At 36.9% G+C, this 57,671-nt stretch carries 50 protein-coding genes, 3 tRNA genes and 2 pseudogenes (2 of these 55 running past the window's edge); 22 read left to right on the top strand and 33 right to left on the bottom strand.

Going from position 1 to position 57,671, the window contains the following annotated elements; all coding sequences use genetic code 11:
• From Q0794_RS01120 to Q0794_RS01070, 11 genes are all read right to left on the bottom strand, one after another.
• Positions 1–25: the start of a Na+/H+ antiporter subunit G gene (locus Q0794_RS01120; RefSeq protein ID WP_298939549.1), read on the bottom strand. Its footprint begins 341 nt before the window's first position; the window shows 25 of its 366 coding nt (coding positions 1–25); it begins with the start codon at positions 23–25; its stop codon lies off the left edge, out of view.
• Positions 26–34: 9 nt separating this feature from the next.
• Positions 35–304 carry a K+/H+ antiporter subunit F gene (locus tag Q0794_RS01115; protein ID WP_298939548.1) on the bottom strand — a complete coding sequence of 90 codons (270 nt, stop codon included), beginning with the start codon at positions 302–304 and terminating at the stop codon, positions 35–37.
• A complete protein-coding gene (locus Q0794_RS01110; protein ID WP_298939547.1) occupies positions 298–798 on the bottom strand; it encodes a Na+/H+ antiporter subunit E in 501 nt (166 codons plus the stop codon). Before Q0794_RS01110 ends, Q0794_RS01115 begins: the two co-directional genes overlap by 7 nt.
• The gene (locus Q0794_RS01105) at positions 798–2,309 is read right to left on the bottom strand and encodes a monovalent cation/H+ antiporter subunit D (RefSeq protein WP_298939546.1); all 1,512 of its coding nucleotides are present in this window, start codon (positions 2,307–2,309) and stop codon (positions 798–800) included. The genes Q0794_RS01110 and Q0794_RS01105 overlap by 1 nt, the downstream gene beginning before the upstream one ends.
• The gene (locus Q0794_RS01100; protein ID WP_298939545.1) at positions 2,309–2,659 is read right to left on the bottom strand and encodes a Na+/H+ antiporter subunit C; all 351 of its coding nucleotides are present in this window, start codon (positions 2,657–2,659) and stop codon (positions 2,309–2,311) included. The genes Q0794_RS01105 and Q0794_RS01100 overlap by 1 nt, the downstream gene beginning before the upstream one ends.
• The gene (locus Q0794_RS01095) at positions 2,659–5,454 is read right to left on the bottom strand and encodes a monovalent cation/H+ antiporter subunit A (RefSeq protein WP_298939544.1); all 2,796 of its coding nucleotides are present in this window, start codon (positions 5,452–5,454) and stop codon (positions 2,659–2,661) included. The genes Q0794_RS01100 and Q0794_RS01095 overlap by 1 nt, the downstream gene beginning before the upstream one ends.
• A 759-nt stretch (positions 5,455–6,213) precedes the next feature.
• On the bottom strand, positions 6,214–7,011 hold the full coding sequence (locus tag Q0794_RS01090; protein WP_298939543.1) for an amino acid ABC transporter ATP-binding protein: 798 nt from the start codon (positions 7,009–7,011) through the stop codon (positions 6,214–6,216).
• Positions 7,012–7,028: 17 nt separating this feature from the next.
• Complete coding sequence (locus Q0794_RS01085) at positions 7,029–7,691, bottom strand: amino acid ABC transporter permease (RefSeq protein WP_298939542.1); 663 nt, start codon at positions 7,689–7,691, stop codon at positions 7,029–7,031.
• An 11-nt stretch (positions 7,692–7,702) separates the two neighbouring features.
• Complete coding sequence (locus tag Q0794_RS01080; RefSeq protein WP_298939541.1) at positions 7,703–8,353, bottom strand: amino acid ABC transporter permease; 651 nt, start codon at positions 8,351–8,353, stop codon at positions 7,703–7,705.
• A gap of 1 nt (position 8,354) precedes the next feature.
• Positions 8,355–9,305, bottom strand: coding sequence for an agmatinase (speB, locus tag Q0794_RS01075; RefSeq protein WP_298939540.1), 951 nt, complete (start codon positions 9,303–9,305; stop codon positions 8,355–8,357).
• A 108-nt stretch (positions 9,306–9,413) separates the two neighbouring features.
• Positions 9,414–10,268: a transporter substrate-binding domain-containing protein gene (locus tag Q0794_RS01070; RefSeq protein ID WP_298939539.1), complete on the bottom strand. Its 855-nt coding sequence runs from the start codon at positions 10,266–10,268 to the stop codon at positions 9,414–9,416.
• A 505-nt stretch (positions 10,269–10,773) separates the two neighbouring features.
• Here Q0794_RS01070 and Q0794_RS01065 point away from each other — a divergent pair.
• Complete coding sequence (locus tag Q0794_RS01065; RefSeq protein ID WP_298939538.1) at positions 10,774–11,748, top strand: LysR substrate-binding domain-containing protein; 975 nt, start codon at positions 10,774–10,776, stop codon at positions 11,746–11,748.
• A 369-nt stretch (positions 11,749–12,117) separates the two neighbouring features.
• On the opposite strand, the gene Q0794_RS01060 is transcribed toward Q0794_RS01065, so the two are convergent.
• Both Q0794_RS01060 and Q0794_RS01055 read right to left on the bottom strand, forming a co-directional pair.
• Positions 12,118–13,614 (bottom strand): CoA-acylating methylmalonate-semialdehyde dehydrogenase, encoded by a 1,497-nt coding sequence (locus Q0794_RS01060; RefSeq protein WP_298939537.1) that lies wholly within the window; start codon positions 13,612–13,614, stop codon positions 12,118–12,120.
• Positions 13,615–13,758: 144 nt separating this feature from the next.
• A complete protein-coding gene (locus Q0794_RS01055) occupies positions 13,759–15,114 on the bottom strand; it encodes an aminotransferase class III-fold pyridoxal phosphate-dependent enzyme (RefSeq protein ID WP_298939536.1) in 1,356 nt (451 codons plus the stop codon).
• 106 nt (positions 15,115–15,220) lie between these two features.
• On the opposite strand from Q0794_RS01055, the gene Q0794_RS01050 reads away from it, so the two are divergent.
• Positions 15,221–16,132: a LysR family transcriptional regulator gene (locus Q0794_RS01050; protein ID WP_298939535.1), complete on the top strand. Its 912-nt coding sequence runs from the start codon at positions 15,221–15,223 to the stop codon at positions 16,130–16,132.
• A 524-nt stretch (positions 16,133–16,656) separates the two neighbouring features.
• Here the strand turns inward: Q0794_RS01050 and Q0794_RS01045 are convergent.
• From Q0794_RS01045 to murB, 8 genes and pseudogenes are all read right to left on the bottom strand, one after another.
• A pseudogene (locus Q0794_RS01045) lies at positions 16,657–16,734 on the bottom strand (IS6 family transposase); the annotation flags it as partial.
• Between the two features lie 117 nt (positions 16,735–16,851).
• Positions 16,852–17,364, bottom strand: a complete 513-nt coding sequence (locus Q0794_RS01040; RefSeq protein ID WP_298939534.1) for a helix-turn-helix transcriptional regulator — start codon at positions 17,362–17,364, stop codon at positions 16,852–16,854.
• Positions 17,361–18,719, bottom strand: coding sequence for a HipA domain-containing protein (locus Q0794_RS01035; RefSeq protein ID WP_298939532.1), 1,359 nt, complete (start codon positions 18,717–18,719; stop codon positions 17,361–17,363). The genes Q0794_RS01040 and Q0794_RS01035 overlap by 4 nt, the downstream gene beginning before the upstream one ends.
• A gap of 427 nt (positions 18,720–19,146) precedes the next feature.
• Positions 19,147–19,221: transfer RNA gene (locus Q0794_RS01030), tRNA-Gly, on the bottom strand.
• A gap of 91 nt (positions 19,222–19,312) precedes the next feature.
• Positions 19,313–19,396 (bottom strand) — tRNA-Tyr (locus tag Q0794_RS01025).
• A 10-nt stretch (positions 19,397–19,406) separates the two neighbouring features.
• A tRNA-Thr gene (locus tag Q0794_RS01020) sits at positions 19,407–19,482 on the bottom strand.
• Positions 19,483–19,599: 117 nt separating this feature from the next.
• The gene (gene birA, locus Q0794_RS01015) at positions 19,600–20,571 is read right to left on the bottom strand and encodes a bifunctional biotin--[acetyl-CoA-carboxylase] ligase/biotin operon repressor BirA (protein ID WP_298939531.1); all 972 of its coding nucleotides are present in this window, start codon (positions 20,569–20,571) and stop codon (positions 19,600–19,602) included.
• The gene (gene murB, locus Q0794_RS01010) at positions 20,564–21,625 is read right to left on the bottom strand and encodes a UDP-N-acetylmuramate dehydrogenase (RefSeq protein WP_298939529.1); all 1,062 of its coding nucleotides are present in this window, start codon (positions 21,623–21,625) and stop codon (positions 20,564–20,566) included. Before murB ends, birA begins: the two co-directional genes overlap by 8 nt.
• 119 nt (positions 21,626–21,744) lie before the next feature.
• On the opposite strand from murB, the gene Q0794_RS01005 reads away from it, so the two are divergent.
• Positions 21,745–22,167, top strand: a complete 423-nt coding sequence (locus Q0794_RS01005; protein WP_298939527.1) for a GNAT family N-acetyltransferase — start codon at positions 21,745–21,747, stop codon at positions 22,165–22,167.
• 165 nt (positions 22,168–22,332) lie between these two features.
• Here Q0794_RS01005 and msrB read toward each other — a convergent pair.
• A pseudogene (gene msrB / locus Q0794_RS01000) lies at positions 22,333–22,767 on the bottom strand (peptide-methionine (R)-S-oxide reductase MsrB); the annotation flags it as partial.
• Between the two features lie 366 nt (positions 22,768–23,133).
• Here msrB and leuA point away from each other — a divergent pair.
• Entirely contained in the window at positions 23,134–24,684 is a 1,551-nt protein-coding gene (gene leuA, locus Q0794_RS00995) for a 2-isopropylmalate synthase (RefSeq protein WP_298939525.1), read from the top strand.
• Positions 24,685–24,798: 114 nt separating this feature from the next.
• On the top strand, positions 24,799–25,428 hold the full coding sequence (locus Q0794_RS00990) for an MBL fold metallo-hydrolase (RefSeq protein WP_298939524.1): 630 nt from the start codon (positions 24,799–24,801) through the stop codon (positions 25,426–25,428).
• A 125-nt stretch (positions 25,429–25,553) separates the two neighbouring features.
• Here the strand turns inward: Q0794_RS00990 and Q0794_RS00985 are convergent, their stop codons facing one another.
• Entirely contained in the window at positions 25,554–26,762 is a 1,209-nt protein-coding gene (locus Q0794_RS00985; protein WP_298939522.1) for a DUF945 family protein, read from the bottom strand.
• A 435-nt stretch (positions 26,763–27,197) separates the two neighbouring features.
• Here Q0794_RS00985 and cobO point away from each other — a divergent pair, with 435 nt between their 5' ends.
• On the top strand, positions 27,198–27,806 hold the full coding sequence (cobO, locus tag Q0794_RS00980) for a cob(I)yrinic acid a,c-diamide adenosyltransferase (protein WP_298939519.1): 609 nt from the start codon (positions 27,198–27,200) through the stop codon (positions 27,804–27,806).
• A gap of 105 nt (positions 27,807–27,911) precedes the next feature.
• Here the strand turns inward: cobO and prlC are convergent, their stop codons facing one another.
• Positions 27,912–29,963, bottom strand: a complete 2,052-nt coding sequence (gene prlC, locus Q0794_RS00975) for an oligopeptidase A (RefSeq protein ID WP_298939517.1) — start codon at positions 29,961–29,963, stop codon at positions 27,912–27,914.
• Positions 29,964–30,166: 203 nt separating this feature from the next.
• On the opposite strand from prlC, the gene Q0794_RS00970 reads away from it, so the two are divergent.
• A complete protein-coding gene (locus Q0794_RS00970) occupies positions 30,167–32,155 on the top strand; it encodes an ATP-binding protein (RefSeq protein ID WP_298939514.1) in 1,989 nt (662 codons plus the stop codon).
• A gap of 217 nt (positions 32,156–32,372) precedes the next feature.
• On the opposite strand, the gene yihA is transcribed toward Q0794_RS00970, so the two are convergent.
• The gene (gene yihA, locus Q0794_RS00965; RefSeq protein WP_298939511.1) at positions 32,373–33,056 is read right to left on the bottom strand and encodes a ribosome biogenesis GTP-binding protein YihA/YsxC; all 684 of its coding nucleotides are present in this window, start codon (positions 33,054–33,056) and stop codon (positions 32,373–32,375) included.
• Positions 33,057–33,236: 180 nt separating this feature from the next.
• On the opposite strand from yihA, the gene Q0794_RS00960 reads away from it, so the two are divergent.
• The 5 genes from Q0794_RS00960 to Q0794_RS00940 all read left to right on the top strand — a co-directional run bounded on the left by Q0794_RS00960 (position 33,237) and on the right by Q0794_RS00940 (position 37,891).
• Positions 33,237–33,797 (top strand): c-type cytochrome, encoded by a 561-nt coding sequence (locus tag Q0794_RS00960; protein ID WP_298939578.1) that lies wholly within the window; start codon positions 33,237–33,239, stop codon positions 33,795–33,797.
• Positions 33,798–34,113: 316 nt separating this feature from the next.
• Positions 34,114–34,716, top strand: a complete 603-nt coding sequence (gene yihI, locus Q0794_RS00955; protein WP_298939509.1) for a Der GTPase-activating protein YihI — start codon at positions 34,114–34,116, stop codon at positions 34,714–34,716.
• Positions 34,717–34,748: 32 nt separating this feature from the next.
• Positions 34,749–35,228 carry a DUF2489 domain-containing protein gene (locus Q0794_RS00950; protein WP_298939507.1) on the top strand — a complete coding sequence of 160 codons (480 nt, stop codon included), beginning with the start codon at positions 34,749–34,751 and terminating at the stop codon, positions 35,226–35,228.
• Positions 35,229–35,391: 163 nt separating this feature from the next.
• Positions 35,392–36,759 (top strand): oxygen-independent coproporphyrinogen III oxidase, encoded by a 1,368-nt coding sequence (gene hemN, locus Q0794_RS00945; protein WP_298939505.1) that lies wholly within the window; start codon positions 35,392–35,394, stop codon positions 36,757–36,759.
• Positions 36,749–37,891 (top strand): anhydro-N-acetylmuramic acid kinase, encoded by a 1,143-nt coding sequence (locus tag Q0794_RS00940; RefSeq protein WP_298939504.1) that lies wholly within the window; start codon positions 36,749–36,751, stop codon positions 37,889–37,891. Before hemN ends, Q0794_RS00940 begins: the two co-directional genes overlap by 11 nt.
• Before the next feature lie 133 nt (positions 37,892–38,024).
• On the opposite strand, the gene Q0794_RS00935 is transcribed toward Q0794_RS00940, so the two are convergent.
• Positions 38,025–38,261: a DUF3624 family protein gene (locus tag Q0794_RS00935; RefSeq protein WP_298939503.1), complete on the bottom strand. Its 237-nt coding sequence runs from the start codon at positions 38,259–38,261 to the stop codon at positions 38,025–38,027.
• 106 nt (positions 38,262–38,367) lie between these two features.
• Here Q0794_RS00935 and Q0794_RS00930 point away from each other — a divergent pair, with 106 nt between their 5' ends.
• From Q0794_RS00930 to Q0794_RS00905, 6 genes are all read left to right on the top strand, one after another.
• Entirely contained in the window at positions 38,368–38,745 is a 378-nt protein-coding gene (locus Q0794_RS00930) for a hypothetical protein (RefSeq protein WP_298939501.1), read from the top strand.
• A gap of 196 nt (positions 38,746–38,941) precedes the next feature.
• Positions 38,942–39,790, top strand: a complete 849-nt coding sequence (gene nfo / locus Q0794_RS00925; protein WP_298939499.1) for a deoxyribonuclease IV — start codon at positions 38,942–38,944, stop codon at positions 39,788–39,790.
• A 90-nt stretch (positions 39,791–39,880) separates the two neighbouring features.
• On the top strand, positions 39,881–42,004 hold the full coding sequence (locus Q0794_RS00920; RefSeq protein ID WP_298939577.1) for a RelA/SpoT family protein: 2,124 nt from the start codon (positions 39,881–39,883) through the stop codon (positions 42,002–42,004).
• 105 nt (positions 42,005–42,109) lie between these two features.
• The gene (locus tag Q0794_RS00915; protein WP_298939497.1) at positions 42,110–42,541 is read left to right on the top strand and encodes an META domain-containing protein; all 432 of its coding nucleotides are present in this window, start codon (positions 42,110–42,112) and stop codon (positions 42,539–42,541) included.
• 554 nt (positions 42,542–43,095) lie between these two features.
• A complete protein-coding gene (locus Q0794_RS00910) occupies positions 43,096–43,449 on the top strand; it encodes a hypothetical protein (RefSeq protein WP_298939496.1) in 354 nt (117 codons plus the stop codon).
• 122 nt (positions 43,450–43,571) lie between these two features.
• Complete coding sequence (locus tag Q0794_RS00905) at positions 43,572–44,534, top strand: metal-dependent hydrolase (RefSeq protein ID WP_298939495.1); 963 nt, start codon at positions 43,572–43,574, stop codon at positions 44,532–44,534.
• Between the two features lie 90 nt (positions 44,535–44,624).
• On the opposite strand, the gene recQ is transcribed toward Q0794_RS00905, so the two are convergent.
• The 6 genes from recQ to plsB all read right to left on the bottom strand — a co-directional run bounded on the left by recQ (position 44,625) and on the right by plsB (position 51,937).
• Entirely contained in the window at positions 44,625–46,427 is a 1,803-nt protein-coding gene (gene recQ, locus Q0794_RS00900) for a DNA helicase RecQ (RefSeq protein WP_298939494.1), read from the bottom strand.
• A gap of 110 nt (positions 46,428–46,537) precedes the next feature.
• Positions 46,538–47,119, bottom strand: coding sequence for a menaquinone-dependent protoporphyrinogen IX dehydrogenase (gene hemG, locus Q0794_RS00895; RefSeq protein WP_298939493.1), 582 nt, complete (start codon positions 47,117–47,119; stop codon positions 46,538–46,540).
• 3 nt (positions 47,120–47,122) lie between these two features.
• Positions 47,123–48,580: a TrkH family potassium uptake protein gene (locus Q0794_RS00890; protein WP_298939492.1), complete on the bottom strand. Its 1,458-nt coding sequence runs from the start codon at positions 48,578–48,580 to the stop codon at positions 47,123–47,125.
• Between the two features lie 3 nt (positions 48,581–48,583).
• Positions 48,584–49,219, bottom strand: coding sequence for a YigZ family protein (locus tag Q0794_RS00885; protein ID WP_298939576.1), 636 nt, complete (start codon positions 49,217–49,219; stop codon positions 48,584–48,586).
• Positions 49,212–49,607: a rhodanese-like domain-containing protein gene (locus Q0794_RS00880; RefSeq protein ID WP_298939491.1), complete on the bottom strand. Its 396-nt coding sequence runs from the start codon at positions 49,605–49,607 to the stop codon at positions 49,212–49,214. Before Q0794_RS00880 ends, Q0794_RS00885 begins: the two co-directional genes overlap by 8 nt.
• A gap of 8 nt (positions 49,608–49,615) precedes the next feature.
• On the bottom strand, positions 49,616–51,937 hold the full coding sequence (gene plsB / locus Q0794_RS00875) for a glycerol-3-phosphate 1-O-acyltransferase PlsB (RefSeq protein WP_298939490.1): 2,322 nt from the start codon (positions 51,935–51,937) through the stop codon (positions 49,616–49,618).
• A gap of 197 nt (positions 51,938–52,134) precedes the next feature.
• Here plsB and Q0794_RS00870 point away from each other — a divergent pair, with 197 nt between their 5' ends.
• The 4 genes from Q0794_RS00870 (at position 52,135) to Q0794_RS00855 (ending at position 56,457) form a co-directional block, all read left to right on the top strand.
• Entirely contained in the window at positions 52,135–52,491 is a 357-nt protein-coding gene (locus Q0794_RS00870) for a diacylglycerol kinase (protein WP_298939489.1), read from the top strand.
• 26 nt (positions 52,492–52,517) lie between these two features.
• Positions 52,518–53,918 carry a replicative DNA helicase gene (gene dnaB / locus Q0794_RS00865; RefSeq protein ID WP_025562535.1) on the top strand — a complete coding sequence of 467 codons (1,401 nt, stop codon included), beginning with the start codon at positions 52,518–52,520 and terminating at the stop codon, positions 53,916–53,918.
• A 62-nt stretch (positions 53,919–53,980) separates the two neighbouring features.
• Positions 53,981–55,021: an o-succinylbenzoate synthase gene (menC, locus tag Q0794_RS00860; RefSeq protein WP_298939487.1), complete on the top strand. Its 1,041-nt coding sequence runs from the start codon at positions 53,981–53,983 to the stop codon at positions 55,019–55,021.
• Positions 55,009–56,457: an AMP-binding protein gene (locus tag Q0794_RS00855; RefSeq protein WP_298939486.1), complete on the top strand. Its 1,449-nt coding sequence runs from the start codon at positions 55,009–55,011 to the stop codon at positions 56,455–56,457. Before menC ends, Q0794_RS00855 begins: the two co-directional genes overlap by 13 nt.
• Here the strand turns inward: Q0794_RS00855 and Q0794_RS00850 are convergent.
• Positions 56,449–57,671, bottom strand: the 3' portion of a protein-coding gene (locus Q0794_RS00850; RefSeq protein WP_298939485.1) for a diguanylate cyclase. 1,054 nt of this gene lie beyond the right edge of the window; 1,223 of the gene's 2,277 nt are visible here — the last part of the coding sequence; the start codon falls outside the window, past its right edge; its stop codon occupies positions 56,449–56,451. The two genes, Q0794_RS00855 and Q0794_RS00850, sit on opposite strands and share 9 nt — an antisense overlap.

The raw sequence follows: 57,671 nt of genomic DNA, 5'->3' as shown, positions 1-57,671 counted from the left end.
CTACTACTTCTAAAAATACACTCATCTGTTTTCCTTATTCGATAATATCGCCACGCAATAAGTACTTACAAAAAGCAGAAGTACTTACAAAACCAAGAAGCGCAATCAATAATGCACTTTCATAATAAATGGCAGAGCCTTGATGAATCCCTAATAGAATAATCAGCGCAATGCTATTAATGTACATGGTATCAACAGCAATAATTCTGTCTGGTGTAGTCGGGCCAATAATTAAGCGCCAAGCATTTAAGGCTAAGGCACAACAAATTAACGCACAAGCAATCAGTATAGCGTAAGTTAACATCCGAAAATCTCCTTTAAAGGCGCTTCATAACGATCTTTGATAAGCTTAATTAATGCCTGTTCGTCTTCAAGATGCAGCACATGCACGTATAACCATTTTCTGTCATCAGACAACTCAACACTTACCGTACCCGGTGTTAATGAAACACTACTGGTAAAAATAGTGAGTGGCACAGGATCTTTAATATCTAAAGGCACAGCAATGAAAGCAGGCTTTAAACTGCGATTACTTTGTAATACACGCTTTGCTACATCGTAGTTAGAGACAGCAATATCAATTAACAAACGAAACGTATACATCAATGCCTTAATAGGTTTTTTTGCCACCGCAGCTTCTTCGCTCAAAGGGGCGACAATCCAAGGAATAACAATAGCAAACACGGCACCTAACACCATATGTCCACGACTAAAATCATGTAATATTTGCCACACCAACCATAATAATACGCTGTGGTAAGGCGTAGGAAACCAAACGAATTTACGTAGTTTGTCCATTATTTAGCGACCTCGTTAAGTTGTTGCAAACTTAGACCTGCTTTAAGTTGCTCTGCAGCCAGTTGTGTATAGTCATTGACTGTTCCACCAAAAATGACCATTAAAGGCAGTATCGCGACTAATAAACCAATGGCGATATATTGCATAGGATGGCCTTTTAATGCGCTAGTCTTTTCACCAGTATTTTTCCAAAACAATGACGTACCAGCACGTGATAAAGCGATCATAGCAATCAGCCCTCCGATGAGAACCAATGGGAAAACCCACAGAGCTTGGCTTGCTTCAGTCACTGATTGTAAAATTAACGCTTTACCAACAAACCCTGATAACGGCGGCATACCAATTAAAGCAATGGCTAATAACGCAAAGATAAAGCCTAAAACACCTGCTTGCGGCATGGCTCTAGCGGCAACAAAACGGTCTTCTGCTTGACCACGTTGTTCTTTAATTAAACCCGCTAACAAAAACATAGCTGCACAAGCGATGGTACTGTGTATTAAGTAATAAATCCCAGCTGAAGTAGCCTGTACCGTATTCAAACTAATGGTCACCAATAACGTGCCGACTGAGACAATCACTAAGTTACTACAAAGTATTCGCAAACTTTTACTCGCGAGTACCGCAATAGAGCCAACGACAATAGTTAGTAAAGCGATCGGCCATAACCAAGGTAAGGCTATATTCGCGAGCTCACCAGCTTGGTCGCCAAATATCACCCCATGCACCCGCCAAATACTATAGATACCCACTTTAGTCATAATCGCAAATAATGCAGCTACTGGTGTACTGGTAGACGAGTAAGCTTTAGGTAACCAAAAATGCAAAGGCAACATTGCCGCTTTCAAACCAAAAACAGCCAATAACAATAAAGCCCCTGACTTGGCAATCAGTAACTCGTTGTTTGAAAGCAATGGAATTCTATCGGCCATGTCAGCAAAGTTAAGTGTCCCTAAAGTCCCGTACAACGTGCCTAATGCAAACAAAAACAACGATGAACCAATTAAGTTAAGGAATACATAATGAATGTTAGCCTGTGTCCGTTGCTTGCCCCCTCCATGGATCATGAGAGAGTATGAGGCTATTAACAATACTTCAAAAAATACAAATAAGTTAAACGCATCTCCGGTTAAAAATGCACCGTTAATCCCCATCAGTTGGAACATAATGAGAGTGTGGAAAAAGGCGCCTGTTTTATCTTCTCCGGCAGTCGCGTACATAGTGACCGCTAAGCCTAAAATAGCGCTTAAACACACCATTAATACCGAGAATAGATCAGCGACTAATACAATGCCAAAAGGCGCAGACCAATCACCAAGTGCATACACTTGAATCCCTTGAGCCTCAACTTTAAATAGTAGCGAAAAGGCAACCACGACCATTAAAATATTAGCGGTGATGCTCACGGCACGTTGTTTTCTTAAGGAATTACTTAAACCAGGAAAAAGCAGAGCAACAGCCACAAAAAAAGGTATTAATACTGGGAAAATAACTAAGTGGTCAAACAAACTCATTAGGATTTATCCTCAGCTAAAGGGTCAAAAGGTTCTATGCCATCTACGTGATCACTGCCTAAATCTGCGCGTCCTCGCATGGCTAAAATCACAGCAAAAGCAGTCATAGCGAAGCCAATAACAATCGCCGTCAGTACTAACGCCTGCGGTAGTGGATCGGCATGATTTTCACTGCTGCTCAATACCGCAGGTGCGCCGATAGTTAATCCACCACTGGCAAATAGAAATAAGTTAACCGCGTAAGACAATAAAGTAAGCCCAATAACTAACGTAAAGGTATGGCCACGTAGCATTAAAAAGATGCCACAGGTACTCATGAAGCCAACACAAATTGCGTAGACTAATTCCATTATCTTTCTCCTACTGTGAGTCGTTCTGTGGTCGTTAACTTGCCTAAACTCGCTAATATAAGCAGTGTCGCACCGATCACGGTGAAATAAACCCCGATATCAAATACCAATGCACTAGCAAGTTCAAATTTACCTATCCAAGGTAACGAAACATATTCAAACCAAGAGGTTAAGAACGGCCTATCAAAGATCCAACTACCCAAGCCAGTTAATCCAGCGATCGTGAGTCCAATCGCGATCATATAGTGATAACTCACACTGACTCTTTTAGCCATCCAATCAACACCGTGTGCTAGGTATTGCTGAATGAGTGCAATCGAAGTAATTAAACCAGCAATGAAACCACCGCCTGGTAAATTGTGTCCGCGCATAAAGATATAAGCTGAAATAAGCAAAAATAGTGGCAACAAGCTTTGCGAGACAACCGATAATAATACAGGATATTTGTCTTTAGCCCATAATCGCCCAGCGTAATCTTTAGTGCGCACAGAAAGACGCATACGAGCAATTAGCTTGTGGATACCTAATGCGGCAATCCCCAATACGGTTATCTCACCAAAAGTATCAAAACCACGGAAATCAACCAAAATAACGTTCACCACATTGGTTCCGCCACCACCTGTTTTAGCATTGGCTAAGAAGAACGCAGAAATACTATCCAAAGGATGGGTCATTAAAGCAAAACAAATACTACCAATAATACAACCGATGAATGACGCAACGGTTAAGTCGCGGACAAAATGACTAGGACGACTTTTACTCGTAGGGGTTTGCTGAGGGAAGAAATAAAGCGCCAGCAATAACAAAATAACCGTTACAATTTCTACCGAGAGCTGAGTAAGCGCTAAGTCGGGAGCAGAGAAATAAGCGAAGGTTATTGATACCACCAAACCAACTAGCGACAACATTAATAAAGCAATAAGACGGTAATGACTCCAAATGATAGTGGCGAGCGAACCTGCAATAATCAAAATAGCAGCAACTAGTACAGCAGCATTTAGAGGTGTACCAGGCAAACTTCCTCTCGTTGTATCGAGTTCAAACAAAGGCGGAGCGATCAGCAATAAAGCGAAAAAACAAAGGCAAAAAGCATAACGTTGTAATGAACCGTTTTCTAATATCATCGTTATTTTTTGCGCCCACGTTACACAGGCTTGAATACAATCTTCAAATACCAATTTTGCGTCAATATCTGGGAACATCCCTGCAAATTTGAATAAATGTTTACGGTTCAAGTAAATCGCAACACCACCCATAATCGCCACCCCACTCATTAACAACGGGAGATTCAATCCATGCCAAATGGCTAAGCTATATTCAGGTAACGTATGGTTAAGCACTGCCAATGAAGTACTTTGTAACAATGGGCCAATAGTGTAGTTAGGAAAAATACCAACCAACAAACAAATCGTCACTAAAATTTCCACAGGAACACGCATATAACGTGGTGGCTCGTGTGGCGTTTTAGTTAAGCCTTTAGGCTCTCCGTTAAAGAACACATCATGAATAAAGCGCAGTGAATAAGCGACAGAAAAGGCAGCAGCAATCGTTGCTAATACAGGAATTAACCAAGACATAGAGCCTAAAATGCTTTGCTCTAAGGTTTCAGCAAAGAACATCTCTTTAGATAAAAATCCATTAAGCAGAGGCACACCCGCCATCGATGCAGAGGCCACCATGGCTAACGTTGCGGTAATAGGCATGTATTTCCATAACCCATTAATTTTACGCATATCTCGTGAACCAGATTCATGATCAATAATACCAGCAGCCATAAATAATGATGCTTTAAAAACGGCATGATTCATGATGTGGAATATTGCAGCAATCGCAGCTAATTCAGTATTTAAACCAAGTAACAGTACGATCAAGCCAAGATGACTGATGGTCGAGTAAGCTAATAACCCTTTTAAATCATGTTTAAATAATGCGGTGTAAGCCCCCAATAACATAGTAAATAAACCAGTTAACGAGACCACTACAAACCACGTTTCCGTCCCTGCTAATACTGGATAAAAACGTGCTAATAAGAAAATACCTGCTTTTACCATAGTCGCCGAGTGTAAATAAGCACTGACGGGTGTAGGAGCAGCCATCGCATGAGGCAACCAAAAGTGGAATGGGAATTGGGCAGACTTAGTAAATGCACCAATCAAAAATAGACTTAAAATAGCAATATAATAAGGGCTTTGTTTTACCAACTCACCACTGTTGAGGACGACGTCTAATTCGTAACTACCGACGACTTGACCTAATAGGATAATACCAGCCAATAACGCTAAACCACCAGCACCAGTGATAGTAAGCGCCATTCTAGCGCCTTTACGGGCATCACTATTGTGTGACCAAAAACCAATGAGCAAGAACGAACTAATACTGGTTAACTCCCAATAAAACCAGAGCTGTAACATGTTGTTTGACATAACAATGCCGAGCATAGCCGCCATAAACATAATCAAGTAGCAGTAGAAACGCCCCATATGATCTTTTTCAGATAAATAGTAACGCGCATATAAAATAACCAGTAGACCAATCCCTAAGATCAATATACTGAATAATGCGGCTAAACCATCAAGCCGAAATGATAACGCCAACCCTAATTGAGGGATCCACTCAATGCTTTTGCTAAAAGACTCCCCAGCCAATACCGCGGGTAAATCGAGGAAAATAAAGCAAAGCGCTAAAGCCGGTAACAAAGCAGTTGCCAGCGTACATGCGCTACGATTAAGTTTATTGGCGAATAAGGGAACGATAATCCCTAACATGGGTAAAAATGGCACCCAGAAATAATGCATTTAAGCGAAGCTCCGTTAGCTAAGTGGTTAGTATTTTCGAACTACGATAGTGATTAATTAGATAAAAATCAATGCCTTATTATGTCTCATATAGCTAACCCACTGATTGTAAAGAATTTCTATTTTCACACTTGAGTTACAATTCAAAAAATATATTTTACTGAGGTTATTTTTAAGGTTTAACTGATGCTTATTCAGTGGCGATAAAATGTAATCAAGTCCGTTATTACTAAAACTGTTAAGTTAAATAGTTTTCATTTTTATGGTGAAAGCAGCCATATTCGATATTTATTTAATATAAATTTTACTGACTTACGGTTCAACTAAATACACAAATAATCATTTTAATTTTGAAACACAAGGTTTGTTATGTAATGACTTGAATAGTACTACTGGTGAGTTGTTTTAAGTTTGTTAATAATCAAAAAAACAATTAACAAAGACAAAAAATAGAATTGCTCTGCAAAAACGAGTCGAATTTTGGTATCTCAATTGCTTTGTTGATTAAGAGTCGGCTTCAAAGTTACTTGTTCTTTTATGGTTAACATAACCAGTCGTTTGCGTTTTTTAAAAATAATGTGGAACAAGTTAGTTTGTAACGATTCCTAAGTGGTTTGTGGTTTAAGCCTTGGGTTTTGTAACCGCTCTTGGGCTGGATAACGATAACCTGCGTAGATATTTGAATTTTTCATCTGCAGATTATCGTATAATTAATAGTAAAATTGATAGTGGAAGGGTTAAATTAGCAATATTATTTGGTTAAACAATCCCACTATTTCTCTCTGTCCAAGTGCTTAAAAAGGCTTTTAAATTATCTGATTTAGGTTGTGTAAACAGAATTTTAGGATCACCCTGTTCTTCAATTAACCCCTTTGCAAGAAAGATCACTTTATCAGAGACTTGTGCTGCAAAGCCCATTTCATGAGTCACTATCACCATGGTCATACCATCTTGTGCTAATGATTTCATTACCTTTAACACCTCACCAACTAATTCAGGATCAAGTGCAGAGGTAGGCTCATCAAATAACATAATTTTAGGTTCAGTACCAAGAGAGCGAGCAATGGCAACACGTTGCTGTTGTCCGCCTGATAATTGACCTGGGTAAGCATCAATTTTATGTGCCATATCAACTTTATTTAATACTTTTAAAGCTCTTTCTTTGGCTTCTTTTTTGCTGAATTTGTGAACGAGTATCAATGGAGACATCACGTTTTCTAGTACACTCATATGTGGCCACAAATTAAATTGTTGAAACACCATGCAGACTTCAGAAAGGTCTTTTTGTACTATTTGACTAGGTGCTAGTTGAAAATTTCCTTGAGCATCGGAACCGTAACCTATTAATTTACCATCAATTTGCACTTCTCCTCCGTCATATTTTTCGAGGAAATTCATACATCTTAACATGGTGCTTTTGCCTGAACCTGAACCGCCGATAATGCAAACAACTTCACCATAGTTAATATCAAGATTGATACCTTTTAATACTTGGTTATCACCATAGTGCTTTTTTAAATCAACCAGTTTAATTGCTTTATGTGATCTTTTTTTCATAACTCCTCCTGAGTTTTTTATTCGCTACGAAGCAAATGAACTGTTGCTCTTTTTTCACACCAATGACCTATTTTTGCCACAATGAAAGTAATGACCCAATAAGCAACGGCTAAAAATAAATAAGGTTCGATAACACTAAATGTTTGTGTCGACATTGTTACAGCAGCAGTAGTGAGCTCAGGAACGGTAATAATTGAAAGAATCGCCGACTCTTTAATTAAGATAATCGTTTGGTTTATACCCGGTGGAATAATTAATCCCAACATTTGAGGTAATTGAATATGTATTAATATCTTGCTCCGTGAATAACCAAGGTCATAAGCGGCTTCCACCTGGCCATTAGGCACACTAGCAAAACCAGAACGGTATATTTCAGCAAAGTAGGCAGAGCCATATAATCCCAACCCTAAAATACCGACCTGTTCAGCACTTAATTCAATACCAACAAATGGGCCCCCGTAATACATTAAATACACTTGTACTAACAACGGGCTACCACGGAAAATGGTGAGATAAGTGACGTAAATAAAACTAATTATACGCAGTTTAATACGGCTCATTAAATGCAGTAATAGACCGCCAACAAGCGCGAAAACGATACCTAGTGAGCAAATATAAAGTGTAAATAGCAACCCTTTTAAGAGGATTGGCCAATAAGTTACAAAAAGGCTAAAGTCCATTTTAATGTCTCCTAATGCGTTGTTAATCGGGATTCGATATAACGCCCCAATAAACTAATGCAAGAAGTAAGTAATAAATACAACACACCTGCAGTGACAAAAAATTCAATTGGACGGTACGTAGTAGAAGAGTAAGTTTGTGTTATCCGCATTAAATCCGTTACCGCGATAGTCGAAATTAAGGCAGAGTTTTTTATAATATCTATCGTTTCATTGGTTAATGAAGGTAATGTATTTCTTAATACCTGCGGTAATTCAATATAACGAAAACTTTGCCATGAACTATAACCATAATTCCAAGCTGCTTCTTTTTGCCCAAGCGGAATCACTTGGAAACCATCGCGTAATATCTCCGCTTGAAAAGCAGCCGTATTCATTGACAATGCAATAATCGCAGCGGCAATAGGCGGAATATTAATGCCCCAATAAGGAAGAAAATAAAAGATGATAGCGAGTTGCACTAGTAATGGCGCGCCCCTTATTGCACTAATATAGGTTCTGCAAAAATATTGAATAAATGTATGTGAAGATAACCTGCCCAAACATAAAATAATACCCAATACAAAACCTATCAAAATTGATAAAATCGAAATCCAAGCCGTTGTCCATAAACCATTTAATAATGAGTCGCTATACTTTAAAACAACGCTAAAATCGAACATATTAACTTCCTGATTTTTTACGGTTTGCTAATGATTCTGCAGCGACACAAAGTATTTCAAACATCATGGTTGCACCCACTAATGCTGTTGCGCCTGAAGGGTCAAAGGGAGGAGCAACTTCAACTACATCACCACCAATGACATTTAACCCTGATAAACCACGAATCATTTGTAATGCTTCAAAAGTAGTAAATCCACCGACTTCTGGTGTCCCAGTGCCAATTGCAAAAGCAGGATCAAGTCCATCAACATCAAAAGTAATATAAGCTGGCGTATCTCCAACTAGTTTATGAACTTCCTTAATAATGCCTTCCGTTCCTAGCTTGTAAAACTCATCCATATAAATGACTCGCATACCACTATCATGGCTGAATTTCCAAATATCTTTATCAGTAACTGAACCACGAATACCAATTTGAATCGTTTTGGTTGGATCAATTAATCCTTCTTCAACAGCAATTTTAAAAGGTGAACCATGATGAAATTTAGAGCCTAGATAATCATCTCCAGTATCACAATGCGCATCAAAATGGACTAATGAAACTGGGCCATCTTTTGCTAATGCTCTTAGTATTGGCAAACTAATAGAATGATCTCCACCCGCTGAGATTGGCATTATTCCTCTTGCAACAACATCTTCATAAAAGCGTTGAATTGCATTATGGCTTTGTATTAATTCAAATGGGTTATCAGGTAATGCATCACCAATATCAGCAACACGACATAAGTCAAATGGCGCAACGCCTGTACTTTGATTTACCGTGCGCATTAAGCTCGATTGATTACGTACTTCACGAGGGCCATGACGAGTACCAGTTCGGTTAGTTACACCTCCATCAAAAGGAACACCAATTAAACCTATATCAACGTTCTCTAATGAAGGCTGGTAAGGAGAGCGCATAAAAGTTGCAATGCCACTGTAACGTGGAAGTTTTTGTTGATCTTGAGTCATATTATTTCCTATAGACGGCAATTCATAAGCAAATAAATTAATATTCATTTGAAATTATCAAAAGATAGTACAAGTGATTGTTATAAAAGGTTTACCTTCATTGATTCCCTAAGATTTAGGCTCAGGGACTATGCCAACAGGTAACTCCATTGTGAATCCAAACCATTTTTGTTGCAGTTCAGCTAACTTGCCGCTCTTTTGTAATTTTTCGATACCATCACTAAAGAATTGTACTAGCGTTGCAGAGTTTTTATCTTTTCTTCCGACCCAGCCATAATAGGTTTCAGGGCCAAAAGATGGTTGTATAATCTCAAACATATCAGGACGTTCTTTAATAATTGGCGCTAAGTTTGGTAATGCTTGTGGCACAGCATCTACACGTCTTGATGCTAAAGCAGCATATGCTTCATTATAATCAGTAAATTGCTTCATTGACTTGTACCCTGAACCAGTTGCTTGGAGGGTTTCTTTTTCAAAGGTTTCGATAATGTTATTATGTGCAGAACCAGCTTGTGTGCCAATAACCATACCTTCCATATCTTCAGGTTTCATAATTCTCTCATCACCTTTACGCTTTAATATTGCAATTGCAGCTGAAGAGATAGGGTACGTAAAAGCATATTTTTCTGAACGTTTTTTTGTAATGGTTAACGTTGCAGTCACAAAGTCATAACGTTCAGCACTCAACCCAGCTAAAATGCCTTGAAAAGGTAAATCTAAAAGCGTCAGTTCGACACCCGGTAAATCCTTTAAGACTTCATCAAGAACATCTTTACCGTACCCAACTACTTTTCCTCCATCGAGCATTTCAAAAGGTGCAAAACGAGCTTCTGTTGCAATGATAATTTCGCCTTTCGCTTTTATATCGTCAAGTAAATCAGCTTGAGCGGTTGATGTGAAAGCTGAGCATAATAAACTTACTGATATCAGCGTTAATTTTAGTGGTGATAATATATTTTTCATAACGATAGTCCCTAATCATTAAATGGTTTAATTGCTTGAATAATATACTGCATTAATTCTTACTTATCTGACAGTAACCATTTCTAATGGTTAAAGATAAGCTTGGCTAATGCTTTATATCGGTGCAATTAGCGCACTTAATCGAACCCGTATCTCCTCACCTTAAATAAAGGTCAGAATGCCTGTAAATTGGAGAATAAAAATATAAATAGGTACGTTAAAATGCATGATTTAAGTGCAATAAAACGGATGATCTATTGATATAAAAAGATGAGTAAAATGAACAAAGGAACGAAATATATAGTCAAATACGTTAGTTTTTCGATCCAATAATGAAGCGGGCAATAACAAGTTATCCCACACAGAATTATTTACAGGGTCTACATTAATAAAAAATGATGAAGCAATAGAATAGAAAGTGAAGTAAAGGCATTAACAAATACCCTAATTAAAGGTGTCTGGTATATAATTTACGATAACAATATTAATAAAATGAGGTTTGAATTTGATAACTCGACTACCATCCTTAGAAGCATTACGCTATTTTGAATGTGCCGCACGCCACTTAAATTTCACCATAGCGGCAGAAGAACTTTGTGTTTCTCAGAGTGCAGTCAGTCAAAAAATAACCTTACTTGAAGAAGTATTAAACTATAAAGTCTTTGAACGAAAACCGCTAAAACTGACCATTAATGGAGAACAATTATTTCAATCGGTCTCTTTTGCATTAAATGAGATGTTGCAAACAATTAATCGTCTCGATTATAGTACCCCAAAAATGCGACTTGAACTTTATTGCTTACCTTCTTTTACTAGTTGTTGGTTAATGCCCCGTATTAATGAATTTTATGAAACCCACCCTGAAATTGATGTCAACTTAAACGTTAGTTTTGCTGTACCAAACTTTCAAAATAAAGAAGCGGACATCGGTATTTATCATCGGCTTAGTGATCATCCCACGATGAAAAAAGAATTACTCTTTCAAGATTATATATATCCCGTTGCAAGCCCCGAGTTACTAAAGAAACATCCTCTATTAACACCTGATGATTTAAGAGGAGTCACATTACTACATGACTCAGTGCCTCAAGCTAAATTATCGACATCTTGGCACCGTTGGTTATCAGAGCTAAATATAAAAAATATAGATGCAAATGAAGGCTATAAATTCAACCAATTAGATTTAATTGTTCAGGCAGCCATTGATGGCCAAGGGGTGGCATTAGGAAGGCACTCATTAGTTTCAACAGCCATTAAAAGCGGTCGCCTTGTTCCTTTATTTGGTCATGTCATTGAAGATGATGGAATGTATCTGGTTTACTTAAAAAAATTAATTGAACGTCCCGAAATAATATTTTTTAGGGATTGGATAAGGCAACAAGCAAAGCAATATAAAAAGCATCATGATATTACTGAAATAATGCAGATAAGAAACGTTAGCTTAAAAAACTCAGAAAAAAACACTGATAATCAGATTTAACAAATATCTTTAACCTCAATTCTGGTTAATGAGGCGGAATTGCATTTAAAATGCATAAGACTATATTTTTAACTAGTCAGTGCCGTTAGTTTTTGCGCAGTTCAAGGCGGATGATTAAAGCAAGAATGGGGGCTTGAGGGGTAATTTAACGCAGGAATCCACAGAAATAGCGGTGTTATATCGCTTTGCTTATCCAAAACTGAGGTTATTTATACCGGTTTCATTCAAAATGAAAAACTCAATAAGCGTTGAATTGAAAAGAGGCTAGCAGATAAATAATTAATCTATCAACTAACCTTAAGTGGCATGCCGTTCAAGTACCTCACTTAATTCAACATTAAAATGAGGTACGTACTTTAATCTATATAATTAGCTTGGGAATGCGAAGTTAACACCTTCACGTAATCCACTTGAAGGCCAGCGTTGAGTAACTGTTTTGCGTTTAGTATAAAAACGCACGCCATCAGGGCCATATGCATGTAAATCACCGAATAATGAACGTTTCCAGCCACCAAAGCTGTGATAAGCAACAGGCACAGGTAAAGGAACATTAACCCCAACCATACCGACTTCAATATTATCTGAGAAATATCGCGCAGCTTCACCATCACGTGTAAAGATACAAGTACCGTTACCATACTCATGGTCATTAATTAACTGCATCGCCTCTTCCATGGTGTCTACACGAATCACTTGCAACACAGGACCAAATATTTCTGCTTTATAGCTGTCCATTTCAGGCGTCACATCATCAATTAATGTTGCACCAACAAAATAACCGTCTTCAAATCCTTTGACTGAAATTTGTGTACCATCAACAATAATTTTTGCACCTTGTTGCTTAGCACTATTTATAAAACCTACTACTTTCTCTTTATGTGCTTTACTAATCACAGGACCAAAATCATTCGTAGCAGTATCATAGTCACCGACTTTCAAGCCTTGCATCGCATCAGTCATTTTTCCTACAAACGTATCGCCCGCTTGCTTACCAACGGTAACCGCAACTGATAACGCCATACAACGCTCACCCGACGAGCCAAATGCAGCCCCTGTTAATTGGTTAACTGCATTATCCATATCAGCATCAGGCATGATAATAGCGTGGTTTTTTGCGCCACCTAATGCTTGGCAACGTTTACCATTAGCGCTCGCTTTTGCATAGATAGTTTCTGCGATAGGCGTAGAGCCTACAAAGCTGATCGCTTTTACTAGAGGGGACTCTATCAATGCATCAACGGCTTCTTTATCGCCATTAACCACACTCATTACGCCGTCAGGTAAACCTGCTTCTGTTAATAATTTAGCGATAAATAATGTTGAGCTTGGATCACGTTCAGAAGGCTTTAAAATGAAACAGTTCCCACAAACAATCGCTAATGGAAACATCCACATCGGTACCATAGCCGGGAAGTTAAATGGTGTAATACCTGCCACTACGCCAAGAGGTTGAAACTCACTCCATGAATCGATATTAGGTCCGACATTTTTACTGTGCTCACCTTTTAATAATTCCGGAGCCCCACAAGCATACTCAACATTTTCGATACCACGTTGTAATTCACCGGCTGCATCATGTGAAATTTTGCCATGTTCTTGGCCAATCAACTTACAAATATGTTCTGCATTTTGCTCAAGTAATTCTTTAAAGCGAAACATCACTCGTGCACGTTTAATCGGCTGTGTATTACGCCAGCCAGGAAAAGCAGCTTGTGCTTCTTTGATAGCTTGCTCTACTGTCTTTTTAGACGCTAAAGAAACCTGACAACTTACTTCACCGGTTGCAGGATTAAATACATCTTGTGTACGTTCAGTACTATCATTTACTAATTTCCCGCCAATTAGATGGCCGATTACGTTCGTCATTTGATACTCCAAAGTTTATATCATTAAATTTTTATAGTGTTTGATTAGGTAACGTCATTAAATTTTTACCTAATTCATTAAATATTCTATTTCATGTTGATCTGTGAAAAACGTTAAAGGAGTCATCGCTCTAACGTATAGGGCTTATAAATCGGCTAAAGCGTTATCAATAGCTTCCGTGATAACATCAGCTTGCTCTTTAGTAAGCGTCAACATCGGGCTCAAACACAATGTATTATTATATTTTCTAAAAGAACGATTTGTACGGCCAATTAACACGCCATTTTTACTACAATGCGCAACCACTTTCATTAGCATAGTCTCTTCCATCGGCTCTTTAGTCACTCGATCTTTAACGAGCTCTAACCCAAGAAATAACCCTTTACCTCGAACATCACCAATAACTTGATGCTTGTTCATGAGTAAAGATAAGTTATTCAGTAAATAGTCACCAATAACCTCTGAATTTTCTACCAAGCCTTCTCGTTCTATAATGGCTATGTTTTCTAAAGCCGCTGCTGGGCCTGCTGTACAACCACCAAATGTACTAATATCGCGGAAGTAACTTTCACGCTCATCAGGTCGGTCATTTAATTTTTTAAATACATCCTCAGAAACAACCGTACAAGAAATAGCGGCATAAGCTGAAGCAAGTCCTTTAGCCATGGTGACGATGTCTGGTTGAATATCAAAATGCTGATAACCAAACCATTTACCTGTTCGACCTAAACCACAAACCACTTCATCAATATGAAGCAATATATTGTACTTACGACAAAGCGCTTCTACGCCTTTGAAATAACCTTCAGGTGGAACAATGACGCCACCACCGGCAGTAATCGGCTCAACGACGATAGCGCCTATAGTGTCAGGATCTTCCGCAAGGATGATTTTTTCTAATGCATTAAGTGATAGCTCGGCGTAATTATCAACATCACCATACTGGCTGCGATACTCACAACAATGTGGAAACTCAACAAAACCTGGTGTGAAAGGTCCATACTGATTTTTACGCTCTTCCTGACCAGAAGAACTTAAGCAGGTGATAGTCGTTCCGTGATAATCACGATCACGGTAGAGTATTTTTGATTTTTTACCGTTGTAGAATTTTTCTGAAATTTGGCGCACCATTTTATAAGCTTTTTCATTGGCCTCTGAACCGGAATTAGAATAATAAACACGATGTAGTCCTGGCATATAACTTAATAGTTTTGCTGCAAATTTACTCGCGATAGGCGTGCCTGTAGAACCAGCAGAATAATTTAGTTGAATGAGATTTTCTTTAACCGCTTCAGCAATAGTTTCACGACCATAGCCAACATTAACACACCATACACCGCCTGAAGTCGCATCTAAAAAACGCACGCCATCCGCATTCCATAAATAAGACCCTTCACCCTTAACAAACATAGGGGGCTTGCTATTAGAGTGTTGAGTCATATGGTGCCAAACGTGTGCAGAATCTAACTCAATCTCTTCACTGAAATTATTTTTGTCCATTTCCATCATCCCTATTAACTTTTAATTAAATAAATAATTGATGGATCTTTTATCTCACAGGAGTAAGTTAAGTTAAATTCAAATTTACTTTACTTAAGTTATAGAAATGCAAAACTTTAAGAAAAAGCCGTTAGTTAATCAAATTACAGATTTTGATATTAAGTTAATTCGTATTTTCAAAACCGTTGTTGAATGTGGAGGGTTCACCGCTGCAGAATCCGTATTAGGGATTACAAAGTCAGCAATCTCTTTACAAATGAGTAGCTTAGAAAAGCGTTTGAATATGCGACTTTGTTATCGTGGGCGCGGTGGATTTACCCTGACAGATGAAGGTGCTGCCGTATTAGAGTCGGCAGAGGTTTTTTTGGCGTCTATTGAATCGTTTCGAAATGATGTTAATGAAATAAATAATGACTTACGAGGCGAGCTTAATATTGGATTAATCAATAACCTAGTATCACAACCACAAATGTTAATTACCCACACATTAAGAAAAATACGTCAAATGAGTGAAAAAATTAATATTAACATAACCATGACAACCCCTAATGATATTGAGAAAGGCATTCTGGATGGGCGTTTTCACTTAGGTGCAGCGCCTTACAACCATTCTTCTGGGCTAGAATATCAACCTCTTTATAGTGAATCTTATTTTCTTTATTGCAGTCACGAGCACCCTCTTTTTACTAATAATGCGATAACAACTGATGAATTAAAGGAAACAAATACAATCATTACGAATCACCGCATGATACCTGAGGCAATAACGTTGCATGAGCGTTTACGCTGCACTGCAACAGCATCAGACCATGAAGGCATCGCCTTTTTAATCCTTACTGGGACCTATATAGGATTTTTACCCGATCATTATGCCTCTTATTGGATTGAAAAAAACATGATGAAACCTATCCTGCCCGATACGTTTCATTTTAATTCAGATATAAGCCTCATCTCCAAAAAAGAAGTGAAGCATAATCAAATAGTTAAAAAATTCATTGATATCATGAATGAAACATAGTGTTGAATGTCTAATTGCCTTGAAATTCAGCACGTAACCAGCGTGATAACTCACTGACAGCTTTAGGCACTTTAGCCGAATAAGAACGCACTATTTAAATAATGATATTTGGCGTGAAATCCTTGCCGCATCATTTAATAGTAATCACCCGTATTTTAGCCGAAATTATATTTCTTTAGATCACAAGCTTGCAATCGAATTAATCGCTCCGCTAGAAAAGCTACAAGAGAAGGGTCAGATATCTAAACAAATATCACCTTATGAACTAGCCAAAGCATTATTTCAATTACAAAATGCACGCTTTATTCAATTTATTTGTTTTGAAAACCTATCTAACGAAGAAGTTAACGAGCTTTTGATAAAAGATATGAATACCTTACTTAACTGCTCTCAGCCTTAGATAAACAGCATTAAATAAATGTTTTTAATTTAATCGAGCTATTTTTTGAAAGTTTAAAATGGCTCTAAATATTACCGTTTTTTTTACACCGATGGCGAATCGATTCATAAGTGACAACAATTCATCTCAAGGCGAGCAATTCTTCAATATCACGAAAGCTCAGTGTAAAACGATGATAAAGCCAAACGGTATGGATGATGATTTGTGCAGAATAACAATTGGCTAAGCTGTTAACTGAGGGTACCGCCCTTGACAATGCCCTACCACAACAATTATAAATAGTTTAAATATTGATGCTCTTGCTTCACCTGCATTCTGGTTAGAATGAATCACCATCGCCACTCAATATATCGCGCAAAACACTCTTACTCTTAGGAACCAAGCCAAGCTCAAGACCAAAAGGCTTAAATACCTTATTGATAACATCTGCACTTGGCATCTTGCTACCATTCTCTATATCAGAAATCGTCTTACGAGATACGCTTACCATATTGGCATAATCTTGTTGCTTCATATTAAGCACCTCTAAGCGTAACAGTCTTAAAGCGTCACCATAAGTAATTTCTCCTAGCAACAAGCTTCTCATAATTGCCCGAGTGACGAGCTTAAGCACATCCTTATGAGTTACTCTACCTGGTACGACCTTTTTAGCCACCCTACGCTTGGTAGGAGCAAGCAGTGGATCATAATCGCGACTCGTGTCTATCTCCACCTGCTTACCAGTCGAACTCACCTTCATGTTCCGCTTGCCCGTATCACCAGGCAACTTTTTCACTGCCTGCTCTCTTTCAGTCACTTGATTAACCAACATCATTGTATGTTTGCTTCTCATAACAGACCCCATCTTTTCAATTTATCTTCAACATAATTAAAGCCAATGCCAGGATGATTTAAAATAGCTGGTGGCACTCCACGAACAGCAAGACGAGCCTTAAGAGTAAGTAAATCTTTAGCGGTATTTTGTAATTCCGCCATTAACTTTGCCGGTGCAACATAAACTTCCAAAGACTGCGCGATAGCCCCAAAATCATATTCACCGCCCTTTTCCATAGGAGAAGCCCACTTAGTCAGCCGTGTAATCCCCTCCGGATCAGCTTTCATGGGCGCAAAATCATATATAGGCGAAAACCTAATACTCTTTTCATCCCTCAAGAAAGAAGTGTTACGCCCATGATTATCACTGTTACCAAATATAATATTTAATAAGTCGCGCTTTACCCATTCAGTCACAAACGCAGCTACATCAAAATGAAAGTCAGGATTTTGAAGAAGCATGTCACTATCTAAAACCTTTCGGATCACCTCATCAATAGCATCGTTGTGATCAATATAAGCACCCGAACGTTGCTTCAATATTGAGTAAAGAGACTCCATACCATAGCGTTTAGCCACTCCGATACTATCCATTTCTATATCAAAACGAGGTAGCCACAAAGATGGTACATGCACACCTTCTTCAAGCCTCATATCTGCAATAGGAATAGTATCAAAGCCCATGGCATGCAACTCATGATAGAAATGGTATTCAGCCCTTAAAATATCACTATCAATACTCGTTTTCCCTCTAGGGAACTTCACCAAGTAATGAATATCTGTAGAGTTATTTAATTGAAGGTTATCAATCCACACCTGATTAGCATCATTTAGACGCACAAGTAACTTAGGTGCAGCACCACCAGCACCAGTTGCACCACCACAGGCGGCCCCCCTTTCTTGCGCATATTCTAAAAAATCAGATGACTTATCTATCACATGCTCAAGAGTAAAATGTTGACCAACTGCTTCTCCATCATCTACGTTATGTGATAAAGACTCTTTAATCCTCAAGTTACCAATAGGGGCATTAGTGCTAGTACTAAGAAGTATAAAGTGTTGTGCATCAATCGAACTATCAGATATCCCCAAATGACGAACCAAGAAGTCTCGGCTTGAGCCACTAGGTATAATGTCATCTATAAAGGTAAGTAACCCATTAGCATCAATATATATTTCCATCATCACCACGGGATAATTAATAGAAACAGCATGGTGATCATCACAGTTCGGGTTTACAACAGTGTAAGTAAATTCATACTCAAGCAGTGTCCCTTTATATGGGACACCATCTGTATGCCTAAACGAAAGAGTCGCTATATCAATCCATTCTCTACCCAAGAAAGCTTGGATTGTTAGGTTATCTTGATTCATTCTGTCACCACCACCCATTATCTTCAATTAATAATGTGTATAACTTTACTCATTAATAGTAATTTAATCAATTAATGTAACTTAACTTCGCACATTAACTTCTATTTTTAAAGTTAATGTAACTAAATTTAATACATTAAATTAGATTGATGAAAAAATTAGCTGATGATGTAAATGAAGAAATCGAGGAAGATAAATAATATTATTTTTCTTGATTGAACTTATGATTTGAATCCAAGGACTTTGGATTCAAATACAGATAAATATTCAAAATATAAAAACATGATGAGCAAGTTGATTTTGTAGTCCAAATTATCTTGGTCTACAAATGGGCCATATTTGATCTAAATTGATATTTTTGGAACTGCAGAAACAAAAAAACCAAGCACAAGTGCTTGGTTTTTTTGCTCTTCATAAGAAGAAAACTTGGAGCGGGCAGCGGGAATCGAACCCGCATTATCAGCTTGGAAGGCTGGAGTAATAGCCATTATACGATGCCCGCAAATCTTGCATCAAGTAGCGTAAGCTACAAAGCAAAAAACAATGCTGTGCATTGTTATTTACTGACTCACTGTGACAAGTGAGATAAAATATGGTGGAGGGAGGTGGATTCGAACCACCGAAGCTTTCGCGACAGATTTACAATCTGTTCCCTTTGGCCACTCGGGAACCCCTCCAGTACTTAGATGGTGCCGACTACCGGAGTCGAACTGGTGACCTACTGATTACAAGTCAGTTGCTCTACCTACTGAGCTAAGTCGGCGCTGTCTAAGTGCCGCGAATATTAAAGAACTTGAGCACTCCTTGCAAGTCTTTCTTAGAAATAAATAGTAGTTTTTTGATTGTTTGCTTAAAAAAAAATCAATTTGCTGTTTTTAGTCTAATTATTCGCCAAACGTAAGGATATTTCACCACCAATGTACGGTTTTATTTCATTGCCTATTTCTAGTAATAAAGCACCTTGCTCATTAATACCTCTGCAAATGCCCGTTTGTACATTATCGGCAACAATTAAGTTAACTTGTTTATTAAGGAAGTAATCTAATTCAAACCAACGATCTAGAAATGGAGTTAAGCCTTTTTCTTCATAATCACTTAATAACGTGTGTAGTTCTTTAATAAGTAAACCAGACAACTGATTACGATCAACAGGTTGTGTACTGATACTATTTAAGTCTGTCCAAGGTTGGTCAATTAATTTACCTTGCTGCTCAGGCATCCTCACATTAATACCAATACCTATCACACTATGACAAACATCCGATGCCTGTGCGTTTAACTCTATCAAAATACCTGCGAGCTTTTTACCTTGATAATAAAGATCATTAGGCCATTTTAACCCTATACCAGATAATCCTAGCTTTTCTAACGCATTAACCGTTGCAATACCCACCAGCAAACTTAAACCCGATGCTTTCTCTATACCGGCTTCTAAACGCCAATACATTGAAAAATATAAATGAGAAGCAAAAGGAGAAACCCATTCTCTACCTCTGCGACCTCGCCCTGCTGCTTGGTATTCCGCGATACAAGTTTGACCGTTGCTTATGTTCGGTAATTTATCCAACAAATATTGGTTAGTAGATTCAAGAATTTGCTCCACATGAACATTATCAACGCCACTCACTTGTTTAATGATGTGTTGATTTAATAAAGTCAGGGGAATAGCACTGCAATAACCTTTGCCGGTGACTTTATAGATATCTAACCCTATCTCTTGTAATGCTTTGATGTAGTTATTAACCGAGGTTCTTGATACCCCTAGCAACTCACCAATTTTTTCACCAGAGTGAAACTCACCATCAGCGAGCAAAGCAATGAGTTGATTACCTTTTTCATTTAATTCAGACATTTTCTATTACCTGTAGCAAATTGGTTTCACCTTGCGCATCAATAAATCGAACTTCATGCTCTAACAATACCGCAAACTTTTGTAATACTTGCTCTCTAACATGCCATGCTAATTGAATCACATCGGATGCTGTTGCTTTGCCATCTTCGTTAATAAGCACTAATGCTTGCTGTAAATGAACCGCTGCGCCGCCTATTTTTTTACCTTTTAAACCACATTGGTCAATTAACCAGCCTGCTGCCAATTTCACTGTTCCATCATTCTGTGGATAATGTGGCATATCAGGGTGATGAGATAACAGTTGTTCACTCAGGTTGTCACTAACAATAGGATTTTTAAAGAAGCTACCAGCATTACCTAAGATGTTAGGATCGGGTAATTTTTCACTGCGAATACGACAAACACTATCAAAAATTTGTTGCGCACTCACTGATGATTCAGTTTCATCAAGCCCTTGTAATAAGCCGTATCGGCAATGAGCTTGCCATTGTTTCGGTAATTTAAGTGAAACCGACGTAATTAATGCACGATCTTTTAATTCACCTTTAAAAATACTGTCTCGGTAAGCAAATAAACAACCTTCATTGCTAAGGGTTTTAAGTGTGCCCTCTTCCAAATCAATATAATCAACACTCGTGCAGAAATCTTTGAATTCAACACCATAAGCACCAATGTTCTGTACGGGTGCTGCGCCTACTACACCAGGAATCAATGCAAGATTCTCTAAGCCATAAACACCTTGCTCTACGGTACTTTCTACCAGTTCATGCCAATCTTCGCCCGCAGCGACTTGTAATAAATAGTTTTGCTCATTTTCACTTTGATTAATGCCCATTAATTCAACTTTGATCACTAAACCACTAAAGTCATCACAAAATAGCGTATTGCTTCCACCACCTAGCACTAAAATAGGTTTGTTAGCTGTACGTGTTTTTTTAATTAATGCCAATAATTGAGGTACTTCAGATAATTGCTGAAAATGAAAAAGGAGATGCGCATGGGCATCAATTGAAAAGCTATTAAAAGTCTTGAGCGAGCTGTTTTTTTCAATCATGATAAAACCTTATGGCGTAATATGGCTGCACTGATTTTTTTAATGAGAAGTGTTGCTAAGCCAGTGACGAATAACTAGTTTACCTTATCAAGCACCTGAAACAAACGATCGGACTTTAAATGGACATTAACTCACTGCAATTCAGCCAGTTACAAAAAGAATATATTCCTTTAGTTAATCAATTTTATAAACAGGTTTATAAAAAGGGCCTTGCGAATAAAAGTGAACAAGTATTTGTATTGAAAACAAACCAAATACTGTGTGCTGCACGTTTAAAAGAAGTACAAGGTAGTTTGCTATTAACTGGAGTCGCTTGTTTAGAAGAACATCGTAAACAAGGCCTAGCAAGCTTGCTGATTACCCATTTATTAACAACACAACAACAGAGTATTTATTGCTTTCCTTATCCACACTTACAAGTGTTTTATGAAAAGCTTGGTTTTACACTTTACCAACCTGCACAATTACCTGAAGAATTAGGTGTTAAATATCAACGCTATAATAGCCGTAAACCTCTGTTATGCATGATTTATAGTTACTAGTGTAGTTAATGATGTAGTTAATGATGTAGTTAATAGTATTCAAACTTACTTTGAATACTATTTTCACATACTAATAAGCGATATAACGCTTCGTTTTATCTCCCCTCTTTCGCAACCAAGGAAGTCACGGCACTTATTCTGACGGATTGTTAAATAAGATTATTTTTATTCAAACAAATTTAATAAATCTGTATAACCTTGTTCGGCCATTTTCTCTTTTTCAATAAAACGTAACGAAGCAGAGTTGATACAGTAACGTAAACCTGTCGGTGCTGGTCCGTCATCAAAGACGTGTCCGAGATGAGAATCTGCATCGACACTTCTGACTTCGGTGCGTTGCGAAAATAGCTTAGTGTCTATTTTTTCCGTCAACTCTGCTTGTGCAATCGGCTGCGTAAAACTTGGCCAACCACAATGGGCATCAAACTTATCTAACGAACTGAATAAAGGCTCTCCTGACACAATATCAACATAAATACCTTCTGCCGTATTATCCCAATATAAATTATTAAAAGGAGGCTCAGTTCCCTCTTCTTGGGTCACTTGATATTGAAGATCGTTTAATTGTTGCTTTAATACTTCTTGCGATGGCTTTTTAAATTCGCTCATAATTTGTTACCTCTCTAATTATCTACTCGATAATACGTCTTTATTCATACAAATAAAACGCTACAAACACTGCGGTCTTTATCTCGCTTACAATAATGAGTACTTGACGCATAATTTAAAAAACGTAATTATTCATTCATGATTAAAAAAACAACATTATTAATAATCTAACTCATTATCAACATATTTAGGTAAGCCGATGACGCTATTACACTCACTACTGCCAAGTTTACTCCTGACGCATAAAGCGTATGGGTGACGAGTAGCTGAAGAAACCTAGCTGAGACTCTGAAACCCGTACATTGTGCGGGTTTTTTTATACCTATCAAAAATGAATACCACTAAAAGGAATGCTTTATGTCTGAACAAGTTATTATTTTCGATACTACTTTACGTGACGGTGAACAGGCTTTAAGCGCGAGCCTGACAGTGAAAGAAAAACTTAAGATTGCCTTTGCACTAGAGCGTTTAGGGGTTGATATTATGGAAGTCGGTTTTCCTATTTCATCTCCTGGTGACTTTGAATCAGTACAAACAATTGCACGCGAAATAAAAAATAGCCGAGTCTGTGCATTATCTCGCGCCTTACCAAAAGATATTGATACTGCCGCTGAAGCGTTAAAAGTCGCAGATGCTTTTCGTATTCATACCTTCATTTCAACGTCGACTATTCATGTAGAAAGTAAATTAAAACGTACTTTTGACGATGTCCTAGAAATGGCCGTAAATGCGGTTAAATATGCCCGTAATTTTACTGATGATGTTGAGTTTTCTTGTGAAGATGCAGGCAGAACACCCATTGATAATTTATGCAGAATGGTTGAGCAAGCCATTAAAGCCGGCGCGAGTACCATTAATATTCCAGATACCGTTGGTTATACTTATCCAAGTGAATTTGGCGGGATTATTAAAACACTATTTGATCGCGTCCCTAATATTGATCAGGCGGTGATATCTGTTCATTGTCATGATGACTTAGGTATGTCCGTTGCCAACTCGATCACTGCAGTTGAAAATGGTGCACGCCAAATTGAATGTACAATGAATGGGATTGGAGAACGCGCAGGTAACTGCTCACTTGAAGAAGTGGCAATGATTTTACATACACGCCAAGCTAAAATGGGTTACAAGACCAATATCAACCCAATTGAAATTGCCCGTACAAGCCAATTAGTTAGCCAAATTTGTAATATGCCGATTCAATCGAATAAAGCGATTGTAGGGGCTAATGCCTTCTCTCATTCATCAGGTATTCATCAAGATGGTGTATTAAAAGCGCAAAATACTTACGAAATCATCACACCAGAAAGCGTGGGTATTTTAACCAACAAATTAAACTTAACGTCTCGATCTGGCCGTCATGTTATTCAACATCGCATGCAAGAACTAGGTTACCGCGACACGGATTACGATTTAGAAGCGTTATACACAAGCTTCCTAGCGTTAGCTGATAAAAAAGGCCAAGTCTTTGATTACGACTTAGAAGCATTAATGTTCTTTAATCAAATTGAAAATCAACATGAACATTACAAACTATCAAGCATCAACGTACAATCAGGCACTAGCGTGGTAGCTACTGCAACAGTGGTGATGCAAATAGGTGAAAATGAACGCGTTGTTGAGGCAGCAACTGGTAACGGCCCTATTGATGCGACTTATCAATGTTTAATGCGTATTTCAGGATTAGATATCGATATGAGTTCTTATAAAATAACGAGTAAAGGTGAAGGTAAAGATGCGCTAGGCCAAGTAGATATTGTTGCTGCTTATAATGGACAAAAATTCCATGGTATTGGTTTATCAACTGATATTATCGAATCGTCAGCAAAAGCATTAGTCCATGTAATGAATCATATTCATCTTGCTAAAGCCGTTGAAGTTAAAAAGAAAAACCTAACTCAAGTTTAAACAAAATAGTACTCTCTATTGTAATAGTAAAGTGTTTAAGAATAAGTAGCTTAATGATAAATAGCTGAATAATAAGGCAACCCAGTGTTGCCTTTGGTTTTTTGAGGATTAAAAATGAAAGTAGTGGTTATTCCCGTCACCCCTTATCAACAGAACTGCAGTTTAGTAATTTGTGAAGTAACAAAGAAAGCGGCGATCATCGATCCGGGTGGAGAAGTTGAACGCATTTTAAGCGCGGTTAAGAATCACAATGTCATTGTGGATAAAATCATACTAACGCATGGTCATCTAGATCATGTTGGTGGTACAGAAGCATTAGCTGAAACGTTAAATATTCCAGTAATTGGCCCAGAAAAAGAAGATGCATTTTGGTTAAATGAATTAGAGCAACAAAGCAAAATGTTTGGTTTCCCTAAGGCAACAAGCTTTTTACCAACACAATGGTTAGAAGAAGGAGATCACGTTGAAGTGGGTAATATAAAACTCAGCGTATTACATATTCCAGGTCATACTCCAGGTCACATTACCCTTTTTGATGCGGTCAGTAAGCAGATTATTGTTGGTGATATTTTATTTAACGGTGCTGTTGGTCGTTCTGATTTTCCACGAGGCAATCATCAGCAACTCATATCAGGTATTAAACAGAAGTTATTAACTTTGCCTGAAGAAACATTGGTATTTCCCGGTCACGGTCCAACCACCACCATTGGCAGAGAGAAAATTAGCAATCCTTATTTGCGCTAGTTTTTGAACTCTGCTTTTAAAAGTAGCGAGACACATTGAGGTTTATAGTTAAAGTGACTCGCTATTGATTTAATGACAACTCATTACAGTCTTTATTACAGCCTTTATTACAATAAGCTCCCCCTCTACAGAGGAAGAACATTGCCATTTACTGTTAACTCACCTCTATCTAAAGTCGATTCTAAAACAAGTGTTTCATTTTGCTCTTTCAATACGCCTGTTAGAATACCAACTTGTAGTAGTCCGCCAACATCCGCTTGCTCTGATAACTTTTTCGGTAAGTTCAAGTTCAACTCTCCATTAGTATAATCAATCAAAACTAATGGGTTACTCAGCACTTCATCACCAGCAACACCAGCTTGAATATTCATTTTAAATTGGCTATTCACTTCACCCCAAGGAGTTTCAGAATAGAGGGTTTTTAAGTCAATAATTGCACCTAAACTTACTAAATGACCGAATGCCTGACGCATCAATGTTGTCTCTTCAAGGTTTGATTTAAGTTTAGTTAAAGCAATTAAATTAAGCTCTGAAAATGCGAGATTGATATGATTATTGGAAAAGGTATCTGCGCCATTTTGAAACTTTTCTATTTTCCAATTAGTATCAGTATCCACTGTTAATTTATCTGCACTTATTTCACTTGCCCCTTCGAGCGAAATAGCTTTCATAGATAAACGATGTAATCGTTTGATAAACGCTACTTGATCAACTTCAAGGTTATATTGATAATCAAGTAAATCGCTGTTCTTTACTTGAGTAAAAGAAGCCTGTAATGATAGGTCTTTAACTGAAAATGTTTCATCGTAAATGTTTCCATCCATCCCAGCCCAATCAATATCAAAGGAGCCTTGTTTTTCTTCAACGTTATATTCATAAGTAAAGTTTAATGGCGCAGTATTAAAACGTTTCTTTTGTTTAATCAACTCACCTTTCGCTAAAGCAATTTTGCCGCTCATATTACCTAGCAAATTAATTTCTTCTTGAGAAATCAACCAATCTTTAGTTTGAAAGAACGCGACCACCTTTTTCTCTAATACAGGGTCGACAAGATTGATGTAATTAACCAATAAAGCTTTATAAGGATAATGACTAATATCCGAATGGACCAGTAGCTCTAATGGCACTTGTCCTTCCAACTCGATGGATACTTTCATTTCAGCTTTCGCTGAGAAGAAGTATTTTTGATAACTTAACAATTCCATTGTTAGTAATGAGTTATTAGATTGATTTATTTGTTTTTGTATTTCTGTTTTGGCCATTTCGCCAACAAAATAAATACCTGATAATAAAACGCAAAAAACAGCGACGAATACAATTATTAATTTTTTCATTATGACCTTACAAGGGAAATTGCTTTTTAATGAGAGCTTAAATCAGATTGTTCTAAGTTAGATTCACTTCATTATTTATTGAAAACATTGTAGATTACAACCGTTAGATCACAAAGTTTAGTCGATATGATTGGAATAGATTTAAACTAAATTGACATTTTAATGAATTCACACAAACAGTATTGATTGCACAGTCAGATTATCGGTGGTGTTTTATTCGTTATCGCAGCATCCACACCAAGACTTTGGGCAAATATCGCTCCCGAACATTACCACCATGTATGACACAATAGTATTTGGAATAGTTTCAGTTAGATTCTGTGATAAAGTTAATCAAATAAATTTACTTACCTTTAATTAACGTAATTTATATTTTGTTAATTAAGTCATAAAGCCTGCCAACGCAGGTTTTATATTGTTAATGAGGAAAAGAACATGGCGACGGATAGAAATTCAGAAGAAAAACATTTAAAGAGAATGAAAGCGGTTAAAGAAAAACAAGATCAAAAAATTGCAGCAGCAACGGAAGTACGTGGTGTAAGTATTCTTCTGGCTGGCCCAGGAAAAGGCAAAAGTAGTTCTGCATTTGGTATGTTAGCGCGTTCTTTAGGCCATGGTCATAAAGTGGCTGTTGTTCAATTCTTAAAAGGTGCTATGTCAACGGGTGAAGAAAAGTTCTTTAATAGCCATGACAATGTTGATTGGTACACCATGGGTGATGGCTTTACATGGGAAACTCAAAATAGACAAAATGACATCGACAGCGCACAAAAAGCCTGGGATAAAGCCGCTGAATTAATGGCTGATGAAAAATACAATCTGATTATTTTAGATGAAATCACTTACATGTTTAAATATGAATATCTTCAGATTCAACCGACTTTAGATGCGTTAAAAAATCGCCCTAAAAATATGAACGTGGTATTAACAGGTCGTGGTCCTAAGCAAGAATTAATTGACGCAGTAGATACTTACAGTCTTATTCTAGCTGAAAAGCATGCCTTTAAAGGTGGCGTAAAAGCACAACCAGGAATCGAGTGGTAAACACTAAGTAATTTAATAGTTAATAAAATAACTAATAAACAAAAAGGGCTTAAAGTCATTAACTTTAAGCCCTTTTTTTATTGCGTATTTAAAGCAGTTTTGTGACTAACGAATACCTGAGTGACGTAATAACGCTTCGATTGATGGTTCACGTCCCATAAAGTTTTTAAACAAGGTCATTGGCGCTTCACTCCCCCCTTTCTCAAGGATATTTGTTAAAAATGAGCGTCCCGTTTCTGCATTGAAAATTCCCGTTTCTTCAAAACGAGAGAATGCATCTGCAGATAACACTTCAGCCCATTTATAACTGTAATAACCAGCTGCATAACCACCAGCAAAAATATGGCTAAAGCTATGCTGGAAACGATTAAATTCAGGCGCTTCTATCACTGCTACTTTAGCGCGAACTTCAGCTAATACACGTTGCACTTGCCCTACTTCACCCACTTTATAATCATGGTGCAAAATAAAATCAAACAGTGAAAATTCAAGTTGGCGCATCATTTGTAACGCACTGTTATAGTTTTTAGCTTCTAGCATTTTTTTCAGTAGATCAGCCGGCAATATATCACTAGTATCAACATGACCAGAAATCAGAGCTAATGCTTCAGGCTCCCAACACCAGTTTTCTAAGAACTGACTTGGTAATTCCACTGCATCCCAAGGCACGCCGCTGATACCAGACACACCTGACGATTCAACTTTAGTTAACATGTGGTGAATACCGTGACCAAATTCGTGGAATAACGTTACAACTTCATTATGTGTAAATAACGCTTCTTGATCGCCAACGGGCTTATTGAAGTTACATGTTAAGTAAGCAACAGGTAATTGTAAGCTACCGTCTACTTGGCGACGACGTGAACGACAATCTTGCATCCAAGCACCACCACGTTTGTGGGCACGCGCATATAAGTCTAAGTAGAAACTACCAATGTGTTCTTTTTGGCGATTATAAATTTTAAAGAAACGTGCATCTTTATGCCAAACATCAACATCTTTAGATTCTTTGATATTTAAATCAAATAGGCGGTGTACGACATCAAATAAACCCGAGACCACTTTACTTTCAGGGAAGTAAGGGCGTAATTGCTCATCTGAAATATTGTAACGTTGCTGTTTTAATAGCTCTGCGTAGTAACTTAAGTCCCATGACTGTAAATCATCTATACCGTCTTTTTCTTTTGCAAAAGCCAATACTTGGTCACGCTCTTGTCTCGCTTGCAGTATTGACTTATCAGCTAACTCGCTTAAAAAATCAATTACTTGAGATGGTTTCTCAGCCATTTTTGTCGCGAGGCTATATTCACCAAAATCATTAAAGTCTAACAATTGAGCAAGTTCATGGCGTAGCGCTAATATTTGTTCGATATTCTCACTGTTATCAAATTCGTTCGCGTTAGGTCCTTGGTCAGAGGCGCGTGTTGCAAAAGCGGTATACACCTCTTTACGTAATTCACGGTTCTCTGCATACGACATCACAGCTAGGTAACTTGGAAAATCTAGTGTGAATAAATAACCTTCTAGTTCTTTTTCTTCTGCCGCTTGTTTTGCTGCTGCAATCGCTGTTTTTGGTAAGCCTGCTAATGCATCTACATCAGACACTAACTTGCTCCAAGCAATCGTTGCATCCATTACATTGTTACTGAAAGAAGACTGTAATTGTGAAAGCTGCTGTTTAATTTCACCGTAACGTTGTTTTTTCTCATCGCTTAATGCAATACCCGCTAACTTAAAATCACGTATTGCATTTTCAATTACTTTTTGTTGTTCATCTTTTAACTCAGCAAATTCTGCACTGTTGGCAATACTTAAATAGGCTTCATACAAGCCTTGATGTTGGCCTACAAAGGTGCCGTATTCTGAAAATAAACCAATGCAAGCATCATGTGCAGCACGTAACTCATCATTACTTACTACTGCATTCATATGTGAGATTGGAGACCATAATTTACCTAGGTGGTCATCTGCTTCATCTAATACTGCGACAAAATTGTCCCAAGTATAATTATCTATTTCTGCTAATTTTTGTTCAATTAGCGCTTTGTTATCTGTAATCGTTTGTTTAACGATGGGCTCAATTTCATTGATGTTGAGATCACTAAAAAAAGGAAGGCCATCGGTTTTTGTTAAGCTTGAGTCTTTTATTGTAGTCATAGCATTCATCTTATCTGAGAAGGAACTAATAATATGCGGCCATCAATGCTAAAATTCAAGGTATTGGGTAATGACAACCCCATATATATTTACTTCTAAACGGTCGAGTTCATCATAAAGTCTACTTACTAACTGACAATCAACTGAAAAGTGTGTAAAACAATGGCTATTTCTATATATAATTAGGTAATGGATTCACATCAATGCTGATAAAAAAAATGAAATCGTTAATAAAATTACAACCCTTTAGAATTAAACATAGTTTATCTATTCGTTTACTTTCTTATATTTTAATGTGTAGTTTTGCTCTCGCGATTATCATCACCTTGGTACAGTTATTATTAGATTATCAAAACGATCTCACCAAAATTGATGCCAGTATTGAACAAGTTGAATCTAGCTTTGTTGAACCACTCGCTACCAGCCTCTGGAACTTTGATAAAGAACAGATAGAAATTCAAAGTAAAGGCATCATGAATTTACCTTATATGCAGTATGTGAAAGTCTATGAAGTAGTTGGTAATACTGAAGTCGCTATTTCACACCAAGGTGTTATTAAAGACGAATATGACATCAGCCAAAAATTTGATTTAATCCATCAGAAACAAGTAGTGGGAACATTGTTCGTTGCCGCATCATTAGATCAGATTTATAAGCAATTAATCGACAAGTCATTAATGATTCTAATAAACCAAACAATTAGAATCATGATTGTTTCAATCTGTATTTTATTCATTATCTATTACATGGTCATTAGGCATATCAATAAAATTGCGCTCTATACACGTAATATCAAACTCTCTTCTCATAATAAAAACTTAGTCCTAGATGGACGTAAACGTAATATGACCTCTGCAAGTGATGAGCTAGATGAATTAGTATACCTACTCAATAAAATGCAAAAGCGTATTGTTGCGGAATTAACTGATAAAGAAATTGCGATTAATGAACTACAACAAGAACGTGACTTTTCAGCCACCATCATTAACTCTTCAAGCACTATTATTTGTTGTCTAGATGCTGACTTTAAAATAGCAACGATTAACCCAGCTGCCGTTATTCTTACTGGTTATTCGCAAGAAGAATTAAACCAAAAAAGCTGGTTAGATATTTTTGTATTAGAAGATCGCCGAACAGAATTACAAGAAAAATTATCAGACAACGAACCTTTGTATAGTATTGAAATTAATATGCATGACCAAATGGGGGAAGTGAATACTTTGCTTTGGACCTTCTCTGCTTTTTATGAAGGAATGGATATTAAATATCTGATTGGTTTTGGGCACGATATTACGCCGCAAAAACAAGTTGAGCAGGAGATTTTATTGCTTAATGATCAATTAGAAGAAAAAGTAACAAAAAGAACTGCAGCATTAACGGCGAGTAATACACAAATGGTACAAACCGTTGAACAGTTGAAACGCACTCAGCAAACTCTGGTTGAATCTAAGAAAATGGCATCATTAGGCAGTTTAGTCGCGGGCGTAGCTCATGAGATTAATACACCTATTGGCATTAGTGTTACAGCAGCCTCTGCATTACAAGAAGAGGTCTCGACCTTAAAGCAAGAGTTAGAAGTCGATCAACTTTCACGAGCACATTTAGATACCTTTATTTGTCAATTTACGGAATCAAGCAAACTACTTAACAATAACTTAAAAAGAGCAGCAGATTTGATCAGCAGCTTCAAACAGGTTGCCGTTGATCAGTCTTCAGAGTCTTGTTACTCCTTTAATTTAAAAGAAAATGTAGAACAAGTTGTTACTTCTTTAAAACATAAAATAAAACAAAGTAAGGCGACCGTTAATATTGTTTGCCCTAATGATTTATTTATCTACAGTTTCCCTGGAAGCTTTGTACAAATTTATTCAAACCTCATCATTAACTCTATCATTCATGGTTTTCATGAATGGTCAGGCGAACGAAATATATTTATTGATATTGAATTACATGGCGAAACACTAGTCATTGATTATCAAGATACGGGTAAAGGTGTGTCAGAAGATGTGTCAGATCGTATATTTGATCCTTTTGTTACTTCAAAGAAAGGCGCAGGTGGTAGTGGGTTAGGCACTCATATTGTTTACAATATTGTTAGTCAGTTGTTTAAAGGTGATATTGAATATGTCATTGAAACAAAAGGCGCACATTTTATAATGAAAATACCCTACCGAGCCTGCATGAACTCATAATGATGAACTCAATTTATTAATAATTGCTGAATAACATTCTTAATGAATAATATTATTCAACAATAACGTTACTTAGATTCAAATAATAAGTGAGATCATGAGTAGAAAAGAGTCGTTATGGAGAGAACTAAACTATAAATCGGAATGGTTCAGGGAAGGGATGTAAACATACTGCCGTAAAGTATCATACGGCAGTATTAACTAATGAATAACTAAACTACTCGCTAGTTTCTGTTATATCGTCTTCAGCACTTTCTTCAGGCGTTTCAGCATCTAATAAATCATGCTCTCCGTACCACTGCGCTATTTTACGTTCCAAGATATCAACACCGAACCCTTTTAAAGATGAGAACAATTCAACTTGTACGTCACCTTCAAAGTTCTCTGCTTCTTCACGCATTTTCAACAAAGTCGCTTTACGTGCACCTTGTTTTAATTTATCGGCTTTCGTTAACAACGCTAGAACAGGAATATTGGCATCAATAGCCCAAAAAATTAACTGTTGATCGAGATCTTTAAAAGGATGGCGAACATCCATCAAAACAACCAGTCCTTTTAATGACTCTCGTTCTTGCAAGTATTCACCTAATGACTTTTGCCATTTCAATTTCATGGCTAACGGTACTTTTGCAAAACCATAACCTGGTAAATCGATTAATCTTTTTCCTTCTTCTACTTCAAACACATTGATTAATTGTGTACGACCAGGTGTTTTACTGGTTCTTGCTAAACTTTTTTGACGGGTAAGGCGGTTTAATGCACTGGATTTGCCCGCATTAGATCGACCAGCAAAGGCAACTTCAATCCCACTTTCTACTGGCAAATGTTTATCTAGATGGCGAATATCAGGTGCACTAATTAAAAAATGCGCTTTTTGAAAATGTATTTTTGGAAATTCCACGATATGCCTCATATGTTTGCGTAGCAAAATTGTTATTTTTCTGAAAACCTGTGTAAACTACACAAGCTTTATTTACGCATATTGTAACATAATGTAGCCCCCCTAAAATAACAACTTTAAGAATTAGATTGGATAGTTATGAATAAATTATTAGTAGCAATAATCGCAGTATTGAGCTTTATGAATATCGCTCAAGCACAAGGCGACATAGATGCAGGGAAAACTAAATCGGCGGTGTGTGCAGCTTGTCATGGCCCCGACGGTAACAGTCCATCTGATCTATATCCAAAAATAGCAGGACAACATTCATCTTACCTTGTAAAACAATTACAAGAATTTAAAAGCGGTGAACGTGAAAATGCAATTATGTTAGGCATGGTAACAGCACTTTCAGAGCAAGATATGGAAGATTTAGCTGCTTATTTCGCTTCACAAACAAGCACACCAGAAACTGTTTCAGAAGAAGTGGCGAAAGCAGGTAAAAACTTCTACATGGGTGGCGATAAAGAACGTGCAATCCCTGGTTGTACAGCTTGTCATGGCCCACGAGGTAACGGTTTAGAGTTAGCTAAATTCCCTAAAATATCAGGTCAACACCCTGCTTATATCAAAGCTCAACTTATCGGTTTCCGTGATAACCTACGTCATAACTCACCAAATAATATGATGTCAGATATTTCAGGTAAGTTAACTGATGAAGATATCGATTTACTATCTAAATATATTTCAGCGTTACATTAATCCTTAACGATTAATTAACCATAAAAAGGCATGCCTAATAAGGTGTGCCTTTTTTATTTACGCTAACCTCCTCTTTTAAAAAGTATTACTGCGACGAAGTACTTTATTCGCCATTTATAAGCCATCATGGGATAACTTTCCCCTTCAATAAATTAATGATGGAATAAATCAGCTTGATTGCTAACGGGCATATAAACCTGTTATTCTGCGCAACATTAACATCCCAAATTATGGTGTGCATACACCGCCCTTATTAATGTCCATAAATACTATCAATAGTAGTGACTTAATAACGATACAAAAGGTAACTAAAATAATGTCTCGTACTAAAAAAAGCCGTACTGCTGGAAACTCAGAACCTAAATTTGACGGCAACAGAAAAGAAACGTCATCACAAGCGCAAGAAGCGCGTGATAAAAAACGCAAAGATAAATTAAAAGGTAACAAAGCGGGTAACCGTAATGCGATTGAGTCAAAACAAAGCGCACAAAAAAACCAACGCCAAGCTCAAAATGATAAACGTCATGGTAGTAAAAAACCCATTGCACTAACTGCAAATGACAAGCCTCAAGAAGCGGTTAAACCTAAAATAAATATGCAGCCAAAAGCGAAAGTCATTAAAAGTCCTTTAGCTCAACCTGGTTTAAATCAAACAAGTGTTGCTCAGCCAAAAGTAACGGCAAAAGTATCACCAGAAAAAGAACTGGCAAATATTGAAAATGATGAACGCTTGAATGATTTATTAGAACAAGTTGAAGCGGAACAATCATTATCAAAAGACGACCAAATTTGGGTAGATAAACAAATGAAACGTCATCAAGAACTAATGAAGCAATTAGGTTGGATTGATGAAGAAGGCGAAGAAGATTTATTGCAACAGTTTGAAGATGCAAGTTCAGCATTAGACGAATTTAGATAAAGTTATTAATAGTTTATAGATAGGTTATAAATATGAATATGGATACGATATTAGCAATTTCGGCAGTTGTTATCATACTTGCTCTGGCGTTTTACGCTGGCATGCTCATCAATAAAATTAAAATGCAAAAAGCACAAGCATTACAAATTGAGAAAGCTCAAGAGCAAATAAAACAACAGAAAATTCAAGATAGAAACAATAATATCGTAGAAAGTATTCGTTTTATTGCCAAAGCGACCATGCAAAAGCAATGTAATGTATCGGAAGCGGCGATTCGTTTGACCGTGTTACTAGAGACATTACAACTTAAAGAAGCTATCGATATAGCAGGGACTTATCCTGCTTTAACGGCTATGTTTGAAAAAGTAAAAGATATGCCGACGCACGAAGAACGCAAAGCTCGACCTGTTAAAGAAATAAAAATATTAGATATAAAACGTGAAGTATTCGAAGCAGAAATGGAAGAGAATATTATCAAAGAAAGCGCTCTACTGGCAGAGTTTTCAATCTAATCTCGCCTTATTATATTGGTTATATTATTACGAATTATTATTAGGGATAGTATCTGCGTGTAGCATACATGCTAATCTTACAATCGCTGATTTAGCGCAATAAAACGTAATAATCGAAGTGCTAACATGGCACTTCATATCAATAAAATAAAGAGAGTTTCGCATGCAAAAGCTTGTTTGGGATCAGGCCTTAATTGAAAAATATAATTACAGTGGCCCCCGTTATACTTCATACCCAACTGCGCTTGAGTTTACAGAAGACTTTCAACATAGTGACTTGATCAAAGCGACACACACCTACCCAGACCGTCCTTTATCGCTCTATATTCATATCCCATTTTGTCATAAACTTTGTTATTTTTGTGGGTGTAATAAAGTCATTACTCGTCACCAAGAAAAAGCTGATAAATATCTAGATTTTTTAGAAAAAGAGATCGTACAACAAGCAATTTATTTCAAAGATCGTACCGTTAGCCAATTACATTGGGGAGGCGGAACACCGACTTTCTTATTACCGCCACAAATAACACGTTTAATGACCCTCTTACGTACTCACTTTAATTTTTCTGAGCAAGCAGAATTAAGTATTGAAGTTGATCCGCGTGAAATAGAGCTAAGCACTATTGACCATCTAGCAAAGGAAGGTTTTAATCGTTTGAGCTTAGGCGTACAAGATTTTAATAAAGACGTGCAAAAAGCGGTTAATCGCGAACAAGATGAAGACTTTATTAAACAACTTTTAACACGCGCAAAAGAACAAGGCTTTCAATCTACTAATCTAGATATGATTTATGGTTTACCACTACAAACGAAAGAAAGTTTTGCGTTTACACTAAAGAAAGTTTTAGCACTCGATCCTGCGCGTTTATCTATTTTTAATTATGCTCATATGCCGAGCTTATTCGCAGCACAGCGCAAAATTAATGAAGACGATATGGCGAAACCGGCTGAAAAATTAGCGATGCTACAACACACCATCGAATTTTTAACGGAATCAGGTTATCAGTTCATCGGTATGGATCATTTTGCAAAACCAAATGATGAATTGGCATTAGCGCAACAACAAGGTATTTTACATCGTAACTTCCAAGGCTACACGACTCAACAAGATGCAGATTTATTAGGGCTAGGTGTTTCAGCGATCAGTCAAATCGGTCATTGCTACTCTCAAAACCAGAAAAAACTTAGCGATTATTACCAACAAATTGAAAATATAGGTCATGCACAATGGCGAGGAGTCGCGTTAAATAAAGATGATTTAATTCGCCGAGAAGTAATTAAACAATTAATCTGTAATTTCACATTAAATAAAAAAGATATTGAACAGCAATTCGACTTAAATTTTGACCAATACTTTGCTGAAGACATTAACTTATTAACCCCTTTTATTGAGGACCAATTAGTGGCAATTGATAGTAATAAAGTGCAAGTATTATTAACTGGGAAATTATTGATTCGTAATATTTGCATGTGTTTCGATGTTTATTTACGAAATCAAGCTCGCCAACAGCAGTTTTCTCGTGTCATCTAAGCCTTTCGCACAGCTAAGTGATGAGTTAGCGAATACTCATGCATATTATATCGGATTAATGTCAGGAACGAGCTTGGATGCCATTGATGTCGCCTTGTGTCAGCGTAATTCGACTGGATTCATACAAAAAGCAGGGACAGCAATCGACTTAGCACCACTCCTCCGCCAACAGTTATTAACTATCTGCAATGAAAAACAAGTAACTTTGCAAACCTTGGGTGAAGTAGACCATCAATTTGCCTTAGCGTGTGCTCAAGCAGTCAATGAACTATTAAAAACTGAAAACATCAGTGCCAATGAAGTGACTGCAATCGGTAGTCACGGACAAACTATTTATCACTCACCTGAGACGCAATATCCATTCACACAACAAATTGGTGATGCCAACTTAATTGCAGCAAAAACACAGATCGCTTGCGTTGCAGATTTTAGAAGAATGGACATGGCTTATGGCGGTCAAGGTGCGCCTTTAGTGCCTGCCTTCCACCAAGCCTTATTTGCACAGCACAAAACTCAACGTGTGATATTAAATATTGGTGGCATTGCCAATATTAGTGTTTTAAATGGGTTAGAGCAGGCTTTTGGTTATGATACAGGCCCAGGTAACATGCTAATGGATGCTTGGATTAACTTACACCATCAACAACCTTTTGATAAAGGAGCTTGGTTTGCAACAACAGGCACAGTAAACCCAACGTTATTAACACGTTTATTGGATGATCCTTATTTTGCTTTGAATGCCCCTAAAAGTACTGGAAGAGAAAAATTTAATTTAACGTGGTTAACGCAAGCGTTAATGGTTAACAGCCTGAAGCCAGAAGATGTCCAACGCACCTTGTTAGAGTTTACTGCGATCACTATTTGCGACCAAATAAAGCAGCAAAGTAATGCTTGTGATGTTTACGTATGCGGCGGCGGCGCACTCAACCCATTACTAATGGTGCGTTTGAGTGACTTAATGCCAAATCACACAGTACAAACGACCGAAGCATTAGCGATTAACCCAATGTATGTTGAAGCAGTTGCCTTTGCTTGGTTGGCAGAACAAAGAATATTAGAAAAAACAGTTCCGTTGAAAGCAGTAACAGGAGCCGATAAAGATGCGATTTTAGGCTGTGTTTACTTACCTTAATACATTATCTTATTTTAATACATTGTCTTATTTTAGATCTTAGATTGAGTACTGTAATGCACGCCAAAGTGATTGAAACAGCATTTTAAATTGATAAATTTTAAAAAGGCTTGAGGCATTAAGCTAAAAGACTTTAAGCCTTTTTAACATAATAGAAACACCAGGCCATTAAATGCATCACCATCAAAATACCAGTAACCCAAATAAATAGTATTAACGTCACTTGCTGCACTGCTAGCCAAGTACTTATATTAAAACCTAAATAAATGGCTAATCCAACGAGTAATAAACATAAATTAATGCCCATACATTGTTTACAACGTCCTAATTTCTGCTTAATAAAAGTCCCCATGCAAAACTCACAAGACATCTTCCCCTCCCTACTCACATTAACAAATAGCCTAAAAGGCAATTTTCTTGTATTCATACTCATTTTTGATTATGGTTTCTTTATTACCCCTTAGAGAGCTAACAATATGACGTATTTTATAAGTATGTTATTACTTCTGATAACGCTTTCAAGCAATGCCGATTCAAACCAAACTGAAGGTAACAAAGTAATAGAATCAAAGCTAACAGTAGAAAAACCAACCACTCAGGTTCCACATAATAATGGAACTGATGGCCTATTAAAAAATACAATAATAGAGCCTATTGAAAACTTTAATAGTATTTCGAAAAAAACAATAACACCTAAAGTAGCTGCACCAAAAGCACCTACGTCAAAAATAGTTACCAAAGAAGAACAACAAGCAATCTCTAACTCTGCAGCGTTACCCACTCGAAGCGAACAAAAGATTGAGATTAAAACCAAAGAACAGTTGAAAGAAAGCATACCAACAGAAAAACAGTAAGCTATCAACTTTCTTTCATTTCCATCATCTTCCTGCACAAGAACATCTAAAATATAAATAATATCTCTATTTTATCTCGTTAAAATAACTAACCAGCCCCCCATTGATTAAATACTTAATTATCCTCACTAAACGGTTTGACCTAAGGTGAGCTTTAGATATACTGATTATCCCCTTGAATTTGAGATGATGAATAATGAAGTATATTGGTGCCCATGTAAGTGCAGCAGGTGGTGTTTTTAATGCACCGAAAAATGCCTGTGACATTGGGGCAAATGCCTTTGCATTATTTACTAAAAATCAACGCCGATGGGAAGCCAAAGCGCTCGATGACAATGCGATTCGTAAATTCAAAGCGGGATGTATTCGTTACAAAATTGACCCGAAAAATATTTTGCCGCATGACTCTTACCTTATTAACTTAGGTCATCCAGAAGCTGAAGCATTAGACAAATCACGCATTGCTTTTTTAGATGAAATGCAACGTTGTGAACAATTAGGGTTATCTCTATTAAATTTTCACCCAGGTAGCCACTTAAAAAAGATAACAGAGCAAGATTGTTTAAAGCGTATTGCTGAATCTATTAATTTAGCACTACAACAAACAACATCGGTCTCAGCAATTATTGAAAATACAGCCGGGCAAGGTACAAACTTAGGCTATCGTTTTGAGCACCTTGCTACAATTATAGAGCAAGTGGATGATAAGCAACGTGTTGGTGTATGCATCGATACCTGTCACACCTTTGTTTCAGGTTACGATTTACGTGGTGCAGAAGCAACAGAAACGACCTTTAAAGCCTACGCAGATATTGTTGGGTTTGAATATTTACGTGCTATGCATATTAATGACAGCAAAGTGCCTTTTGCTAGCCGGGTTGATCGACATGCACCTTTGGGCGCTGGTGAAATTGGTTGGGATTGCTTTGAATTTATAATGAAAGATCCACGTTTTGATAGTATCCCATTAATATTAGAAACAACTGATGAAACGTTATGGCCAACAGAAATAAAACAGCTAAAACAGTGGGCAAATGCCGATTAAAAGCAATTTATTGCTTTTATAGTAGTAAATACTTTGAAACTCGCTACACAGCGATTATGCTATAAAAGTACCGATAAAATAAGGAAAGTAATATTCATGTTTCAAACACTAAAAGCATCTATTCAAACCTATATGACAGAAGAGCAATGTGCTTTTGTTGAACGCGCATATCATTATGCATATGCGGCACATGATGGTGTGAAAAGAGCAAGTGGTGAACCTTATATTACTCACCCAGTAGCCGTTGCTGAAATTCTTGCCGGCATGAAATTAGATTATGAAGCTATCTCAGCGGCGTTAATGCATGATGTTTTAGAAGATACCGATACCACCCATCAAGAACTAGCTGACGCATTTAATGATAATGTTGCACAGCTCGTTGAAGGTGTCACCAAACTCGATAAATTCAATTTTGAAAATCGCGAGCAAGCACAAGCTGAGAATATTCGAAAAATGCTTATCGCGATGTCTAAAGACTTCCGCGTTATGCTGATCAAACTTGCCGACCGTATGCACAATATGCGCACGCTTGATTCATTACGTTTAGACAAACGCCAACGCATTGCACAAGAAACGTTTGAAATATTTACCCCAATTGCTAATCGTCTTGGCTTACATTACCTAAAAAACGAACTTGAAGAACTCGCTTTTAAAGCACAAAACTCAGCTCGTTATCATGTACTTAAAGAAGCTATCACCAAAGCACGCGGTAACAGAAAAGACTTTATAGAAAGTATTTGTGATGAAATATCAGAGCAATTAACCTCTATGTCGATTGATGCGAAAGTCATTGGTCGCGAAAAACACCTGTACAGTTTATACAAAAAAATGCGTAAAAAAGGCTGCCAATTTCATGATGTAATGGATGTTTATGCGTTCCGTATTATTGTAAAAGATTTAGATACTTGTTATCGCGTATTAGGCCAAGTACATCACTTATATCAACCTAAACTTGAGTATTTCGAAGACTATATTGCATTACCAAAAACAAATAGTTACCAATCATTACATACCACATTAATCACGCATCAAGGTGTTAATATTGAAATTCAGATCCGTACTGAAGATATGGATGCGGTCGCTAAACATGGTATTGCTGCTCACTGGAGCTATAAAGAGAACAAACAAAGCTCTAATATTTCTGCCCAGCTACAAACTCGTAATTGGTTCCAAGGATTAACTGAACAAGAAGACAATAATACTAACTCAATTGTTTTATTAGAAAATATTAAACAAGAGTTAGGTAAAAATGACATTCATGTATTAACACCGCAGGGTAAGATTATTGTATTACCAGCCTTTGCGACACCAGTCGATTTTGCTTATGCATTGCACACCAACATAGGCCATCGTTGTATTGGCGCGAAAGTAGATAAAGAATATTCATTATTAAGCCAAAAATTAGAAAGCGGTCAAACCATTGAAATTATTACTGCAAAAGAACCCAACCCAAGTCCTGAATGGTTAAATTTTGCAGCAACACATAGAGCAAGAAATAGTATACGTAATTATCTTAAACAATTACCACAAACTGCAACCATACCGATGGGCAGACGTTTACTAAAACAAGCTTTAAACGCGACTAACCTAACCGATATCCCACAAGAAAATATTGATAAGGTAATAGCCGATCATCATTTAGATGGCTTCAATGGCCTATTACATGAAATTGGTAGCGGTAAGTTACTCAGCATTATCATTGCAAGGCGTTTGCGTGGTAACGCTGGTGAGTTAACTGAATCGCATCAAAAACAACAAATAAGACAGAGTGCTATCAAGGGAGCTGAAGATATTATGCTTTCTTATGCAAACTGTTGTAAACCACTACCTGGCGATCAAATTGTTGCGCATACCAGTACAGGTAAAGGGTTAGTGGTGCATATTAAAAGTTGTCACAATGTAATTGGTTTTGAGAATGAACTTGATAAATATATTGCTGTCGAATGGGATATGAACTTTATGAACCAATATGAATACTCAAGTGACTTGGTTGTTCAAATGGTTAATCATAAAGCCGGACTAGCAAAAATGTTTAATGTAATTGCAAAAAGCAACGCCAATGTACTTGATTTACAAACCACTGCGGTGACAAACCAGATTTACTCGATTAATGTGACATTAACAGTGATAAATCGAATACACTTGTCTCGTATTATGCGTCAAATTAAGAAACTAACGGGTGTTAAAAGCGTAAAACGAAGCACTAAAAAATAATATATTCTAATTAAACTTGTACCATATACTCTAAAGTATTGTTAAAAAACAAGTTTATTAGGTATTGTTAATATATTAAATATATACACAATGGATTAGATTACTATGAAAACCGTTAAAATTATGATGTTACTGTTAAGCACCATAATACTAGGTGCTTGCACCGCTGAAACTCAAATTATCCCTCAAAAAGTAAACCTGTCTCAGCTGCAACATAATTGGAAGCTAACTCACGTTGATAATATCCAATTAGCAACGGTTATTAAAAGCACATTAAAAATTGATACGGATAATAAAACCTCAGGTAATTTAAGTTGTAATAACTTTTTTGGTGAAGCGAAGTTTGTAGATAATCAATTACGTATAGAAAAAATGGCCAATACACGTAAAATGTGTGACGAGCTAAAAAACAGTGTTGAGATGGATGTAAGCGAAGTGTTAAGCAATTGGGCTAATGTAATGATTGATAATGAAACATTAATTGTGAGTAATAAAAAACATTCATTAACTTATCAACTTGCCGACTCATTAAATTAATTTGATAAAAACCTAATATCAACCGAGTCGTTTATCTCATACAGTACTCGGTTGAGTTGTTTTTTATATATGTATTAACATACTTCTATTTAACCTCAATTGTGATTAATGAAGTGGTGTTGTATCGCTTTGCTTATCCAGAACTGAGGTTCTTTAGACATTTAAATCTAGAAACTTGAGGCTAGTCTCAACGATTAACCACTGAAGTTCTTACTTCAAACATAATTCTATTTCTCTGACAGTAATTCCCACTCTCTTTCTTTAAAGTAACCATTAACCTCATGTCAAATAAACGCCAGATAAGAAAACTATTATATTTGCACATTTCTGTGTTAAATCTGCCTTCCTAATAACTAACTAGATAGTATTAATTAAAAAATAATCAAAACTATAGAGTTGGGTAACAATAACGTCATTATTATGTGTTAATTTAAGAGACTAAATATTGCTCATAAAATAATCAAAATGCTATGAGTGATCATTTAGTCATTTACTTAGTTAGAGTGAATGAACACTGGACATTATTTAAATTCAAACCTATAGAGGATTCGAAAATGAGTAATATACATCAACTGAATAACTTACCTAAACAAACAACTATCAACTTAATCGCATCTTATCAAGGCGACTTTGAGCACGACAATTTCAGCTATCATCAATTATTAGAAAAACTACAAAACACTATTATTTGTCATCACGTCATGGACCAAGAAGATAATGCAGCATGGATGAATCATAGCGGCAATGATTATTTAGCAAACCCTAAACTATTTGCTAATGCCCCGTTGACTTATTTATGTGCGTTTTTGAGTGAAGTATTTAAACGTAATAAACTAAGCCAAATTGAAAAAAAAATATCCCCAAGTGTATTTGAAGCAATACTCAAACGTTTAGACGAGTTTAAATAAACATCTATTAAAAGAGCTAAATAATAAATACAAAGTAATACCAGTCATTTTACTTCAATGTGATTGGTGATTAATACTCATTGCATTACACTAGGTTTTACAATAAATAAACAAGAGCAAGTATGGACTCCTTAACTCAAATAGTTTTAGGTGCAAGTGTTTCGGGTGCTGTTGGTATCAAACCTTTTGGACGTAAAGTATTAATTACAGGTGCATTACTAGGCACTCTACCAGACTTAGATGTATTACTTTCTTATGAAACCGCGGTTGAAGACTTTACTTTACACCGCGGTTTTAGCCATTCATTATTTGTGTTAAGCCTCTTTAGTTCCTTTTTATATTGGCTAGTTTTATATTTGAAACCTTCGTTATCTGCACACAAAAAATCACTATTTTTAGTTATTTTTTTACCGTTGATCACTCACCCTCTTTTAGATGCTTTCACCACCTACGGCACACAATTATTTTGGCCATTAGAGATTCAACCCACTTCTTGGTCCAGTATATTCATTATCGATCCTCTTTATACATTGCCATTATTGTTTGCAGTAATAGGCCTATGGTGTCGAGAGAGAGCGGTAAAGTGGCAAAAAATAAACCGAGTAATGTTAGCCTTTAGCTGCGTATATTTAGCGATTGGACAGGTGCAATTTTGGAGTATTCAACAAACATTAAAGCAAGATCCTATTGCAAAGAATGGTCAGCTATTTATTGCACCAACCCCCTTTAATACTTTAATTTGGCAAGTACTCAGCTACCATAATGATCATTATTACGTAAGCTTTACAACAGCATTAAACGATCAACCTTTATCATGGCAAACATACGATACAGGAAGATCACTGATCCATAATTTTGATTCTGCAGAGTTACAACGTTTAGAATGGTTTAGTGGAGGCTTATTACAATTTACAGAGTTAGATGACCAGTTGATTGTTACTGACCTACGTATTGGGGTGACAGATTATTACCCTTTCTCATTCAGCTTAGCCGAAGGGAAAAATAATTGGCAAGAAACTAAATCAATAAAACTGCCTGAGCCTGTTATTAACCTACATAAGTTAACAGAATTAATGCATTTTTAAATAAAGCATAGAAATAAGCTTATGAGGAGTATTAGTTTTAAAATGATATTAAATTAACGCTAAATGAAGATACCTTTTATAAGGTATCAACTATAAGGTATCTACGTATTGTTTTATTTCAGAAAGGAATTCTTCACCATACTTATCTAACTTAATATGGCCGACACCGGTGATAGAAAGAAATTGAGAGTCATTGGTAGGCATTAACTCACTCATCTCCGATAATGAAACGTCACTAAAAATAACATAAGGCGGTAAGTTTTCTTGGTCTGCTATTTGTTTGCGCAAATGGCGTAACTTTGCAAATAACTTACTATCCGCATTGGCAGACACACTACGACGTTTTTGTTTCGCAGTCGTTTTCACTAGTTGTAGTCTTGGCACCGCTAACATTAAGCTATTTTCAGATTTTAAGACGGTACGTGCGGCTTCTGTTAACTGCAATGCAGAACCACGCGTTAAGTTTTGCATTAACAATCCACAGTGAATTAATTGTCTAGCGATACTGAACCAATGTTCTGTTGATTTATCGTTACCGATCCCAAAAGTCGATAATTGGTCATGACCAAGGCTTTTCACTCGAGCCGTTTGTGCACCACGTAAGACTTCAACGACATGCGTGATCCCAAAGTATTGTCCTGTACGATAAACACAAGAAAGAATTTTTTGTGCGTCTATTGTCGCATCATAACTTTGTGGTGGATCTAAGCAGATATCACAGTTACCACAGGCTTTAGGACTGTATTCACCGAAGTAATTCAGTACTACGCGACGACGGCAAGTTTGTGCTTCTGCAAAGGCAACCATGGTATTCAGTTTATGTAACTCAATACGAAGTTGTTCTTGATTTGGGTTCTTCTCTAATAAGCTTCTAATACGTGCAGGATCTGCTGGATCATAAAATAACATTGCCTGTGCAGGTAAGCCATCGCGTCCTGCTCGGCCTGTCTCTTGATAATAAGATTCTATGTTTTTAGGTATTTCATAATGCACAACAAAACGTACATTAGGTTTATCAATCCCCATTCCAAAGGCAACGGTCGCGACTACAATTTCGACTTCATCTTTAATAAATAAGTCTTGTACGTTTTGACGCTCCTCTAAGGGCAAACCAGCATGATAACAGCGTGAATTAAGGCCTTTAGCAGCAAGCTTTCCAGCTATCTCTTCTGTGCGTTTACGGCTGGTACAATAGATGATGCCACTTTCGTCTTTATGTTGATCTAGATAATTAAAGAGCTGTGTTAATGGACGATATTTTTCAATCAATAAATATTCGATATTAGGACGGTCAAAGCTACGAATTTCTATTAACGGCTCCTGAAGCTTTAAACGCTGCAAAATATCTTGTTGTGTTGCGTGATCTGCCGTTGCAGTCAATGCGACTAACGGAATATTTGGAAAGTATTCTTTTAGATTACCTAGCAGCGCATATTCAGGCCTAAAATCATGCCCCCATGATGAAATACAATGAGCTTCATCTATGGCAAATAAATTGATTGGGAGGTGCTGTAAACGACCGATAAAATCAGGGCGTAATAAACGCTCAGGCGCTACATATAATAATTTTAATTGTCCGCGATGTAGGGAATTAATGATGTCATTTTGTTCTTGATAAGACAAACTAGAGTTAAGGTAAGCAGCTGCTACTCCACAGGCTCTTAGCGTGTCGACCTGATCTTTCATTAAAGAAATTAAAGGGGAAACAACAATACAAATCCCTTCTCTTACTAAAGCTGGAATTTGAAAACACAGGCTTTTACCACCACCCGTTGGCATCACAACTAATGCATCACGTCCTGCAATAAGGTCGTTAATGACCGTTTCTTGACCATCACGAAATTGCTTGTAACCAAACACATCAAATAAAACGTTATGCGCAGTACTCGTCATACTCTGGTTCAAAATATAGCAACCTATTGATAGTCTAAGCGGATAAAAGGGTATGCATTGTAAATCAGCGGCATAAATATTTCAGCCTAAATTTTCTGATTTACAAAGGACTATAATGCACTAAATTCCTTGCTAAATATATCCACTTTCTGCCAATCGGTTAATTCTAAATCTTGTGTTTTATCAGTACTACCGCCAGTCATCTTCATAATCAATTGAATTAACAGTGTTTGCCACCAATTATAGCGAGAATACAATAAAGCACCTGCGAATACGCCTTTCAACTGTGGTTGCCATTCTGATAATTGATCAAACTTTTTCATATAAGCATTATTTTCAGGAATTGCTTTTTCAGGCTTACGAGCCGTCAAACAAACCACAAAAAAAGCATTCGATACAGCGTCTAACTGTTGCTTATGTTTATTGACAAATTTGATGATATTCGGTCGAAAATTACCGTAACGAATAGAAGCGCCCATTAATACTTTTTGATACAAAGAGAAATCAATGTGTGGATTATCATCAATATTTAATACCGTCACATCACCCAGAATAGACTGTTTAATATGATTGATAATTTTTAAAGTTTGTCCATCAACAGAAGAATACAAAACTAAAGTGTTGATAGAAATGGTTTCGCTAGGCGCTGCTTCACCAGTCATAGCGTCGTTAGATGTAGTTTCAATAGACATAATTTAATTTTTCCAAAATACAGGTGTAAATAACACCAATAAGGTAAAGACTTCTAATCGTCCAAATAACATGGCAATGATCATCACCCATTTGGAGGCGTCACTGACATCGTTAAAGTGTAATGCAACTGCACCGAGCCCAGGTCCCAGGTTATTTAACATTGCAACGACCGAGGAGAAAGCACTCAGCTCATCCATTCCTGTCATCAATAAAGCTAACATACACACAATAAACACTAAAGCGTAGGTAGAAAAGAATCCCCACACCGCTTCAACTACTCGGTCAGGTAAGGCTTTATTGCCTAATTTTATTTTATAAACCGCTTTAGGGTGAACCAAACGTTTTAACTCGCGTTGCCCTTGTAAGTTAAGCAATAAGACTCGAATCACTTTTAAACCACCACCGGTTGAACCAGCACATCCTCCAATAAAACTAGCAAAGATAAGTAAAACAGGTAAAAACAAAGGCCAATCTGAAAATGAAGTCGTGGTAAAACCAGCTGTTGTCGCAATAGAAACGGCTTGAAATAGCGCATGTGAAAAAGTAGTTTCGATGGAGTTATAAACATCATGGTCTATCAAAACCAGAAAACAGATACTCGTTAATAAGACTTGAATAAAAATAAAGGCACGTACTTCTGGATCTTTTCGATACACTTCCAAACTGAATTTCTTAGCTGAGAAGGCAGTAAAATGTAACGCATAATTAATACCAGAAATGATTAAAAAGACCACAGTGATGATATTAATGACTTCACTATCAAAGTGCCCCATACTCGCATCGTAAGTTGAGAAACCACCAATTGATACGGTTGAAAAACTATGCCCAAGCGCATCGAATAAGCTCATCCCAGCAAGCCAAAAAGCTAACATACAAGCGACGGTTAAGCATAAATAAACATACCATAACGCTTTTGCTGTTTCTGCTATTCGGGGCGTCATTTTAGAATCTTTAACAGGACCAGGCGTTTCTGCTCGATATAGCTGCATTCCACCAATCCCTAACATCGGTAAGACTGCAACGGCTAATACAATGATCCCCATGCCACCAAACCATTGCAGCATTTGTCGATAAAAAAGAATAGATTTAGGCAAGTCATTGAGTTCAGCAATGGTCGTTGCACCAGTAGTGGTTAAACCTGAAAAGGACTCAAAAAAAGCCGTTGCCAAATTCATATCAACACTAGAGCTCATTAAAAAAGGGATGGCACCGACACTGCCGAGGGTAGCCCAAAAGAGCACGACAATTAAAAAACCTTCTCGGGCTTTTAATTCACTTTTATGGCGTCGATTTGGAATCCAAAAGAAAAAACCAATGATTAAAGTTACAAAAAAAGCGGCCAAAAAGTCATTACCACCACCATCTTGATAGATGTACGCGATAAATACAGGAGGCAACATAGTTAAACTAAATAACCCAATCAGCATCGCTACGATCCTGATAATAGAGCGAATAGCCACTAGTTAGTCCAGCTCAACGACTGACGTATTAATTTTCTTTGCAATGACTTGTCCCTGCATCAATGATTGTAATTTTTGCTTAAAAATATCGACCTGCTCACTATCTACTTCTATTAACACGACAACTGATTGCTCATAATTAGCGTTAATAATTCGTCCTGAATTTGATTCAAGTAGATGTTCTAAGGTTGCCATTTGAGAATATGAACATTGTAACTCAAATCGTTCAAAAAAACGTTTTTCAGATGTAGGCATGGTAGGACACAATTGTTGTAAACCATTGCTATACGCACGCACTAACCCCCCAGTGCCTAATTTAATGCCACCTGAGTATCTAACGACTACCGCGACCAACTCCCCAACATGAGTCCCTTGTAATACGGCCAACATTGGTTTTCCAGCAGTACCTTTCGGTTCTCCATCATCACTACACCCCATATTAACACTATCATCGGGGCTACCTCCGATATAGGCCCAACAATGGTGACCTGCATCTTTATGTAACATTTTTATTTCTGCAAGGAACGTCATTGCAGCTATTTTTTCTTTAGCCGGACTGATAAAAGTTAAAAATCGACTTTTTTTAATCTCTTCTTCAAAAAAAACAGGTTTGCTTAAGATAAAATAGGGTTTATTCACTTTCAATTAAAAAACCTTGTGATTGCCAAGCCAGAAAACCACCAGCAACTGAATGAACGTTTTGGTATCCCATTTGTTTTAAAGAAGCTGCTGCTAAAATACTGCGAGCCCCTGAACGACACAGTAAATAAATAGGCAGTTGTTCCGTAGAAGGAACCTCATTCACTAATGCTTTATAAATAGGTAAGTTACTCAACTGCATTTCTAATACACCACGTGGGACTAAATAACTCCCCTTTGCGTAACCAAGTGCAGTTTCTTCTGGTTCTCTGATATCAATGAACAATAAAGACTGATTGTTTTGTAAATGCTGGTTAACGGTTGCACATTCGACTTCATTAACTTGAGAACGAAATGATTCAACCAGCCCTTTTCCATCTAGTAACATATTTATTCCTACTCTTTAACAGATAAACAAGTCAGCAATTCTTCAACTTGTAGAAGCGTTAGATTATGTCTATTGAGTTGTTTAATAAACACCTTAATGACTTTTTCATCAAAAGGCTCAATGCTTTTTCCTGCTAACTTATTTTTTGTTGCGAGAATTAACGTTTCATCAGTATGTGCCAAGTCTTCAGACAATGAACTTAATACACAATGATAACGCAAGCGCGTCTCGCTTAAATGAGAGCTTAGGACTTGTAAGAATGAAGTATTACTCAAAGCCAGTATATTACCGTCAAAAGTAATTAAATTCGCAGCTTTAAATTCAACTAATAAATCCAGCACTCTCTTTTCAAGTATTTCTGATGACTCTTTTAAAAAATATTCAGCTTCAACAAACCCTAATAACTTAGATATTAAATCAATCACTTGAACAATATTTATTTCAGTATCTTCGTTAGTTTCGCTATCTAACTTTATTAAGGCATAACTGAGTAATGACGGTAACGCAAATACATGCACTACTGTATTACGGTAATAAGTTAAATGCGTACTTTGTTGGTGGTCACAACTCACGACATGATTAGATTCAGAAAATTTATTCATCTCTAATGCTTGCTGATAAATTAATTCAGGCGACTGTTTAGGGTAAGTCATTCCCGTATTGTCAGATATCTTACCTAATAACTGCAAGTGTAACTGTAACAACGTCAGCATTCGTTGTTTGCCTAGTTGATAATTAGCACTTGCTAACAAAATAGCTGCACACAAAGGCAGTGCATTAACCGCCGTTACTTGGTTAATTCCTTGCATCACATTATTAGCAAGGTGATTAACTTGCAGCTGAAACGCTTGTTCAGATAAAGCGTATTCACGCCAATTAGGCTGTTGCTGATCAAAGTATTGCTTAAGATTAATAGGCTCACCAAAGTTAACAAAAGCCCGTCCAAAATTTTGTAGTTTTTTGAAAATACCTAGCACTTGCCAAGCGCTTTCTTTTTCTTTTTTCTGTCCAGACAGCTCTTTCATGTAAGTGCTTACTTCCATGATATGGTCATAACCTATATACACTGGCACTATCATTACATTTCTTTCAGGTTGATCTAAAAAGGTTTGTACGCTCATTGCAAGCAAGCCAGTTTTAGCAGGCAATAAACGCCCTGTTCGGCTACGCCCTCCCTCCGTAAAAAACTCAATGGGATAACCTTGTTTAAACAACATGGCAAAATACGCTTTGAACACCTTTCCATAAAGTGGGTTATCTTTAAAACTACGACGTAGAAAGAACGCTCCGGAACGTCTGAAAATGCCACCAGCGGGGAAAAAGTTAAGGTTTACTCCGGCTGCAACATGCGGAGGGACTAAACCTTCACCATATAATAAGTAAGAAAGTAATAAATAATCCATATGACTACGATGACAAGGCATATAAATAATTTCAGCCCCGCTTTGTGTCGCTTCTCGTACAGCTTGAGCATGGTTAACTTCTACGCCTTGGTAAATACCATTCCAGACTTTACTTAAAATAAACCGGAAGACACGTAAAAATCGATATGAAAAGTTACTGCTAATTTCTTCTAAATAAGCATGGCTCTTTTTACCAATAACCGCTTCAGACTCACCACTTTCAAGACTTTGTTGTTTAATGATTTGTTGCATTTTCTCACTAGCAACAACTTGTTTAATCATTTTTTTACGATTAGGAATTTGAGGGCCACGACTAGAACGATGTTGAGTCGAAAAATAATGGAGTGCGACACGTGCTAATTTATAAGCTTGTTGTGTTGAATCGTTATTTTTGCCTAACAACATTTTGACCGAAATAGCTGTGTTGAAACGGATTAGGTGATCATTGCCAGCAGTGAGTATCGACCAAGTTTTTTGCAAAAAGCTAACATTACTATTGCCAGAAAATGCTTGTCGTGGGTTTTCTACGCCAGGGTTACGCCCCCAAAAAAAAGTAACGGGAACCAACTGCACATCAAGATCCGCATACTTTAGATGTAGATCGGATAGCTGTTGATATTGTTGTAAATAAGTAGATTTTTCTTGCTGTAATGGCTTTTTGCTAAAAAGGTATCGATCATGCAAATAAATAACCGCAGACAGTGTTGTACCATGGATTTGTAAAGGAAGGTAAGGATCAGGCAAAGCGAGTTCTCGGCATACTTTTTGTAATGAGAGTAAATCATAGACGCTATTTTGATCTAACACGTAAACAATAGGACGTGACAGGTCTAACTTTAATTCTACTAATGGGTTTTGTGGCACAACTGCACTTTTTACCCAAAATCGGCTGATCAGCCGCGACCAAAAAGAACCTTTAGCTAACACATACTTTCCTTTTTCTATTATTATATTGTTACTTTATGATACGAGTTTAACATACCACACTAGCGCGTATAGGCGTTGCAAGTAGTTCTGCGATAACTAACAAATCATTACCACCAATAGACAGCTAAATGATGACCAAACGATGTCTATTTGTTAAAGTATCAGGCTTCAACCTACGCACATGAGATTATCGGTAAATGCAAAAAAACACCGGATTAAAACGAATATTTTTAGCCTTCGGTTATTCAATAAATGGCATTAAAAGCGCCTTTAAACATGAAGCCGCTTTTCGCCAAGAAATTTTGTTAGCTGTTATTTTAATTCCTACCGCATTTATTTTAGAAGTCTCTCAAATAGAACGTATTCTATTAATTTCACCTGTGGTACTTGTAATCATATTTGAAATAATTAACTCAGCCATTGAAGCCGTAGTTGATAGAGTTGGAACTGAATTCCATGAATTAGCTGGCCGTGCCAAAGACATGGGATCAGCCGCAGTATTAATTGCTTTAGCATTAACTGCATATATTTGGATAGAAATCCTGTTCTTTTAACCCATTTGACTCGTTAGGATTTTAATATGGCGGATAAACCTGCTTTTACCAAACAAAAAAATAACATGAATTCTCCCATTAAAACTGTGCCTCACTCTTTTGAAGCAGAGCAAGCGGTGATTGGTGGATTATTATTAGATAACGATACTTGGTCTGATGTATCTGAACGTGTTGTTGACCGTGACTTTTACACTCGAGCACATCGTCTTATTTTTTCTACCATTGAAAAACTCAGCAGTAATGATATCCCTGTCGATATCGTAACTTTATCTGAAAAACTAGAAGATACTCAAGAATTAGAAGGTGTCGGTGGTATCGCTTATTTAGCGGAGCTATTGCAAAACACTCCGAGTGCAGCAAATATCAATAACTATGCTGATATCGTACGCGAACGTGCCATTGTTAGAGAGCTAATTGGTGTCGCCAATGATATAGCAGAAGCCGGATATGATACTGAAGGACGTGACAGTGCCGAGCTATTAGACTTTGCAGAAACTAAAGTATTCCAAATTGCTGAAGCTAGAAACAATCAAAATGAAGGTCCTCAACCTATTAAAGACATTCTTAAAGAGACTGTCGCTAAGATTGATGACTTATGTAAAAACCCACGCGATGGTATTACAGGTCTATCATCGGGTTATAATGATTTAGACCAAATGACTACAGGTTTCCAACCAGGCGATTTAATTATTGTCGCGGCACGTCCGTCGATGGGTAAAACAACCTTTGCGATGAACTTAGCAGAGCATGCGGCTTTGAACGCTGATAAACCAACTATTATTTTCTCATTAGAGATGCCTTCAGACCAGATCATGAATCGTATGCTGGCTTCTTTAGGACGTATTGACCAAGGTAAAATTCGTACGGGCCAATTAGATGAAAATGATTGGGCTTCATTATCGTCAACCATGTCGATTCTATTAGATCGCGGAAAAATGTTTATCGATGATAGTTCAGGTTTAACCCCGACAGAATTACGTTCACGTGCTCGTCGTATTGCTCGTGATCATGGTGGTATCAGTATGATCATGGTCGATTACTTACAGTTAATGCGTGTTCCTTCGTTAAGTGAAAACCGTACGCTAGAGATTTCTGAGATTTCTCGTTCTTTAAAAGCATTAGCAAAAGAATTACGTTGCCCTGTTATTGCTCTATCACAGTTGAACCGTGGTCTTGAGCAACGTGCAGATAAACGCCCAATTAACTCTGACTTACGTGAATCAGGCGCGATTGAGCAAGATGCCGATTTGATTATGTTTATTTACCGAGATGAGGTTTATCATGAAGACAGTGAACATAAAGGGATTGCAGAAATAATCATTGGTAAGCAACGTAACGGCCCAATTGGTAAAGTGCGTTTAACCTTCCAAGGACGTTATTCTCGTTTTGATGATTACACGGGTACAGCCTATCATGGTGATGAGTAACCTTTATAAACAAGGTACTATGGTTAGAGTTAACATCAAAGAATAGGGGCACGTAGCCTATAATGAACAAGCTTAATAAAATATTTCACACTGCAAATATACAATTAAGCTTGTATCGTTTTTCATTACCTTTTAAATACCCCTTACACTTTAAAGGTCACCAATTAACTTCTCGTGAAGGTCTATGGTTAGTCGCTGGTCAAGCTAATGAAAAACACCTTATTGGTGAAATTTGTCCTCTTCCTGGTTTTAGTAATGAAACACTAGAGCAATGCCAACAACACCTATTAACTGAACTTCAAACGTCCTCAAATTTACAAAAAAGGAGTATCGATCATTCTCCACAAATACCCAGCATCGACTTTGCTTTATCTTGCTTACAACAACAAATTTCATGGCATAGAGCGGACAACAGAGATTTAGTTAGTTTAACCAGTGTCCCCTTATTACAAGGTGATCATTCAGACATACTGCTTCGTTATCAACAATTAACATATCCAGCAATAATAAAACTTAAAGTCGCCCGATTTACAGTTAAAGAAGAAGTGACACTATTAAAAAATCTGATTCAACGTAACCCTAAAATACGTTTTAGGTTAGATGCCAATCAGCAATGGACTGAACAACAATACTCCCTGTTTTTATCGTTAATAGACACTCAACATATAGATTATATCGAAGAGCCTACCGTTTCACTGATTAGCAATATCAATATTTCAGAACAATTTAAGGTCTCGCTAGCACTAGATGAAAGTTTATTAGGTATTGACTCAGTCCCCATACATCATTGTATTAAAGCATTGATTATTAAGCCGACATTAATTGGTTGCCCAAAGCGCGTTGACCAACTATTAAAACATGCTCAGCAACAACAATTAAACATCAGTGTTAGTGCTAGTTTTGAATCTCCAGTGGCGATAAATCAGCTTCAACATTTAGCAATAAAATGGCAACAGCAATATAATGTAAAAGTGAGTTTAGGGTTAGATACATTACATGTTTTTGCAGATAAACCGAGTGACATAATCACTAAACTCGAAAACTTGCTCATGCTTCCTCACCTTAATCCATCAATGCAAGTGACCTGCTTATGGAAATCTTAATAAACCATTGCCCTGTCCGTTGGCAAGCCATTCACAATAGCCAAGCCATTGCCATCGATATTGAACAAAGACAAATAACCTACCATCAGTTAGATAATCTATTAGTTAATTTACAAGCACGGCTAATCGTCCACATTAATAAAAAAGAAGAGAAATTAGCGATAAACTCCGCTTCGATAAGATTAGTTTGTATCGCCAGTAATAGTCTTGAATTGTTGTTATTACAATTATTATGTATTCGTCTTGGTTGGTTATTTTGCCCTTTAAACCCTCGGTTTACTGATGCTGAAATAGCACAACGACTCGCGATATTAAACAGTGATTATTGTTGGGTGGCTGATGATTCAATACATTTACATTTTAAAACAGTAAATATAGATTTTTCTTTATTAGAGAAAGAAACAATTGAAGACAATGAGCTAACCGATATAACGATTAACTCAGAACAACCTTGTAATATTATTTTCACTTCAGGTAGTAGCGGTTTCCCTAAAGCCATTATTCATCATTATGAGAATCATTTTTTTAGTGCTTTAGGCTCCCAAACACTGATCCCTTTAAACCAATATGATCACAATTTATTGTCGCTGCCTCTCTTTCACATAGGGGGCTACGCAACAGTAATTCGCACTATGATTGCAGGTGCATGCATTCATCTAACATCATCAAACTTGAATGTGTTGATGTTACAAAAACGAAAAATAACGCACTTATCATTGGTATCAACGCAGCTTATTCGTTTGTTAAACGATCCTTTGTTTAAGGCCAAAGAGTGCGCGATAAAACATATTCTATTAGGTGGTAGCACTTTCTCTGATTCACTTTTGACATCATTAGCAAATCGAGGTTTTTATTATCATTTAAGCTATGGATGTACTGAAATGGCCTCTCAAGTAGCGACTTCAAACAATAGTAGTAACTTGCAAATATTGCCTTACCGAGAAGTTAAAATACGAAATAATGAAATATATCTTAGAGGAAAAACACGTTTATATGGGTATTTCCAAAATAATCATATAATCGTTATAGATCCCAAAGAATGGATCAGAATTGGTGACACAGGGAAACTCGACAATAATTATTTACACGTTTTAGGACGAAAAGATCGACAGTTCATCAGTGGCGGTGAGAATATTCAGCCAGAAGAGATTGAACGCATTTGTCTGCAATATAGAAGCGTTGAAAAAGTATATGTTTACCCGATAAAAGATCAGCAATATGGGCAACGTATTGCCATTTTTATTGAGTTTGTTGAAAATAAAAGAACTCATTTTGAGCAACAAGTCCAAATGCTTAAGGAATATTTAACAACGCAGTTAACACGCTTTAAGCAACCAGATGTTTATTTAGCTTGGCCTGAAATAACTAACCAACAAAACTTAAAAGTGCCAAAAGCAGCTTTCATGGCACAATTAAAGCAACAGAAATTAATTTAATGAACGCTTTAAACGGTGCTCATAAACAAGCTGCTCTGCATTTTTAATCAACGCAGATAAACTACTATGGCTACCTGCATTATATTCCACAATACCGGTATCAATCACTAAACGATATGCTTTATTCATGGTTGAATTAAACTTTTTAACATTGGTATCTAGACGAATAAACTTAGTATTATCAATAACTTCATATTCGCTGTCATTCATTAACACAATAAATTCATCGTCACCGGTACGTGCAATAATATCCGTTTCTCTGAATGTGTTTTTTAAAATATTAGCAAATAAAATTAATAACTGTTCTCCTTCTTTTTTACCTTGTGTCTCATTGATTTTCTCCATACCCACTACATTCACATAAAGAGCAAAATAAGCTTTTTTAGCTCGCTGTGCTAAACGGAAGTAATTATCTCCTGCGCTAATAAGCCCACGGTAATTCGATACCCCCGTTAACTCATCCGTTAGCATTAAGGTATGGTTTTTATCTAACAACGATTTATTAACAGTGATATCACATATTAATTCGACAATGCCTTGTACCTTTTTATCAATGGAATAATAAGGTTGATAGGTCACTTCATAGGTAAGCGCTTCGCCAGATGAATTATACTTTATTGTCTCAATTCGTTGATTTAGCTTTAAAATTCTATTTTTATGTAACGAACAAACATTATTATGGCATTCTAAACAATTAAATATTGCTTCACAGTCAGCACTTAATAAATCGTTAACATTAAACCCGTTAAGACTTTTATACTTTTTATTAATATAGGTTGTACGCCCTTCTAAGTTAAAAATTCGCACGCCTAAAGGCAACATATCCATAAACTCAGACTGATCAAATAATGATGATTTTAATGAATCATTTAATAATTTGTAATTACTGACATCTTCAATATAACCAACGACACCATGTTTTAAGGCACCTGGTTGTGCGACTTCATAATAGGAAACCTTATAAATTGAATCATCACCTTTTTTCAAGTTATCAGATTCTATTTCAATACATCCACCCGCGTCATTTATCTCTGCAATAGAGGTTTTAAGATCATCAGGCTCGTATTCATGATATTGGTCTCGGTCGAGTAATTGCTTTTTACTAATATTTAAAAAATCATAAAAGGCTTTATTAGCGCCAAAATATTGGTCGTGATTATCTTTTAAGAAAATAGGGAAAGGTAAAACATCTAAACACTGCTGATAGGATAATT

Origin of the sequence: uncultured Psychromonas sp., assembly GCF_947489755.1 — a bacterium.
Lineage (GTDB): Bacteria > Pseudomonadota > Gammaproteobacteria > Enterobacterales > Psychromonadaceae > Psychromonas.
This window is presented reverse-complemented; position numbering and strand designations above follow the sequence as displayed.

What these genes read in the sequence shown, in the direction of transcription:
- yihI (WP_298939509.1), top strand. Translation starts at nt 34,114, where the DNA reads ATGTCTCGTACTAAAAAAAGCCGTACTGCTGGAAACTCAGAACCTAAA.
- Q0794_RS01055 (WP_298939536.1), bottom strand. Translation starts at nt 15,114, where the DNA reads ATGGACAAAAATAATTTCAGTGAAGAGATTGAGTTAGATTCTGCACAC.
- Q0794_RS00915 (WP_298939497.1), top strand. Translation starts at nt 42,110, where the DNA reads ATGAAAACCGTTAAAATTATGATGTTACTGTTAAGCACCATAATACTA.
- Q0794_RS00990 (WP_298939524.1), top strand. Translation starts at nt 24,799, where the DNA reads ATGAAAGTAGTGGTTATTCCCGTCACCCCTTATCAACAGAACTGCAGT.
- Q0794_RS00910 (WP_298939496.1), top strand. Translation starts at nt 43,096, where the DNA reads ATGAGTAATATACATCAACTGAATAACTTACCTAAACAAACAACTATC.
- Q0794_RS00950 (WP_298939507.1), top strand. Translation starts at nt 34,749, where the DNA reads ATGAATATGGATACGATATTAGCAATTTCGGCAGTTGTTATCATACTT.
- Q0794_RS01040 (WP_298939534.1), bottom strand. Translation starts at nt 17,364, where the DNA reads ATGAGAAGCAAACATACAATGATGTTGGTTAATCAAGTGACTGAAAGA.
- Q0794_RS00985 (WP_298939522.1), bottom strand. Translation starts at nt 26,762, where the DNA reads ATGAAAAAATTAATAATTGTATTCGTCGCTGTTTTTTGCGTTTTATTA.
- dnaB (WP_025562535.1), top strand. Translation starts at nt 52,518, where the DNA reads ATGGCGGATAAACCTGCTTTTACCAAACAAAAAAATAACATGAATTCT.
- Q0794_RS00855 (WP_298939486.1), top strand. Translation starts at nt 55,009, where the DNA reads ATGGAAATCTTAATAAACCATTGCCCTGTCCGTTGGCAAGCCATTCAC.
- murB (WP_298939529.1), bottom strand. Translation starts at nt 21,625, where the DNA reads ATGATTGAAAAAAACAGCTCGCTCAAGACTTTTAATAGCTTTTCAATT.
- Q0794_RS01035 (WP_298939532.1), bottom strand. Translation starts at nt 18,719, where the DNA reads ATGAATCAAGATAACCTAACAATCCAAGCTTTCTTGGGTAGAGAATGG.
- prlC (WP_298939517.1), bottom strand. Translation starts at nt 29,963, where the DNA reads ATGACTACAATAAAAGACTCAAGCTTAACAAAAACCGATGGCCTTCCT.
- Q0794_RS00870 (WP_298939489.1), top strand. Translation starts at nt 52,135, where the DNA reads ATGCAAAAAAACACCGGATTAAAACGAATATTTTTAGCCTTCGGTTAT.
- Q0794_RS00880 (WP_298939491.1), bottom strand. Translation starts at nt 49,607, where the DNA reads ATGTTACTAGATGGAAAAGGGCTGGTTGAATCATTTCGTTCTCAAGTT.
- Q0794_RS01090 (WP_298939543.1), bottom strand. Translation starts at nt 7,011, where the DNA reads ATGAAAAAAAGATCACATAAAGCAATTAAACTGGTTGATTTAAAAAAG.
- Q0794_RS01085 (WP_298939542.1), bottom strand. Translation starts at nt 7,691, where the DNA reads ATGGACTTTAGCCTTTTTGTAACTTATTGGCCAATCCTCTTAAAAGGG.
- speB (WP_298939540.1), bottom strand. Translation starts at nt 9,305, where the DNA reads ATGACTCAAGATCAACAAAAACTTCCACGTTACAGTGGCATTGCAACT.
- menC (WP_298939487.1), top strand. Translation starts at nt 53,981, where the DNA reads ATGAACAAGCTTAATAAAATATTTCACACTGCAAATATACAATTAAGC.
- Q0794_RS01060 (WP_298939537.1), bottom strand. Translation starts at nt 13,614, where the DNA reads ATGACGAACGTAATCGGCCATCTAATTGGCGGGAAATTAGTAAATGAT.
- Q0794_RS00970 (WP_298939514.1), top strand. Translation starts at nt 30,167, where the DNA reads ATGCTGATAAAAAAAATGAAATCGTTAATAAAATTACAACCCTTTAGA.
- Q0794_RS01105 (WP_298939546.1), bottom strand. Translation starts at nt 2,309, where the DNA reads ATGAGTTTGTTTGACCACTTAGTTATTTTCCCAGTATTAATACCTTTT.
- Q0794_RS01095 (WP_298939544.1), bottom strand. Translation starts at nt 5,454, where the DNA reads ATGCATTATTTCTGGGTGCCATTTTTACCCATGTTAGGGATTATCGTT.
- nfo (WP_298939499.1), top strand. Translation starts at nt 38,942, where the DNA reads ATGAAGTATATTGGTGCCCATGTAAGTGCAGCAGGTGGTGTTTTTAAT.
- Q0794_RS01110 (WP_298939547.1), bottom strand. Translation starts at nt 798, where the DNA reads ATGGACAAACTACGTAAATTCGTTTGGTTTCCTACGCCTTACCACAGC.
- Q0794_RS01100 (WP_298939545.1), bottom strand. Translation starts at nt 2,659, where the DNA reads ATGGAATTAGTCTACGCAATTTGTGTTGGCTTCATGAGTACCTGTGGC.
- Q0794_RS00905 (WP_298939495.1), top strand. Translation starts at nt 43,572, where the DNA reads ATGGACTCCTTAACTCAAATAGTTTTAGGTGCAAGTGTTTCGGGTGCT.
- Q0794_RS01070 (WP_298939539.1), bottom strand. Translation starts at nt 10,268, where the DNA reads ATGAAAAATATATTATCACCACTAAAATTAACGCTGATATCAGTAAGT.
- Q0794_RS01005 (WP_298939527.1), top strand. Translation starts at nt 21,745, where the DNA reads ATGGACATTAACTCACTGCAATTCAGCCAGTTACAAAAAGAATATATT.
- birA (WP_298939531.1), bottom strand. Translation starts at nt 20,571, where the DNA reads ATGTCTGAATTAAATGAAAAAGGTAATCAACTCATTGCTTTGCTCGCT.
- Q0794_RS01080 (WP_298939541.1), bottom strand. Translation starts at nt 8,353, where the DNA reads ATGTTCGATTTTAGCGTTGTTTTAAAGTATAGCGACTCATTATTAAAT.
- leuA (WP_298939525.1), top strand. Translation starts at nt 23,134, where the DNA reads ATGTCTGAACAAGTTATTATTTTCGATACTACTTTACGTGACGGTGAA.
- hemN (WP_298939505.1), top strand. Translation starts at nt 35,392, where the DNA reads ATGCAAAAGCTTGTTTGGGATCAGGCCTTAATTGAAAAATATAATTAC.
- Q0794_RS01115 (WP_298939548.1), bottom strand. Translation starts at nt 304, where the DNA reads ATGTTAACTTACGCTATACTGATTGCTTGTGCGTTAATTTGTTGTGCC.
- Q0794_RS00935 (WP_298939503.1), bottom strand. Translation starts at nt 38,261, where the DNA reads ATGTCTTGTGAGTTTTGCATGGGGACTTTTATTAAGCAGAAATTAGGA.
- cobO (WP_298939519.1), top strand. Translation starts at nt 27,198, where the DNA reads ATGGCGACGGATAGAAATTCAGAAGAAAAACATTTAAAGAGAATGAAA.
- Q0794_RS00930 (WP_298939501.1), top strand. Translation starts at nt 38,368, where the DNA reads ATGACGTATTTTATAAGTATGTTATTACTTCTGATAACGCTTTCAAGC.
- recQ (WP_298939494.1), bottom strand. Translation starts at nt 46,427, where the DNA reads ATGACGAGTACTGCGCATAACGTTTTATTTGATGTGTTTGGTTACAAG.
- hemG (WP_298939493.1), bottom strand. Translation starts at nt 47,119, where the DNA reads ATGTCTATTGAAACTACATCTAACGACGCTATGACTGGTGAAGCAGCG.
- Q0794_RS00960 (WP_298939578.1), top strand. Translation starts at nt 33,237, where the DNA reads ATGAATATCGCTCAAGCACAAGGCGACATAGATGCAGGGAAAACTAAA.
- Q0794_RS01050 (WP_298939535.1), top strand. Translation starts at nt 15,221, where the DNA reads ATGCAAAACTTTAAGAAAAAGCCGTTAGTTAATCAAATTACAGATTTT.